Here is a 54,381-nt window from a genome sequence, read left to right as displayed (position 1 = left end):
CTTTCACCGGAAGTGCCTTTCTGAAGTTGTGCCGATAAGTGCGTAAGGAACACTCATCATCGCAGCTCAGAGGGCACTTTCCTCATATCAACACTCGCCTACCAGGCAATTCATCGGTGGATTCAGGATTAGTTCGCACCCGGGCGTGGGGAACAGTCCCGCGCCGGAGCGCGAGCCCGCCGGGGGCCGCGGTTCTGGCATGGGAGTTTGCTGTCAGGTCACCCTCGGGTAACGGGTCGAGGACGTGTCACCGGGGCCCAGGTGACGTGTGGCACAATTTGACCGTGCCGTATACGGCTAGTCGAGGTCCAGGACGTCCTCCCGCAGCGAAGGCCGCTGAAACTCGGGAGCGCATCCTGCATGCCGCCCGCGAGGTGTTCAGCGAACTCGGCTACGACGCCGCGACGTTCCAAGGCATAGCGATCCGTGCGGATCTCACGCGTCCAGCCATTAATCACTACTTCGCCAGCAAACGGGTTTTATGGGGTGAGGTGGTCGAGCAGACCAACGCCTCGATCGTCAGCGCAGGCATCGCCCGGGCGCACGAACAGACCACGCTGATCGGACGGCTGTCGGCGTTCGTGTCGGTGGCCACCCAGGCCGACGCCGAGGACCGATCGGCGGCGGCTTTCCTCGTGACCTCGGTGCTGGAATCGCAGCGTCACCCCGAACTCAGCAATGACGAACACGATTCGCTGAAGAACTCCCGTGACTTCGTGTCGTGGGCGGTCAACGACGCGGTGGCGCGCGGCGAGCTGAGCACCGACACCGACGTCAACCACCTGGTCGAGATGCTGGTCGCGGTGGTGTGGGGGATGGGCTTCTATGCCGGGTTCGTCGGCGACCGCAGCGAACTGGGCGCCGTGGTGCACAAGCTGGAGCTGCTGCTGGCCAACAAGTTGTGGAATCTCAGCGAATAACCTTCCCTTCTGAATGTTCCCTGTGAATGTGGTGCGGGCGCCGGTTTGATTCGAGTCGCTTAGTTAGGCTTGCAATGTAATGCCTCGTCCGAGCGAAAGAGCGCTGTCATGAGTTCACTCCGCACCGACAACGACACCTGGGACATCGCGTCCAGCGTCGGGGCCACCGCCGTCATGGTCGCCGCCGCGCGAGCGGCCGAGACCGAACGCCGGGACGCCCTCATCACCGATCCGTACGCCGAGATCCTGGTGGCCGGAGCCGGCGCCGGGTCCTGGCAGTACATCGCCGACGACGACTTCGTCGGCAGGGTCACCGAGTCCGATCCCGAGATCGGGACGCTGTTCGAGCACATGAAGAACTATCAGGCGGTGCGGACGCACTTCTTCGACGCGTTCTTCACCGCCGCGGTGGACGCCGGCATCCGCCAGATCGTCATCCTCGCCTCCGGCCTGGATTCGCGCGCGTTCCGGCTGCCATGGCCGGCCGGCACCGTGGTCTACGAGATCGACCAGCCGCTGGTCCTCCAGTACAAGACCTCGACCCTGGCCGCGCACGGCGTGCAGCCCACCGCCGACCGCCGTGAGGTGCCGATCGATCTGCGGCAGGACTGGCCGGCCGCGCTCACCGACGCCGGCTTCGATCCGAGCCGGCCCACCGCGTGGCTCGCCGAAGGTCTGCTGATGTACCTGCCGGCCGACGCGCAGGACCGGCTGTTCGCGCAGATCACCGACATGAGCGCGCCGGGAAGCCGGGTCGCCGCGGAATCCATGGGCGTTCACGCCCGGGAGCGCCGGGAACGGATGCGGAACCGTTTCGCGGCCATCACCGCCCAGATCGACGTCGAGCCCATGGACATCACCGAGCTCACCTATGAAGATCCCGACCGTGCGAATGTCGCCGAATGGCTGACCGCGCACGGTTGGACGGCCCGGGAGGTGCCCTCGCAGGACGAGATGCGGCGGCTGGGCCGTCTGGTCGAGATCGCCGACAGCGACGAGCAGTCCTTCTCGACGTTCACCACCGCGGTGCGAACCTGACACCTGTTCACCAACCGGGTGGTTGGTTACGATGCGGGTACTCCCCCAGGTCAGGAAGGGACCCGTCATGACCACCGAATCCGTCGTACCCGCGCAGGCCGCCGCCGCCGTGACCAGTACCGACATCCCCGCCGTCGTCAGCAAGCTGCGGGCCACGTTCGCCACCGGCCGCACCCGCAGCGTGCAGTGGCGCAAGGAGCAGCTGCACGCGCTCGAACGGCTGATGACCGAGAACGAGGGCGCGATCGCCGAAGCGCTGGAGAAGGATCTGGGCCGCGCGCCGTTCGAGGCGTGGCTCGCCGACATCGCCAGCACCGCCGGTGAAGCCGCCTACGCGGCCAAGAACGTCGGCAAGTGGATGAAACGGCGTTACCGCTTGCTGGAGATGTCCCAGCTGCCCGGCCGCGGCTGGGTCGAGTACGAGCCCTACGGCACCGTGCTGATCATCGGCGCGTGGAACTTCCCGTTCGCGCTCACCCTCGGCCCCGCCGTCGGGGCCATCGCCGCCGGAAACACCGCGGTGCTCAAGCCGTCTGAAGTCGCACCGGCGTCGTCGGCGCTGATGGCCGAACTGGTGCCGCGCTACATGGACAACGACGCGATCGCCGTCGTGGAGGGGGACGGCGCGGTCAGCCAGGAGCTGATCGCGCAGGGCTTCGACCACCTGATCTTCACCGGAGGCACCGAGGTGGGCCGCCGCGTGTACGAGGCCGCCGCCGCCCACCTCACCCCGGTCACCCTCGAGCTCGGCGGCAAGAGCCCGGTGATCGTGGCCGCCGACGCCGACATCGAGGTCGCCGCCAAGCGCATCGCCTGGACCAAGCTGATCAACTCGGGCCAGATCTGCATCGCACCGGACTACGTGCTGGCCGAGGCCCCGATCCGCGACAAGCTCGTCGACGGCATCCGCGCGGCCATCGACACGTTCGAGGCGGGCAACGCCGACGGCAAGAAGATCGTCAACGAGCGCCACTTCAACCGGCTTTCCAGCGCGCTGGCCGCCACCAAGGGCAGGGTCGCCGTCGGCGGCGGCTCCGACGCGGCAGCCCTGAAGATCGCACCCACCGTCGTGGTCGACCCCGATCCGGCCGAGCCGCTGATGACCGACGAGATCTTCGGCCCGATCCTGCCCGTGGTGACCGTGCAGAACCTTGACGAGGCAATCTCTTTCGTCAACTCCAGGCCGAAGCCCTTGGCCGCATACCTGTTCACCAAGGCCAAGGCGGTGCGCGAGCGGGTGATCAAGGAGGTGCCGGCCGGCGGCATGGTGGTGAACCATCTGATCTTCCACTTCGCCACCCACAAGCTGCCGTTCGGCGGCGTCGGACCGTCCGGTCTGGGCGCCTACCACGGCAAGTTCGGCTTCGAGGAGTTCAGCCACCGCAAGTCGGTGCTGACCAAGCCGACCCGACCCGACCTCGGCGCCATGATCTACCCCCCGTATACAGAGAAGGCGTGGAAGCTGGCGCGCAAGCTGTTCTAAGCCGGTCGAACCCCTAAGAGAGGAACATCAGTGCCAGGAGTGCAGGATCGTGTCATCGTCGTCACGGGTGCCGGAGGTGGCCTCGGCCGCGAGTACGCACTGACGCTCGCTCGCGAGGGCGCCAGCGTGGTCGTCAACGACCTCGGCGGCGCGCGCGACGGTACCGGATCCGGGTCGGCCATGGCCGACGAGGTGGTCAAGGAGATCAAGGACGCCGGTGGCCGCGCGGTGGCGAACTACGACTCCGTCGCCGAGCCCGAGGGGGCGGCCAACATCATCAAGACCGCCGTCGACGAATTCGGCAAGGTCGACGGTGTGGTCTCCAACGCGGGCATCCTGCGCGACGGCACCTTCCACAAGATGGAGTTCGGCAACTGGGACGCCGTGCTCAAAGTGCATCTGTACGGCGGATACAACGTGATCCGCGCCGCGTGGCCGCACTTCCGCGAGAACGGCTTCGGCCGCGTCGTGGTCGCGACGTCGACCAGCGGGCTGTTCGGCAACTTCGGGCAGGCCAACTACGGTGCCGCCAAGCTCGGTCTGGTCGGCCTGATCAACACGCTGGCCCAGGAGGGCGCGAAGTACAACATCAAGGCCAACGCGATCGCGCCGATCGCCGCGACGCGGATGACGCAGGACATCCTGCCGCCTGAAGTGTTCGAGAAGCTGACCCCCGAATATGTGGCGCCGATCGTGTCCTACCTGTGCACCGAAGAGGTGCCGGACACCGCCTCGGTGTTCATCGTCGGCGGCGGCAAGGTGCAGCGGGTGGCGCTGTTCCAGAACAGCGGCGTGACGTTCACCGAGGTGCCGTCGGTCGACGATGTCGCCGCCAAGTGGGGCGAGATCACCGATCTGTCGGCAGCCGAGCGAGCAACCTTCAGCCTCGGCTGACAGTAGTGAAAGCGCTTGTCGCACAGGAGCTGACAGGTCCGGCGGGGCTGGCGTACACCGACGTCGAGGAGGTGCGCGGCGGCGATGCCGTCGTCCTCGACGTCGGTGCCGCCGGCGTCTGCTTCCCCGACCTGCTGATGCTGCGCGGTGAGTACCAGATGAAGGTTCCGGCGCCGTTCGTGCCGGGCCTCGAGGTCGCGGGCACGGTGCGGTCGGCCCCGGAGGATTCGGGTTTGGTTGCCGGGCAGCGGGTCTCGGCGTTCAGCCTGCTGGGCGCGTGGGCCGAGCAGGTCGCGGTGCCGGTGGGCAGCGTGGTGCCGACCAACGCAGCGCTCGACGACGGGTCGGCGGTGTGCCTGCTGGGCAACTACTACACGATGTATTTCGCGCTGCACCGGCGCGGCGGGCTGCAGGCCGGTGAGACCGTGCTGGTGCTCGGTTCCGGTGGCGGGATCGGGACGGCGTCGGTGCAGATCGCGAAAGCGTTGGGCGCAAGGGTGATCGCGATGGTGCACCGCCCGTCGGCGGCCGGGTTTGTGGAGTCCCTGGGCGCCGACGTGGTGCTGCCGCTGACCGACGGGTGGCTCGAGGCGGTCAAGGCCGAGACTGGTGGCCGGGGCGTCGACCTGGTGGTGGACCCGATCGGCGGGCACGCGTTCGACGATGCCGTGCGCGCGCTGGCCACCGAGGGCCGGCTGCTGGTGATCGGCTTCGCCGCCGGCGGCATCCCGACGGTCAAGGTCAACCGGTTGCTACTGCGCAATGTCAGTGTGGTCGGCGTCGGGTGGGGCGAATTCGTCAACCGCACCCCCGGAGCGCAGGCCGAGGTCGGTGCCGCATTGGCGGGGTTGGTCGACAACGGCCTCAAACCGCCTGAGCCGGTGCGGTTTCCGCTCTCGGACGGGGTGGCGGCGCTACAGGCCTTCGCCGACGGGGCGGTCAACGGGAAGCTCGTCCTGGAGCCGTGAGTATTCGCGCGCTGGCCTTCGACGTGTTCGGCACCGTTGTGGACTGGCGCTCCAGCGTCATCTCCGAACTCGCCGAGTTCGGGTGCCGCAACGGTGTGTCGGCGGACTGGCAGCGGTTCGCCGACGACTGGCGGGCCGGCTACGCGCCGGCGATGGACCGGGTGCGCACTGGCGAGTTGCCGTGGACCCGCCTGGACGACCTGCACCGCGGCCGCCTCGTCGAGTTGCTCGCCGGTGCCGGGATCACGGTGAGCGACAACGAGATCGACGAGCTCAACCGGGCCTGGCACCGGCTGGATCCGTGGCCGGACTCCGTGGCGGGCCTGATGCGGCTGAAGCGGCGCTTCGTCATCACCACGCTGTCGAACGGCAACGTGTCGCTGCTGACGAACATGGCCAGACACGCCGGGCTGCCGTGGGACTGCGTGCTGTCGGCCGAGATCTTCCGGCACTACAAGCCCGACCGGCAGGCCTACCTGGGCTGCGCCGAGATCCTCGATGTGGCGCCCGGCGAACTGATGCTCGTCGCCGCGCACCCGTCCGATCTACGCGCCGCGCGTGATGCAGGGCTGGCCACGGCGTATGTGCACCGGCCGCTCGAACGGGGTCCCGACCGTACGCCGGATCGCCCGGCCGCCGGCGAATTCGACGTCACAGCAGACGATTTCCTGGACCTGGCGGAGAAGCTGGGCGCATGAGCGGCGGGCGTACCGTAGTGACATGACTGAATCCGCGTTGCGCATGGCCGAGCGGCTGTTGATCGATCCGCCGGAGCATCCCGATGTGAGCAGAGGGTATCTGGACCTGCTCGGCGACGGGCAGGAGAAGAACCGCGGCGCGATCCAGGCGCTGTGGGCGTCGCAGCTCGGGTCGCTGTTCTACGACAACGCCCAGACGGTCATGCGGCGGCTGATGACGGCCTGGCACGAACCGACCGAGTGGCTGAACATCCCCGTCGGCGGCACCGCGCTCGACGTCGGCAGCGGCCCGGGCAATGTCACCGCCGCGCTGGGCCGCGCCGTCGGCCCCGGCGGTCTGGCCCTCGGCGTGGACATTTCCGAACCGATGCTGGCGCGGGCGGTGGCCGCCGAGGCCGGGCCGAACGTCGGCTTCCTGCGCGCCGACGCGCAACATCTGCCGTTCCGGGACGAGTCGTTCGACGCGGTGGTGTCGATCGCGATGCTGCAGCTGATCCCCGACCCCGCGGTGGCGCTGACCGAGATGGTCCGGGTGCTGCGGCCCGGGCGGCGGATGGCCGTCATGGTGCCCACGGCCGGCCCGGCGGCGAACCTGCTGCGCTACCTGCCCAATGCGGGCGCGCACGTCTTCGGCGACGACGAGCTCGGCGACACCCTCGAAGACCTCGGAATGGTCGGCGTGCGCACCAAGACCATCGGCACCGTGCAATGGGTCCGGGGCCGCAAACCGTGACCACGTAGGCTCGCCGGCATGAGCACCGGCGGCCTCGTCCTCGTCGCGCTGGCGATCGCCGTCGGCCTGGTCGGCATCGTGGTGCCGATCCTGCCCGGCGGGATCCTGGTGATCGGTGCGATCGCGGTGTGGGCGTTCGTGGTGAACAGCACGGTGTCCTGGGTGGTGTTCGGTGTCGCGGCCGCGCTGTTCGTCGCGTCCCAGGTGATCAAGTACACCTGGCCCGTCAAGCGCATGCGGCGCGCCGACGTGCGCACCTCGGTGCTCGTCGTCGGGGGCATCGCCGGCGTCGTCGGGTTTTTCGTGATTCCGGTGATCGGTTTGCTGATCGGTTTCGTGCTCGGGGTTTTCGCCGCGGAGATGGGAATCCGGCGCGACGTGACGCGGGCGTGGGCGTCGACCTGGCACGCGGTCAAGGGCGTCGCGCTGTCGGTCGGGGTCGAGCTCACCGGCGCGCTCCTGGCTACGGTGGCGTGGGTCGTCGGGGTCCTGCTGACGCTCTGATCGCCGCCGAAATCGCATTCCACGCGGCCGAAACCGCCTTGAAGACCGCGTGGAATGCGATTTCGGCAGAGTCCCGGGTCAGCCGGAGCGCAGCGGGCTCAGCCGTGCAGGGCCGTGCGGAGCCGGCGGACGTCGTCGTCGGTCAATCCGGCGGCTTCCAGATAGCGTGCCAGCGAGCCGAATTCGGCATCGATCGTGCGCCGGGCGGTGTCGAGGTACTGCTCGCGCACGCCGAGCACCGCGTCGGTCAGCCGGGCCTCGGCCAACTGCATGATCTCGGGGGCCTCGGCCGCCCGCGCCCGCACCGATTCGAGGATGCTCTCCCGCAACTGCGGCACCGCGACATTGCTGCGCAGGTAGTCGGCCATGATCGCGTCGCGGTCGACACCGGCGGCCTCCAGCACCACCGCGATGGTGAAACCGGTGCGGTCCTTGCCGGCGAAGCAGTGCGCGAGCACGGCGCGGTCGGAGCCGAGCAGCGTCACCACGCGGTGCACCGCGCGGCGCGCCAACGGCGCCGCCGCGATCCGCCCGTACTCCTCGGTCATGTACCGGGCCGCGGCCTCGGCGACGGGCTCGTCGTCAGGCTTGTCGGTCATCATCCGCTGGAACGCGTGCTCGTGCGGGGACTCCCCGTCGGCGGCCATGGTCTCGACGAACGGCAGGTGATGGATCTCCACGCCCGCGGGCACCAGGCCCGGGCCGTGCCGCTCCAGCTCCCGCGACGTCCGCAGATCCGCGACGTCGGTGACACCGAAGCCGGCGAGCGCTTCACGGCCGGTGTCGTCGAGCTTGGAGAGCTCACTGGCGCGGAAGAAGCGCCCCGGTGCGATACCGGTCTGCTCCGAGACGTCCCGGAAGTTCCAGGCGCCCGAGAGCTCACCGCCGGAGAAGGGCACTACTGCGTCACCGCCCGCGCCAGAGGGGACTTCTCCTTGCCGAGCTCGGCGCGCGCGATCGTGCGCATGTGCACCTCGTCGGGCCCGTCGAACAGCCGCATTGCGCGGTGCCAGCTGTACAGCCGGGCCAGCGGGAAGTCGTCGCACACCCCGGCGCCGCCGTGCACCTGGATGGCGCGGTCGATCACGTCGCAGGCCATCTGCGGTGCGACGGCCTTGATCTGTGCGACCAGCAGCTGGGCGTCCTTGCTCTTGTTGCCGTGCTGGTCGATGGTCCAGGCCGCTTTGTGGCACAGCAGCCGGGTCTGCTCGATCTCGTTGCGCGACTTCGCGATCGCCTCACGCACCACACCCTGTTCGGCCAGCGGCTTGCCGAACGCGACCCGCTTCTGCACGCGGTCGACCATCAGCGCGAGTGCCCGCTCGGCTGCGCCGATGGCGCGCATGCAGTGGTGGATACGGCCCGGCCCGAGACGGGCCTGCGCGATCGCGAACCCGGAGCCTTCCTCGTCGAGCAGGTTCGACGCCGGCACCCGCACGTTGTCGAACACGATCTCGCAGTGCCCGTGCTGGTCCTGCCAGCCGAACACCGGTAGCGAGCGCTGGATGTCCACCCCCGGGGTGTCTGCCGGGACCAGGATCATCGACTGCTGACGGTGGCTGGGCCCGTCGGGATTGGTGCGGCCCATCACGATCAGGATCTTGCAGCGCGGATCCGCGGCGCCGGTGATCCACCACTTGCGGCCGTTGATGACGTAGTCGTCGCCGTCGCGGAGCATGGTCGTCTCGATGTTGCGCGCGTCGCTGGAGGCCACCGCCGGTTCGGTCATCGCGAACGCGCTGCGGATCTCACCGGCCAGCAACGGCTCGAGCCACTGCTTGCGCTGCTCCTCGGTGGCGAACAGGTGCAGGGTCTCCATGTTCCCGGTGTCCGGGGCGGCGCAGTTGGTGGCCTCGGGCGCGATTTCCATGCTCCAGCCGGTCAACTCGGCCAGCGGCGCGTACTCCAGGTTCGACAGCCCGGACTCCGAGGGCAGGAACAGGTTCCACAGCCCGCGCTGCTTGGCTTCCTTCTTGAGGTCCTCGACCACCGGCGGGACGGTGTGGTCGTCGGGGCCGGCCTCGGCGCGGTAGCGGTGGTAGGACTCCTCGGCCGGGAACACGAGTTCGGTCATGAAGCCGGTCAACCGGTCGTGGTAATCCTGCGCCTTGGCTGACATCGCGAAGTCCATGACGGCCACGATATGACACGGGTAAATCGCGAGGTCCACCGACTGATCAGGACGACGCCAGAACCGCCGTCATTCGGCCCCGCGCCCCTGTCGGCTGTTGCGGTACGCGGCGCGGCGCAGCGAGGTGAGCCAGCGCGGCAGCAGGCTGATCTCGGTGCCGCTGCGGACCGTCGGATCGAAGGGCTGATCGCATCCCGGATCGTCGGCGCACAGCTCGCGGTCCAACGTCAGCCTCGCGAGATTGCCGAAAGATCCTGTGCCGTGCGCCTGTTCGATGTCGAACTCGATGGTGTCGGTGCGGACACGGTCGCTGATCGCGGACAGGGACAGGCCGTCGCCGTCGGGCGGCGTGCGCAGCTGAGCCCGCAACCAGAACACGCCGCCGCGGTAGCCGAGCGGCATCAGCGTCGAGTACGGCGCCGCAGGCCACGACGCGACGGGCCGCAGCGCGACCCGGGCCGCCGACGACACCGTGAGCGCGTCCCACGGGTTGGGGCCGTCCGCATCGGCGAGCATCCGCCAGGCCAGGCCCGCGAAGTCCGGCAGCGCCCCGGGCGTCCCGGCACCCTTGGAGACGCGCCCGATCACGTCACCGGAGACCAGCGGCAGGCCTTCGCCGGCGGGCGCCAGACGGGTCACGGTGCCGCCGCAGAGCACCCCGGTGGGATGGAACACGCGCTTGTCACGCAGCGCCGCCCCCGCCTTGAGCGGCAGTGTGGTCAGGTCTGAGAGAGCCATGCGTCCTGTCTGCCCGCTCCCGGGCCGATGAAACGCGTGCCTGCGGCGATGGTGACGGACAAACACGCGGCGTTTGAGCAGGGGCGGACCGGGTAAACCGCGCGCCATGTCCTCGCTGTGGACCGAAGACCGGATCGAAAGCCCTTCCAGCCCGGATGAAGTGGCGCGGGTGCGCGCCGCCGACGTGGTGGTCGTCGGCGCCGGGATCACCGGCCTGACCACCGCCGTGCTGCTCGCGAGGGCCGGCAAGAAGGTGGTGGTGGTCGAGGCGCGCCGCGTCGGGGCGTGCGCGACGGGCAACACCACCGGCAAGGTCAGCGTGCTGCAGGGCAGCAAACTGGCCAGGATCGGGTCCAAGCACGGCGCCGATGTGCTGAACGCCTACGTCACCGGCAACGCCGAGGGCCGGGACTGGCTGGTCCGCTACCACGACGACCACGGGCTGGCCTACCAGCGCCAGGACGATCACGCCTACGCGCAGGCCGAATCTGGGATCGGTACCGCCCGTGACATTCTCGTCGCGTGCCGGGAGGCCGGTGTCGACGCGCAGTGGGTCGACGAGGCCGACGTGCCGTTTCCGTTCCGCGGCGGGGTGCGGGTTCGCGAGCAGGCGCAGATAGACCCGATTCCTTACCTGGGCAGCTTGGTCACCGAACTGGAGAGACACGGCGGCACCCTGCTGCAGGGCGTGCGTGTCACCTCCGTTGCCGGTACCGGTCCGGTGCGAGTTCGATTGCGGCTCAGCGAGATCGAACAGGACTCGCGCGATCAGCAGTTCGTCGTCGCCGCCGGGCACTGTGTGCTCGCGACCGGGATACCGATTCTGGACCGCGGCATGTTCTTCGCGCGCGTCGAGCCGGAGCGCTCCTACTGCCTGGCGTTCGACGTGCCGGGTGACATCACCACGGCGATGTACATCGCGGTGGACAGTCCGACCCGCTCGGTGCGGTACGCGCCGCGGCCGTCCGGCGACAAGCTGATCGTCGGCGGCGCCGGACACACGGTGGGTCGCGCCGACAGCCCGAAGAAGGCGGTCGAGGAGCTGGCGCACTGGGCCGCGCTGCATTACCCCGGTGCGGTGCAGACGCACTACTGGTCGGCGCAGGACTATCACCCCGACGACGAGATCCCCTTCGTCGGGCCGATCCTGCCCGGACACGACAGTGTGCTGGTGGCAACGGGTTTCGACAAATGGGGGATGACCAACGGGGTCGCGGCGGCACTCGCGCTGTCGGCGCGGATCCTCGGCGGCCGGATGGACTGGGCACAGGCATTCGCGAGCTGGCGGGCCCACGAGCTGCGCGGCATCTCGACGGCGGTGCAACTGAACCTCAAGGTCGGATTGCACCTGGCCAACGGCTGGGTCCACCCGCTGGGCGGCCATGACATGAGGCCGGCCGAAGGCGAGGGGGTGGTCACCGGGCCGCCGTGGCGCCGACGGGCGATCAGCGTGGTCGACGGCGTGCAGCGCACGGTCTCGCCCGTCTGCCCGCACCTGGGCGGCATCGTGCGATGGAACGACTCGGACTGCGCCTGGGAGTGCCCGCTGCACGGATCGCGGTTCGCCCCCGACGGCGCGCTGCTGGAGGGTCCGGCCACCCGCGGCCTGACCGCCGGCTAGCCGTCACGCGCGCAGCGTGTCGGACGGGTTGCGCCCGTAGGCTTCCCGGTACATCGATGCGAAGCGCCCGGTGTGCGCGAATCCCCAACGCGCCGCGACGATCTGGACCGTGGTGTCACCCGGGTCGGCTTTGACGAGCTCGCGGTGCGCGTGATCCATGCGCACCCTCCGCACATACTCCATCGGGGTCATGTCCAGGTGCCGGCGAAACATGTACTGCAACGCCCGCGGCGTCACGTGGATGCTCTCGGCGATGTCGGCCAGCGCGATGTCGCTGTCGGCGTTGCTCTCGATGTACGACGCCGCCCGCCGCACCAGCGGCGGTTTGGCTTCGTTGCGGTCAGCTGACGTGGGCTCGGTGGCGGCGTTAGTCGGGAACGCCGCGAGCACTGTGGCCGCGAGCATGGACGCGGTGGTCGACGCCACGAGGCGCGTCGGTTCCGGACCGTCGGAATGCACTACGGTGCGCACGAACTCGATGGCGGCGTTGAGCTGTTGCTCCGCCTGCGCCGAGACCGGGCGGTGGTCGAGGAGGCGCAGGGGGCCGGCGGCCCGGCCGCGCTCCGGCGCGGCGACCCGGTCCAGCAGCGTGGTGTCGAACATCGTCAGGTCGTAGGTCGCTTCGCAGACCCGGCCCGAATACGGGAGCTCAGGCGGGGAGAGCAGCGTGACGTCACCCGGCGCGAAGACGTCCTGCGGTTCCCCGATGAAGTCTTCCTCGATACAGCCTTCGTGCACCCGGCACAGGCAGATCTTGCCCAGCGGGGCGGCGTCGTAGGACATGTGGAAGTCGAGCCGAAGCTCGTCGTAGTTGACCGGTCCGAGCCAGCGCCGGTCGATGCGGGCCGCGGCCCGCTCACCCTCTCCGGCAGTGATGGACATCTTCGTGTACGCACGTACCAGAAAGTCTTCGGTGGCCTCGAGCGTGTGACCTTCGAAGTGAAGAGCCTGGTGTGAAGTCGCTGTCTGCATGCTGCTACCCCGCAACTCGCGGTGTACTACGGGGCGGTGGCTTCGCCCCCCGGCTTGGGCCAGCATAGCGGAATGGTCGCGGAAAGCCTGGTTACGTAGCCCGCCTATCGGAAGAGGGCCTTCGACGTGCTGCGCAGGATGTCCCGGTAATCGAACACCAAGCTCGTCGACATCGCCGAGCGCATCGCGCAACGGGATCACACCGACGAGGAACGCCGCATCGGCGGACCTTTGCTGTGCGAAGCTGTGCGCATGGTGGGGCGATGACCGGGCAGAGGGTGCGCGTGGTGGTCGGTGACGACCACCCGATGTTCCGCGACGGGGTGGTGCGGGCGCTGCAGTCGAGCGGGTCGATCGACGTGGTCGCCGAGGCCGACGACGGGACCACCGCGCTGGCCGCGATCCGCGAGCACCGGCCCGAGGTCGCGCTGCTGGACTACCGGATGCCCGGCATGGACGGCGCCGAGGTGGCCGCGGCCGTGGTGCGTGACCGGCTGGTCACGCGTGTGCTGCTGCTCTCGGCGCACGACGAGTCGGCCATCGTCTACCGGGCTCTGCAGGACGGGGCCGCCGGGTTCCTGCCCAAGGAGTCCACGCGCAGCGAACTGGTCAATGCGGTGCTGGACTGCGCCGAGGGCCGCGACGTCGTCGCTCCCGCGCTCACGGCCGGGCTGGCCGGGGAGATCCGCCGGCGTGCGGAGCCCGACGGGCCGGTGCTGAGCCCGCGGGAACGTGAGGTGCTGGCGCTGATCGCCGCGGGCAGCAGCATCCCGGCCATGGCCAAGGAGCTCTTCCTGGCCCCGTCGACGGTCAAGACGCATGTGCAGCGTCTCTACGAGAAGCTCGGCGTCAGCGATCGGGCGGCGGCTGTCGCCGAGGCCATGCGGCGCAAGCTGCTGGACTGACCATGACCGGCTTGTGGAGCTCCTGGCGGGACTACCTGACCAGCGAGCCGGTGCGTGTGTCGGCGGTGCTGCGGCTGCCGCTGATCGTGCTGATCGGGGTGCTGGTGTGGATCTGGGAGGTGGACCACTGGCTCCCGCAGCTGTACGCGGTGATCCTCGGCGGCTACGCGGCCGTCGCGGTCGCCTGGCTGGTCGCCGTGTCGCGGGGACCGGTGCCCCGCTGGGCCGATTGGGCGTCCACCGCGGTGGATCTGCTCGTCATCATCGCGCTGTGCCTGGTCTCGGGCGGCGCGACGGCCGCGCTGCTGCCGGTGTTCTTTCTGCTGCCCATCTCGGTCGCGTTCCAGGACCGGCCGGCCCTGAGCGCGGTCATCGGCGCGATCACCGCGCTCGGCTATCTGACGGTGTGGATCTTCTACTCCAAGCGCGACGACACCGTCGGGTTGCCGAACATGGTCTACACCCATTTCGGGTTCATGGTGTGGATGGCGGTGGCGACGACGGCGCTGAGCTTCGTGCTGGCCCGGCGGGCGGTGCGGCTGAAAGCGTTGCAGCAGATGCGTGTCCAGCTGGTCTCGGAGGCGATGGAGTCGGACGAGCGGCACAGCCGCGAGGTGGCCGAGCACCTGCACGACGGACCGCTGCAGACACTGCTCGCGGCACGGTTGGAGCTCGACGAGGCCAGGGAACGCCATCCCGACCCGGCGCTGGACACCGTGTACGAAGCCCTGCAGCAGACCGCGACCGGCCTGCGGTCGACGGTGACCGAACTGCACCCGCAGGTGCTGGCGCAGCTGGGACTGACCGCGGGTGTGCGAGAGCTGTTGCGGCAGTTCCAGTCCCGTCACGACATCGAGGTACTCGCCGTGCTCGAGGAGGTCGGCACACCGCAGTCACAGGCCCTGATGTACAGGGCCGCCCGCGAACTCCTGACCAACGTCGGCAAGCACGCCGGCGCCACCACGGTGCGCGTCGGCCTGTGCCGGCGCGGCGACCGCGTCGTGCTCACCGTCGCCGACGACGGCCGCGGGTTCGACCCCGACACAGTCGGGAAGTCGTTGGCGCAGGGCCATATCGGGCTGGGCTCGCTGCTGGCCCGGTTCGACGCGATGGGCGGGGCGATGCGCGTCACCTCGAATCCCGGGACGGGCACCGAGGTGACGGCGACCTCGCCGCCGGAGCGCTAGACGCGTTCGGTGACCGCCAACGCCGCGTTGATGGCGTCGACGCGGTCTTTGGCGTCGCCGAACAGCATCTGGGTGTTCTCGCGGAAGAACAGCGGGTTCTGCACGCCGGCGTAGCCCGACGCCATCGACCGCTTGAACACGATGACGTTGTCGGCGTTCCACACCGTCAGCACCGGCATGCCGGCGATGGGGCTGCTGGGATCCTCTGAGGCGGCCGGGTTGACGGTGTCGTTGGCGCCGATCACGAGCACCACCGAGGTGCCGTCGAAGTCGTCGTTGATCTCGTCCATCTCCAGCACGATGTCGTAGGGCACCTTGGCCTCGGCCAGCAGCACGTTCATGTGACCGGGCAGCCGGCCGGCGACGGGATGGATGCCGAACCGGACGTTGACGCCGCGATCGCGCAGTTTGCGGGTCAGCTCGGCGACCCCGTACTGGGCTTGGGCGACGGCCATGCCGTAGCCGGGGGTGATGATCACCGAGTCGGCGGAGGCGAGCAGTTCGGCCGCGCCGTCGGCGGTGATCTCGCGGTGCTCGCCGTAATCCTTGTCCTCGGCCGGCCCTGCCTCGATGCCGAAACCGCCCGCGATCACCGAGATGAACGAGCGGTTCATCGCCTTGCACATGATGTAGGACAGGTAGGCACCCGAGGAGCCGACCAGCGCACCGGTGACGATCAGCAGGTCGTTGCCGAGCAGGAAGCCGGCCGCGGCCGCGGCCCACCCCGAGTAGCTGTTGAGCATCGACACCACGACCGGCATGTCGCCGCCGCCGATCGAGGCCACCAGATGCCAGCCCAGCAGCAGCGCCAGCACGGTCACCACGATCAGCAGCCACAGCTGCGGGTCGATGACGAACCACACGGTGAGCGCGAAGAACACCACTAGTGCGCCGACGTTGAGCAGGTTCTTGCCGGGCAGCATCATCGGCGCGGATTTCATCCGCGCCGACAGCTTCAGGTTGGCCACGATGGATCCGGTGAACGTCACCGCGCCGATGAACACGCCGATGACGACCTCACCGGAGTGGATGCCCAGCATGCCTTCGCGTGCCAGTTGCGCGGCTTCGGCGCCGCCCGGGTCGGCCTCCACGTGCAGATAACCGTTCCAGCCGACCACCACGGCGGCCAGACCGACGAAACTGTGCAGCAGGGCGATCAATTCGGGCATGCCGGTCATTTCCACGAGCTTGGCCCGCCACAGCCCGATCGCGGCGCCGATGGCCATCGCGACGACCAGCAGGCCCAGGCCGAGCGGCTCGATATGGCGGGCGATCGCCAGGGCGATGGTCGCGATCAGCGCCACGGTCATCCCGACGATGCCGAAAGTGATTCCCGCCCGGGCGGTCTCGTGCTTGGACAGCCCGGCCAGGGCCAGGATGAACAGCAGGGCCGCGACGACGTACGCGGCGGTGGCGGCGGTTTCCAGGGTGAACATGGTTCTAGCTCCTCGAGAACATCGCCAGCATGCGGCGTGTCACCGCGAAGCCGCCGAAGATGTTGATGCTGGCCAGCAGGATCGCGACGAAGGCCAACCCGGTGATCAGCGCGCCACCGGAGTCCAGGTCGTGCCCGATCTGCAACAGCGCGCCGACGACGATGATCCCGGAGATCGCGTTGGTCACCGACATCAGCGGGGTGTGCAGGGCGTGGTGGACGTTGCCAATCACGTAGTAGCCGATCACGATCGCCAGCGCGAACACCGTCAGGTGCACCTGCAGCGCCGCCGGGGACAGTGCGATGAGCGCGAACACCGCCGCCGCGACGGCGAACGTCAGCCCCAGCCGGCGTCCGGCCGTCATCGGCTTCTTGGCCGGTTTCTGTTCAACCGGGGCGGCGGGGGTGGCGGCCGCGGGCGCGGCCGAGACCTGCACCGGGGGCGGCGGCCAGGTGATGGCGCCGTCGCGCACCACCGTCACCGAACGCTGGACCACGTCGTCGAAGTCCAGGTCGAGCCGGCCGTCCTTGTTCGGGGTCAGCAGCTTGAGCAGGTTCACCAGGTTGGTGCCGTAGAGCTGGGACGCCTGGGCCGGCAGCCGCCCGGCGAGGTCGGTGTAGCCGATGATGGTCACGCCGTTGTCGGTCACGATCGCCTGATCCTTGACGGTGCCCTCCACATTGCCGCCGTTGGCCGCAGCCATGTCGACGATCACGCTGCCAGGCTTCATCGACGCGACCATCTCGGCGGTGATGATGCGCGGCGCCGGCCTACCCGGGATCAGCGCGGTAGTGATGATGATGTCGACGTCCTTGGACTGCTCGGCGTACAGCGCCGCCTCGCGGGCCTTGTAGTCCTCGCCCATCTCCTTGGCGTAGCCGGTGGCCGACACCTCGGCCGCCGCCGGGTCCACGGCCAGGTACTCCCCGCCCAGCGAGGCGACCTGGTCGGCCACCTCCGGACGCGGGTCGGTGGCCCGCACGATCGCGCCGAGGCTGCCCGCGGCCCCGATCGCGGCCAGACCTGCCACGCCGGCGCCGACGACGAGCACCTTGGCCGGCGGCACCTTGCCCGCCGCGGTCACCTGACCGGTGAAGAACCGGCCGAACCGGTGGGCGGCCTCGACCACGGCGCGGTACCCGGCGATGTTGGCCATCGAGGACAGCACGTCCAACGACTGGGCCCGCGAGATGCGCGGCACCGCGTCCATGGCCAGCACGGTGACCGGCCGGGTGGCCAGCTGTTCGAGCAGCTCGGGCTTCAGCGCCGGTGAGATCAGGCTGATCAGCGTCGCGCCGTCGCGCAGCCCGGCGATCTCGGCCGGGGTCGGCGCGTTGACCTTCAGCACGACGTCAGACGACAGCACCTGACACGTCGACTCGACGATTCCCGCCCCGGCCTCGGCGTACGCGTCATCGGAGAAGCTCGCCGCAGCACCCGCGCCGGACTCCACGACCACCTCGTAGCCGAGCTTGATGAGTTGCCCCACCGTCTGCGGGGTCGCGGCGACACGCGTCTCTCCGAGCAGTGACTCTCTCGGTATCCCGATGATCATCGATATCGATCCGATCTAAGCTTTGTCCGGGTGTGTGGACGGAACGCTGGTGCGCACTCCGGCACCGTCCTTCGTTGGACGGATAAAGCTGTCAGTGTAGGAGAGCCCGCACCGCGGCCTGCACCCCCGTCGGCGGGGGCACCAGAATTTCGCTCGTCGTGAGCGCAGCCATTCCCCGATCGTGACGCATCCGTCAATGTCTGCCGGTGTCCGTTTTCGTCGATCTAGCACCCGAGGACGCCGTCGCCCCGGCCCCGGGTATCGACGCCCGTCCGGGCGGGAGCCGCCGGCGCGGTCGCCTCACCCGTGCGGCGCTGCCGCTGCTGTCCGTCGCGGTGTTCGGTGTGCTGTGGCAACTCGTCGCGGCCAGCGAGATCTGGAGCCAGACCTTCGTGCCGTACCCGGCGACGGTGTGGAAGGCGTTCATCGACGTGTCGACGACGCATGACGGAGTCCGCGGCTACGCCGGCTACCTGCTGTGGGAGCACCTGTACATGACGTTGCGCCGCGTGCTCGCCGGCGTCGTCATCGGCGTCGTGCTCGGTGTGCTGCTGGGTCTGGTGATGGGCTCCGTCAGCTGGGTCCGCAGCGTGCTGGAGCCGTGGTTGACCTTCCTGCGGGCGCTGCCGCCACTGGCCTACTTCTTCCTGCTCGTGATCTGGCTCGGCATCGACGAGGCGCCGAAGATCACGCTGCTCGCGCTCGCCGCGCTGCCGCCCGCCGCCGTCGCGACCACGGCCGCCGTCGTTGCGGCCCCCGTCGGATTACAGGAAGCCGCAAGGGCCTTGGGGGCGTCCCGGCGCCAGGTCATCCGCGACGTCGTCGTCCCGTCAGCGCTGCCCGAGACCTTCACTGGAATCCGGCTGGCCGTCGGCATGGCCTACTCGTCGGTGGTGGCCGCCGAACTGTTCAACGGCATCCCCGGAGTCGGCGGATTGGTCAAAGACGCAAGCAATTACAACAACACCCCCGTGGTGCTGGTCGGGATCTTCGCCATCGGGTTCTCCGGTCTGGTGATCGACGGTCTGCTGCGCGCCGTCGAGCGGCGCGCTGTTCCCTGGAGAGGAAAGGTCTAACCGAAAATGAAACTCAAAGCTGCTGTGGTGGTGCTTGTCTCGGCTGTGCTGGTGCTTGCGGGCTGCTCGGTGGGCGGTCAGGGGCAGGACGCGAGTGACCCCGACAAGCCCACCATCCGGATCGGCTACCAGACGTTCCCGAGCGGCGACCTGATCGTCAAGAACAGCAGGTGGCTCGAAGAGGCGTTGCCGGACTACAACATCAAGTGGACGAAGTTCGACTCCGGCGCCGACGTCAACACCGCGTTCATCGCCGACGAACTGGACTTCGGCGCGCTGGGGTCCAGCCCGGTGGCCCGGGGGCTTTCCGCACCGCTGAACATCCCGTACCAGGTGGCGTTCGTCCTCGACGTGGCCGGTGACAACGAAGCTCTGGTGGCGCGCAACGGTTCCGGCATTGACACGATCGCCCAGCTGAGGGGCAAGCGCGTCGGGACCCCGTTCGCGTCCACCGCGCACTACAGCCTGTTGGCCGCACTCGACCAGAACGGGCTGTCCGCCAACGATGTTCAATTGATCGACCTGCAACCGCAGGCCATCCTCGCCGCGTGGGAGCGCGGCGACATCGACGCCGCGTACACGTGGCTGCCGACCCTGGACGAGCTGCGCACGACCGGCAAGGACCTGATCACCAGCCGACAGCTCGCCAAGGCCGGAAAGCCGACGCTCGACCTCGGCGTGGTGTCCAAGGAGTTCGCGCAGGCGCATCCTGACGTCGTCGACATCTGGCGCCGGCACGAGGCCCGCGCGCTCGATCTGATCAAGAACGACCCCGACGCCGCGGCAAAGGCGGTCTCCGCGGAAATCGGTCTGACCCCCGAGGAAACCGCCGGCCAGATCAAGCAGGGCGTGTTCGTGACCCCCGACGAGCTTGCCTCCGCGGAATGGCTTGGGGCCGAGGGAAACCCGGGCAACATTGCGGTCAACCTCCAGAGCGCGTCGCAGTTCCTGGCCGAGCAGAAGCAGATCCCGGCCGCCGCACCGCTGAAGACGTTCCAGGAAGCCATCTACACCAAGGGCCTGCCGGATGTCCTCAACCAGTGACAGCGCGATTCAGATCACGTCGGTCTGGCATCGCTACGGCAGCGGGCGGGACGGGGTCACCGCGCTCGGGCCGGCTGACCTGACCGTCGACCCGGGATCGTTCCTGGTGCTCGTCGGCGCCTCCGGCTGTGGGAAGAGCACGCTGCTGCGACTGCTGGCCGGCTTCGAGCCGCCCAGTCAAGGGTCGGTGCGGGTGGCCGGTGCGCAGCCCACGCCGGGAGTGACGGCGGGCGTCGTGTTCCAGCAGCCCCGGCTGTTCCCGTGGCGCACCGTCGGCGGCAACGTCGACCTGGCGCTCAAGTACGCAAAAGTGCCGCGGGACAAGCGGACCGAGCGCCGTGAGGAGCTTCTCGAGCGCGTCGGCCTCGGCGGCACCGCGGGTCGGCAGATCTGGGAGATCAGCGGCGGGCAGCAGCAGCGCGTCGCGATCGCGCGAGCTCTCGCCGCGGAGACGCCGCTGTTCCTGCTCGACGAACCGTTCGCCGCGCTGGACGCGCTGACTCGGGAACGGTTGCAAGAGGACGTGCGTCAGGTCAGCGCCGAGTCGGGGCGGACGACGGTGTTCGTCACCCACAGCGCCGACGAGGCGGCGTTCCTCGGTTCCCGGATCGTCGTGCTGACGCGCAGGCCGGGCCGGGTGGCTCTGGACATTCCGGTGGACCTGCCGCGGAACGGGGTCGACGCCGACGAACTGCGGCGCTCCCCCGAATACGGTGAACTGCGCGCGGAGGTGGGCCGGGCGGTCAAGGCGGCCGCGGCTTAACCGCGAATCCCGAGTGGCATATCTCGAAACGGCACCGATCGCGCATCGACATCGAATTAGAGGTGCGTCGGTTGTGTTGGGCCACGCACGATGTCGATGTGAGCAGGGTGGTCGAACGCGGACTCGCCAGATGTCCGCGATGCGTCGCGGTGGCGGATTACGTCTTCATCGAGTCGGATCGCAACGTCGTGCGCTACGAGGTGCGCTGCCGCAAGTGCGGAGAGTGCTACCGCGAGGACAGCCGGCCGGGCGCGCCGTTGGCGGTCAGCGGCGAAGAGCCGTTGATCCAGTGGCCGCCGGACTGCGAGCCGACCCCGCCGCGCGACTGGCGCGATGAGTTGCGCGGCAAATTATCGGTGGCCACGCAGCGCGGCAAGGCCGAGATGGAGGTCGTGAACAAGCGGGCGCACGACCTCGTGGAGTTCGGGCGGTCGTGGCGCAACGAGCGCCGGTCGGCGCGGAAGGTGGATCAGACTGGGGGATAGGCCGGTGGCGGATACACCCCGCGCAGGATCCACGCGAACCAGTTGATGCCGTATTCGAGCTCGTCGCTCGCGTCGTAATCCGGATTCGGGTCCACCGCGCCACCTCCATCACTTCGGCCACTTCGGCCACGCCACTGCGGCCCGGCGTTTCGAGTCTAGACCCGGGGCGGCCGTGTGAACACAGCCTCGGCCTAAACTGAACCAACCAGTTAGTAGACCGCTGCGGCGGTCCGGCCTGCCTATAGTGAGTCGCCATGTCTGAATCCGTCACGAGCAACGGGATGTCCCGCCGCGAGGAACTGCTGGCCGTGGCCACCAAGCTGTTCGCGGCCCGTGGCTACCACGGCACCCGGATGGATGACGTCGCCGACGCCGTCGGTCTGAACAAGGCGACGGTCTACCACTACTACGCCAGCAAGTCGCTGATCCTGTACGACATCTATAAGGGCGCCGCCGACTTCACGGTGGATGCGCTGCACGACGACCCGAGTGCGTCGGCCCGCGAGACGATTTATCACTTCACCCGCCGGCTGCTGGTCGGTATCGCCAGCGACGTCGAGCGCGCCGCCGTCTACTTCCAAGAGGGCCCCTACATCAGCGAGTGGTTCACCGAGGAACAGGTGGAGTACATCCGGGAGAAGGAGGCGCAGGTCTACGAGCACGTCCGGGACGTGATCGACCGCGGTATCGCCAGCGGCGAGTTCTACGACTGCGACTCCCATGTCCTGGCCCTGGGCTATATCGGGATGACGCTGGGTTCCTACCGCTGGCTGCGCCCGCACGGCCGCCGGACCGCGCAGGAGATCGCGGTGGAGTTCAGCACCGCGCTGCTGCGTGGGCTGATCCGCGACGAGACGGTCCGCCAGGCGTCGCCGCTGGGTGTCGACGTCGACGCGGCGCGGGTGCGGCTCGGCGAGGAACCGAGCTAGCAACTGCGCCATCGCGGGTACCCGGGGCTGGTGACCGTCCGCATCGGCACGTCAGGCTGGGCCTACAACCACTGGCGCAACGTGCTCTACGAATCCGGGCTGCCGACCACGCGGTGGCTTCAGCGGTACGTCGCACACTTCGACACCGTGGAACTCAACGGCAGCTTCTACCGCTGGCCACAGGACGCGCAGTTCACGCGGTGGCGCGATCAGCTGCCGCCGGGCTTCGTGATGGCGGTCAAGGCCGCGCGGGGACTGACCCACGCGCGCCGGCTGCGGTCACCGGAGGTGTGGATCGAACGGCTGGAGCGCGGCTGGCGAGCTCTCGGTGACCGCGCCGGGCCGCTGCTGGTGCAGTTGCATCCCGCGCTGGAGCGTGACGACGCCCGGCTGGAGCACTTCCTTGCCGCGATGCCCGGCCAGATCCCGGTGGCCGTGGAGTTCCGGCACCCCTCGTGGGACGACCCGGCGGTGTACGAACTGCTCGAGAAGCACGACGCGGCCTATGTGGTGATGAGCGGGGCCGGGCTGCCATGCATCCTCAAGGCCACCGCGAGGTTCGTCTACGTGCGCCTTCACGGCCCCGATCCCAACGACATGTACGGCGGTTCCTACAGCCCTGCCGACCTTCGCTGGTGGGCCGAGCGGATCATCGAGTGGGACGCCCAGGGCCGGGACGTGTATGTGTACTTCAACAACGACCTCGGCGGCAACGCGGTGCGCAACGCGTGGGACCTCAAGGCGGAGCTGAGGGGCCGGCCCAACTCGCTATGCTCTGCCGATGCCGTTGGTGAGTAAGACAGTCGAGGTCGCGGCCGCGGCCGAGACGATCATGGCGATCGTCGCGGACTTCGAGAAGTACCCGGAGTGGAACGAGGAGATCAAGGGCTGCTGGGTGCTCGCCCGCTATAACGACGGGCGGCCGAGCCAGCTCCGCCTCGACGTGGTGGTGCAGGGCCAGTCCGGCACGTTCATCACCGCGGTGTACTACCCGGGCGAGAATCAGATCTACACGATGCTGCAGCAGGGTGACCACTTCTCCAAGCAGGAACAGCGGTTCTCGGTGGTGGCCATGGGGCCGACCTCGCTGCTGACCGTCGACCTCGACGTCGAGGTGAAGATGGCCGTCCCCGCCGCGATGGTCAAGAAGGTGATCGCAGACGCGCTCGACTACCTGGCCGGCAACCTGAAGGCGCGCGCCGAACAACTCGCGGCGTCCTAGCCTGCCTGGCCCCACCTGGACCGCGCCACCCGCGGCCACACCTGTCCCATGTTTCCGCTTTTCTCAGAGGTCCACTCGCACTTGTGCTGAGTTTCGCGGAAAGGTGTGACTGATGGGGCGTACGAGGCCACGAGGTCGGCAGGTCCAGGGGGCACAGCGTAGGGAACAGGTGGAGCCGACGCGCCGAACAACGCGCGGCGTCAGCTCCAGAGGCCGACCTGTTCCAGCCATGCGATCAGCCGGTCGAGTCCGTCGGTGAACTGTCCGCGGGTCAGGGCGACGACGGTGTGGACATCCCGCCGGCGCAGGGCCTCGATGAGCTCCGCATGGTTGGCGACGGCCGCCGGCCCCCACGTCTCGTCGGAGGCGAACAGCTGCGGCGGCAGATAACGGGCGGCGTGCAGCAGAAACCACGCCAGCTTGATCCGGCCGCCGGCGCGGTTGAACGCGCGGTGGAACGCGAACTCCGCCGCCGCCACCCGGTCGGCGTCCCGCGATTCGACCGCCGCGGCCAGTCGGTCGTTCAGCCGGGCCAGTTCGTCGATCTGATCGTCGGTGATCCTGCGCGCGGTGGTCGCGGCGAGTTCCTGCGCGATCGTCGACTGCAGCCAGAAGATGTCCTCGATGTCGCGGCGCGACAGCGGCACCACCCGGTGACCCCGGTGCGGCTCCAGCTCGACCATGCCCTCGCCGCGCAGCGTGCGCAGCGCCTCCCGCACCGGGGTGATGCTCACCCCGAGGCGGGCCGCGGTCTCGTCGAGACGGATGAACGTGTCCGGACGCAGCGCACCGGTCATGATCTCGGCGCGCAACCGGGCGGCGACCTGTTCGGAGAGCTGCTCGCGCCGCACCGCACCCGCCCCGGGCGTCCTGGCAGGAGCGTTCATCGCGTCGTCGCCTTTCCGGCCCGTGGGGTCAGCTGTCGGGACAGGTTGTCCTGTCGCCGCCGAGGTCCTAGTGTGACCGGGGCAACAACATGTTTGATCAAATATCAATCTTCCGCAAGTCGTCGATGGAGCAGAGGACGTTGACCGAACCGATCCGACAGCCCGGCCCCGAGACCGAGCAGCCCTACCTGGCACGCCGGCAGAACTGGACCAATCAGCTCGCCCGGCATGCGCTGATGCAGTCCGATCAGCCGGCGTTGCGGTTTCTGGGCCACACCACCACGTGGGCTGAGCTGGACCGCCGGGTCAGCAACCTCGCCGGCGCACTGCATCAGCGCGGCGTCGGTTTCGGCGACCGGGTGCTGATCCTGATGCTGAACCGGACCGAGTTCATCGAGGCGGTCCTGGCCACCAACAAGCTCGGCGCCATCGCCGTGCCGGTGAACTTCCGGATGACGCCGGCCGAGATCGCGTTCCTGGTCTCCGACTGCGAAGCCAAGGCCGTCGTCACCGAAGCCGTGCTCGCCGGTGTCGCGACCGCGGTCCGTGACCTCGATCCGACACTGGCCACGGTGATCAGCGCGGGAGGCGGCACCGGCGACGACATCCTCGACTACGACGACGTGCTGGCCGAGACCGCGCCGTGCCCGGTGGTGGACATTCCGAACGACGCGCCCGCGCTGATCATGTACACCTCCGGCACCACCGGACGGCCCAAGGGTGCGGTGCTCACGCACACCAACCTGACCGGGCAGGTGATGACGCTGCTGTTCACCAATGGCGCCGACATCAACCACGACATCGGCTTCATCGGGGTGCCGTTCTTCCACATCGCGGGGGTTGGCAGCATCGTCTCCGGGCTGCTGCTCGGCAGGCCGACCGTGCTCTACCCGGTCGGCGCGTTCGACCCGAACGAACTGCTCGACGTGCTGGAGGCCGAGAAGGTCACCGGCATCTTCCTGGTGCCTGCGCAGTGGCAGGCGGTGTGCGCCGCGCAGAAAGCCAGGCCGCGCGACCTCAAGCTCCGGTTCCTGTCCTGGGGCGCCGCGCCGGCCTCGGACACCCTGCTGCGGGAAATGGCCCAGACCTTCCCGGGCGCGCAGATCCTGGCCGCCTTCGGCCAGACCGAGATGTCGCCGGTGACCTGCATGCTGCTGGGCGACGACGCGCTGCGCAAACTCGGGTCGGTCGGCCGGGTGATCCCGACGGTGTCCGCGCGGATCGTCGACGAGAACATGAACGACGTGCCCGTCGGGCAGGTCGGCGAGATCGTCTACCGGGCGCCGACGCTGATGGCGGGCTACTGGAACAACCCCAAGGCCACCGCCGAGGCGTTCGCCGGAGGCTGGTTCCACTCCGGTGACCTGGTCCGTCAGGACGAAGAAGGTTACATCTGGGTCGTCGACCGTAAAAAGGACATGATCATCTCCGGCGGCGAGAACATCTACTGCGCGGAAGTCGAGAACGTGCTGGCCGCGCACCCCGACATCGTCGAGGTCGCCGTGATCGGTCGCTCGCACGAGAAGTGGGGTGAGGTTCCCGTTGCTGTGGCGGTGCTGCGGAGTTCGCTGGGAACAACCACGCAGACGAGCCTGACGCTGGCCGATCTGGAAGGGTTCCTCAACGAGCGGCTGGCGCGCTACAAGCACCCGAAGGCCCTAGAGATCATCGATGCGCTTCCGCGCAACCCTGCCGGTAAGGTGCTCAAGACGGAGCTGAGAGCACGCTTCGGCGCGGGCGAATCTGTTGACGCCGGCGAAAGTTCTACTCCGCCAACGATTTCAGCTGCGGCGCAGCGGGATTAGCGGCGGCGAGAACCATTTGCTTACGGATGGAGGGTCAATCCCTCAGATGCGGTACGCGGCGCCCACGCCATCGGGTACAGTCCTGAGACCTGTCTTACTACCGACCGGTAGGGAGACTGTGCTCACAAGATCGGGGACGGGGCTGGAAGGGAGCGTTCGACAGATGCTGCCGGTGCGCTACGCCAGCTGTCAGTGCGTCGCGGGAGCCGCTCGGTGACGACCAGTTCGAACCTGACGGGTTACGTACGCGATCAGGTCAGACCGGGGTTGGAGGCCGTCGGCGGCTTCGTGCGCATGTGCGTGCTCGTCGGAAAGGCCTCGCTGCGGCCGCCGTTCCAGTGGCGGGAGTTCATCCTGCAGAGCTGGTTCCTGATGCGGGTGGCGTTCCTGCCCACGCTGGCGGTGTCGATCCCGCTGACCGTGCTGCTGATCTTCACGCTGAACATCCTGCTCGCCGAGTTCGGCGCGGCCGACGTGTCCGGCGCCGGCGCGGCCATCGGCGCGGTCACGCAGCTGGGACCGCTGGTGACCGTGCTCGTGGTGGCCGGTGCCGGCTCGACCGCGATCTGCGCCGACCTGGGCGCCCGCACGATCCGCGAGGAGATCGACGCGCTCGAGGTGCTCGGCATCGACCCGATCCACCGGCTCGTGGTGCCCCGCGTGATCGCGTCGACGTTCGTCGCGATCCTGCTCAACGGCGCGGTGATCACCGTCGGCCTGGTCGGCGGCTTCATCTTCGGCGTCTACCTGCAGAACGTCTCCGCCGGCGCCTACGTCTCGACGCTGACCCTGATCACCGGCCTGCCCGAGGTGCTCATCTCGATCATCAAAGCCGCCACGTTCGGCCTGATCGCCGGCCTGGTGGGCTGCTACCGCGGGCTGACCGTCGCCGGCGGCGCCAAGGGCGTGGGCACCGCGGTCAACGAGACCCTGGTGCTGTGCGTGATCGCGCTCTTCGCGGTCAACGTCGTGCTGACCACCATCGGTGTCCGATTCGGAACGGGGAGCTGACGTGACGAACACCGCCGCAGTCCTGCGCTCCCGCTTCCCCCGCGGGGTCGCCACTGCCGAGAAACTGGCCGGCGCCCCGGCCCGCGGCCTCGATTCGATGGGCCACGTCGCGGTGTTCGTCATCACCGCGATCGGCTCGATAGGGCACGCGCTGCGCTACTACCGCCGCGAGATGTTGCGGCTGATCGCCGAGATCGGCATGGGCACCGGCGCGATGGCGGTGATCGGTGGCACCGTCGCGATCGTCGGCTTCGTGACGTTGTCGGGCTCGTCGCTGGTCGCGATCCAGGGCTTCGCGTCGCTGGGCAACATCGGGGTGGAGGCGTTCACCGGGTTCTTCGCCGCGCTGATCAACGTGCGCATCGCCGCGCCGGTGGTGGCCGGGCAGGCGCTGGCCGCGACGGTCGGCGCCGGCGCCACCGCGGAACTCGGCGCCATGCGCATCAGCGAGGAGATCGACGCGCTCGAGGTGATGGGCATCAAGTCGATCTCGTACCTGGTGTCGACGCGCATCATGGCCGGCTTCGTCGTCATCATCCCGCTCTACGCGATGGCGATCATCATGTCGTTCCTGTCGGCCCAGGTGACCACGACGGTGTTCTACGGACAGTCCGTCGGTACCTACGAGCACTACTTCCGCACGTTCCTGCGCCCCGACGACGTGTTCTGGTCGTTCATCCAGGCCGTCATCATCTCGGTGATCGTGATGCTCAACCACTGTTACTACGGCTTCTACGCCAGCGGCGGCCCGGTCGGCGTCGGCGAGGCCGTGGGACGGTCGATGCGCGCGTCGCTGGTCGCGATCGTGGTCGTGGTGCTGCTGGCCTCGTTGGCGCTCTACGGCGTCGACCCGAACTTCAACCTGACGGTGTAGCGCGATGACTGCACCCGTGAACACCCGACGTCAGCCGCCGTACAAGCTCGCCGGCGCGATACTGGCACTGCTCGCCGTCATCGCGGTGGTGCTGGTGTACCTGCAGTTCCGCGGCGAGTTCCTGCCCCGCACGCAGCTGACGATGATCTCCGCCCGCTCCGGCCTGTCGATGGACCCGGGCGCGAAGGTCACCTACAACGGCGTCCAGATCGGCCGGGTCGGCAACGTCGACGCCACGACCGTCGACGGGGAGCCCCGCGCCAAGATCCTCCTTGAGGTCGACCCGAAGTACCTCGACCTGATCCCGCGCAACGTCGACGCGAACATCAGCGCCACCACGGTGTTCGGCAACAAGTACGTGTCGTTCACGACGCCGCCGAACCCGCAGTCGGAACGGATCTCGCCGTCCGACGTCATCGACGTCACGTCGGTGACGACCGAGTTCAACACCCTGTTCGAGACCGTCGTCGAGGTGGCCGGCCAGGTCGATCCGATCAAGCTGAACCAGACGCTGACCGCGACCGCGCAGGCTCTCGACGGGCTCGGCGACCGGTTCGGCCAGTCGATCGTCAACGGCAACGAGATCCTCGCCGACATCAATCCGCAGATGCCGCAGATCCGCCGCGACAACCAGCTGCTGGCCGACCTCGGCGAGGTCTACGCCGATGCCGCACCGGACCTGTTCGACGGCCTGCAGAACGCGGTGACCACCGCCCGCACCCTCAACGCGCAGCGCGGTGACGTCGACCAGGCACTGATGGCCGCCGTCGGATTCGGCAACACCGGCGGCGACGTCTTCGAGCGCAGCGCGCCGTTCCTGGTCCGCGGCGCCGCGGACCTGGTGCCGACCTCGGCGCTGCTGGACAAGTACAGCCCGTCGTTCTTCTGCATGTTCCGCAACTATCACGACGTCGAACCGAAGATCAGCGCTGCGCTGGGCGGCAACGGCTACTCGCTGAAGACGCACTCGCAGATCCTGGGTCTGGGTGCGGGCAACGCGTACGTCTATCCGGATAACCTGCCCCGCGTCAACGCCAAGGGCGGTCCGGGCGGACGGCCGGGCTGCTGGCAGCCCATCACCCGGGACCTGTGGCCGGCGCCGTTCCTGGTGCTCGACACCGGCGCGTCGATCGCCCCCTACAACCACATGGAACTCGGCCAACCGCTGCTCACCGAGTACGTCTGGGGACGCCAAGTCGGGGAGCACACGATCAACCCATGAAAATCACCGGTACAGCGATCAAACTCGGCGCCTTCTCGCTGGTGCTGCTCATGTTCACCGCGATCATCATCTTGGTCTTCGGCCAGATGCGCTTCGACCGCACCACCGGCTACTCGGCGGTCTTCTCCAGCGCCAGCGGTCTGCGGCCCGGGCAGTTCGTCCGCGCCTCGGGCGTTGAAGTCGGCAAGGTCAAGGGTGTCGAGCTGATCGAGAACGGCTCCAAGGTCAAGGTCGACTTCAGCGTGGACCGGTCTCTGGAGCTGTTCGACGAGACCAGGGCCTCGATCCGGTACCTGAACCTGATCGGCGACCGTTATCTGGAGCTGTCACGCGGTGAGAGCAACACCAGAATGGCTGCGGGCGGGACGATCCCGATCGAGCGGACCCAGCCGGCGCTCGATCTGGATGCGCTGATCGGCGGCTTCCGCCCGGTGTTCCAGTCCCTGGAGCCGGAGAAGGTCAACACCATCGCGCAGTCGATCATCACGGTCTTCCAAGGGCAGGGCGGCACCATCAACGACATCCTCGACCAGACGGCGTCGCTGACCGCGGCGCTGGCCGACCGGGACCAGGCCATCGGCGAGGTGATCAACAACCTCAACACGGTGCTGGACACCACGGTGCGCCACCAGCAGGAATTCGACGACACGGTGAAGAACTTCGAGGTGCTCATCACCGGACTGAAGAACCGTGCGGATCCGATCGCCGGCTCGGTGGCCGACATCAGCGACGCCGCCGGCACGATCAGCGACCTGCTGGCCGACAACCGGCCGCTGCTGCAGAGCACGGTCAGCAAGCTGGAGATCCTGAACCAGCCCCTGGTCGACCAGCGCGACCAGCTCAACGACCTGCTGGTGCAGATCCCCGACGCGCTGGCCATCATCGGCCGGTCGGGCGGTGTGTACGGTGACTTCTTCAACTTCTACGCCTGCGATGTGACCTTGAAGCTCAACGGATTACAGCCGGGCGGGCCGGTCCGCACGGTGAAGGTCTGGAGCCAGCCCTCGGGTAGGTGCACGCCGAAATGAGAGTCCTGGAGGGTTCCAACCGCATCCGCGGCGGGTTGATGGGCATCATCATCCTGGTCATCGTCATCGGCGTGGGTCAGAGCTTCGCGAGCGTGCCGATGCTGTTCGCCACACCCACCTACTACGCCGAGTTCACCGACACCGGTGGCATCAACACCGGCGACAAGGTCAGGATCGCCGGTGTGGACGTCGGCACGGTGCGCTCACTGGAGATCGACGGCGACCGGGTGCGGATCGGCTACAACCTGGGCGGGACCGAGATCGGTACCGAGAGCCGGGCGGCCATCCGCACCGACACGATCCTGGGCCGGCGCAACCTGGAGATCGAGCCGCGTGGGTCAGAGCCGTTGCGCGCCAACGATGTACTGCCGGTCGGGCAGACCACCACGCCGTACCAGATCTACGACGCGTTCTTCGACGTGAGCAACAACACCGCCGGCTGGGACACCGAGACGGTCCGCGATTCACTGAACGTGCTGTCTGAGACCATCGACCAGACCTATCCGCACCTGAGCGCGGCGCTCGACGGGGTGGCCCGGTTCTCCGACACGATCGGCAAGCGCGACGACCAGATCAAGCAGTTGCTGGCCAGCGCCAACAAGGTGGCCGGGGTCCTCGGCAACCGCAGCGAACAGATCAACCAGCTGTTCGTCAACGGGCAGACACTGCTGGCCGCGATCAACGAGCGCAACTACGCGGTGAGCCGGCTGCTCGAAAACGTCGACACGTTCTCGGCCCAGGTGAAGGGCTTCATCGACGACAACCCGAACCTCAACCGTGTGCTCGAGCAGCTGCGGGTGATCACCGACGTGCTGGCCGAGCGCAAGCTCGACCTCGCCGACACGCTGTCGTCGCTGTCGAAGTTCATGGTGTCGCTAGGTGAGGCGCTCGCCTCGGGCCCGTACTTCAAGGTCATGCTGGTCAACCTGGCGCCGTACTGGATCCTGCAGCCGTTCGTCGACGCCGCGTTCAAGAAGCGCGGAATCGACCCGCAGGAGTTCTGGCGCAACGCCGGCCTGCCCGCGTTCCGGTTCCCCGACCCCAACGGTGTCGGTTTCGAGAACGGCGCCCCGCCGCCCGCCCCGACGCCGATCGAGGGAACCCCGGAGAACCCGGGGCCGGCGGTGCCGCCGGGATCCCCGTGCTCGTACACCCCGCCCGCCGACGGCCTGCCGACACCGGGCAACCCGCTGCCGTGCGCGGGTCTGACCCAGGGGCCGTACGGTCCGGTGCCCGGCGGGTACCCACCGCCGAACGTCGCCACGTCGGAACCGAACATCCATGGGCCGCAACCGTCTCCGGGTGTTCCGGCCGCGGCGATCCCCGGCCAGCTGTCCCCCGACGTCCCGGGGGTGCGGCCTCCGCTGCCGCCCGCGCCGCCGGGGGCACGCACCGTGCCGCTGGAACCGCAGCCGTCGCCGCCGGACTTCACCCCCGGCATCGCGCCGCTGCCGCCGGCCCTGACCGGACCGCCGCCACCACCCGGGCCCGGCCCGGCTCCCGCCCCCGCGGGCCAGCCGGTGCTGCCAGGTAATCCGCCGTTCCTCCCACCGGGATCGCAAGGGTAGGGGGTCGAGAAACGATGTCGACAGTCTTCAACGTCCGAAACCTCAAGGGACCCGCAGCGGCCCGCACGTTCATCATCGGCGCGATCGTGATCGTCCTCGTCGTCGTCCTGGCGATCCTCGGCTGGAACCTGTACAAGAAGGCGACTACCAAGACCGCGATCGCGTACTTCACCCAGACGCTGGCGATCTATCCCGGTGACAAGGTCCAGATCATGGGCGTGCAGGTCGGGACGATCGACAAGATCGAGCCCGCCGGCGACAAGATGAAGGTCACCTTCCACTACGAGAACAAGTACAAGGTGCCCCAGGATGCGACCGCGTCGATCCTGAACCCGAGCCTGGTGGCGTCGCGCACGATCCAGCTGTCCCCGCCCTACACCGGCGGCCCGGTGCTCGAAGACGGCGCCGTGCTCGACCTCGACCGCACCCAGGTGCCGGTCGAGTACGACGATCTGCGCGACTCGATCAGCAGGTTGCTGACTGATCTGGGCCCGACCCCCCAACAGCCGAAGGGCCCGTTCGGCGACATCATCGAGTCGGCGGCCGACGGCTTCGCCGGCAAGGGTGAACAGCTGAACAAGACCCTGAACAACCTGTCGGAGGCGCTGTTCGCGCTCAACGAGGGCCGCGGGGACTTCTTCAGCGTGATCAAGAGCCTGGCGATGTTCGTCAACGCGCTGCATCGCAGCGATCAGCAGTTCGTCGCGCTGAACAACGACCTCGCGCAGTTCACCAGCGCGTTCACCGACACCGACCGCGAGGTGGCCAACGCGCTGCAGGATCTGAACGAATTGCTCACCACCACAAGGAATTTCGTCAACGAGAACGGTGAGGTGCTGGCGCACGACGTGCAGAACCTGGCCGATGTGACCAACGCGATCCTGCAGCCCGAGCCGCGTGACGGCTTGGAGACCGCGCTGCACGCGTACCCGAACGTGGCCGCGAACCTGATGAACATCTCATCGCCGAACGCCGGCGGCATCGTGACCTTGCCGGTGATCTCGAACTTCGCCAACCCGATGCAGTTCCTGTGCAGCGCGATCCAGGCGGGCAGCAGGCTGGGCTACCAGGATTCGGCGGAGCTGTGCGCGCAGTACCTCGGGCCGATCCTCGACTCGATCAAGTTCAACTACCTGCCGTTCGGCGCGAATCAGCTGCAGACGGCGATGACGCTGCCCAAGCAGATCGCCTACTCCGAGGAGCGACTGCGCCCGCCGCCGGGATACAAGGACACCACCGTGCCGGGCATCTTCTCGCGCGACACCTTGTTCTCGCACGGCAACCACGAGCCCGGCTGGATCGTCGCTCCCGGCATGCAGGGCGTCGAGGTGCAGCCGTTCACCAAGAACATGCTGACCCCGGAGTCGCTCGCCGAGCTGATGGGCGGCCCGGACATCGTGCCGCCGCCGGCTCCGCCGGCGTTCGGCACCACCCGCGGCGGCAACCTGCCCGGCCCGCCGAACGCGTTCGACCAAAACAACCCGCTGCCGCCGCCGTGGTACCCGCAGCCCGGCCCGCCGCCGGCGCCCGCACCCGGTGTCGTCCCGGGCAATCCGGCTCCGGTGAGCGCCCCGGCCGCGCCGGCGGCGCCCGCGCCCGCAGCGCCGTCCGGTCCGCTGTTGCCGGCCGAGGCAGGAGGCTGATCGCGATGAAGAAGTGGACCACACTGGTGCGCCGCTCCGTGGCGCTGTCGGCGGCCGCGCTCGTGCTCACGTCGTGCGGGTCGTGGAAGGGCATCTCGAATGTGCCGTTGCCGGGCGGACCCGGCACCGGTTCGGAGCGCACCACCATCTACGTCCAGATGCCGGACACGCTCGCGCTGAACGTGAACAGCCGGGTGCGGGTGGCCGACGTCTACGTCGGACGGGTGCGTTCCATCGAGCTGCGGAACTGGGTCGCCACCCTGACCTTGGATCTGGAGCCGAACATCGCGCTGCCGAAGAACACGCTGGCCAAGATCGGACAGACCAGCCTGCTCGGTTCCCAGCACGTTCAGCTGGACCTGCCGCCGGACCCGTCGCCGCGCAAGCTCGAGACCGGCGACACGATCCCGCTGCAGAACGCGTCGGCGTTCCCGACCACCGAGCGGGTGCTGGCCAGCATCGCGTCGATCCTGACCGGCGGTGGGGTGGCGAACCTGGAGACGATCCAGACCGAGGTCTACAACGTGCTCAACGGCCGAGCCGATGAGATCAGGACCTTCCTCGGCCAGCTCGACACGTTCACCGCCGAGCTGAACCAGCAGCGCGCGGACATCACGCGGGCCATCGACTCGACGAACCGGCTGCTGTCGATCGTCGCCCAGCGCAACGAGACCCTCGACGCGGTGCTGACCGAGTTCCCGCCGCTGATCCAGCATTTCGCGGAGACCCGGGATCTGTTCGCCGACGCCGTCGAATCGCTCGGCCGCATCAGCAACGCCGCCGTAGACACGCTCGAGCCGGCCAACGACGACATCAGGACCAATCTGGCCAACCTGCAGCGGCCGCTGCGCGAGCTGGGCAAGTCCGGGCCGTACCTGCTCGGCGCGCTGAAGGTGTTCCTCACCGCGCCCTACAGCATCGAGAACGTGCCCAAGGCGATCCGCGGCGACTACATCAACGTGTCGCTGATGGTCGATCTGACGTTGTCGGCGATCGACAACGGGTTCTTCTCCGGCACCGGCGTCTCGGGCATGCTGCGCGCGCTGGAGCAGGCGTGGGGTCGTGACCCGAACACGATGATCCCGGATGTGCGCTTCACACCGAACCCGAACTCGGCGCCGAACGGGCCTCTCATCGAGAGGAGTGAGTGAGCGATGCTGACCCGCTTCGTCAAGATCCAGCTGATCATCTTCACGATCCTCACCGTGGTCGCGCTGGGCGTGCTCGGGATCTACTACCTGCGCCTGCCCAGCCTCGCCGGGCTCGGCGAGTACAAGCTGTACGCGCAGCTGGAGCGCTCCGGCGGCCTGTACCCGACCGGCAACGTCACCTACCGCGGCACCCAGATCGGCAAGGTCACCGAGGTCGAGCCGACCGAGACCGGCGCGCGGGTGACGATGAGCATCGGCAACGAGTACAAGATTCCCGCCGATGTAAGCGCCAACGTGCACTCGGTGTCGGCGATCGGTGAGCAGTACCTGGACCTGGTCTCCGAGAGTGGCACCGACCAGTACCTCAGCCCCGGCCAGACCATCACCGAGAGCTCGGTCCCGGCCGAGGTGGGTCCGGCGCTGGACGCCGCCAACAAGGGCTTGGCGGTGCTGCCGAAGGAGAAGATCGACGCGCTGCTCACCGAGACGGCGACCGCGGTCGGCGGGCTGGGTCCCGCGCTGCAGCGGCTCGTCGACTCGACGACGAACGTCGCCGAGGGGTTCCGCGACAACCTGCCCCAGGTCAACGACATCATCAACAACGCCGCCCCGATCCTGGAGAGCCAGGTGACCTCCGGAGACGCGATCGAGCAGTGGTCGCGCAACCTCAACGTCATCGCCGCCCAGGCCGCCGAGCAGGATCCCGCGCTGCGCAGCGGCCTGCAGCAGGCCGCGCCCACCCTGGATCAGGTGACCACGGTGTTCAGCGACGTGCGGGATTCGCTGCCCCAGACGCTGGCGAATCTGGCCGTGGTCAACGACATGCTCAAGCGGTACAACAAGGGCATCGAGCAGACGCTGGTGATCTACCCGCAGGGCGGGTCCCTGCTGCAGATGGGATCGATCTTCGAGGACGGCGGTCTGCTCCACTTCGGTCTGTCGATCAACCAGCCGCCGCCGTGTCTGACCGGCTTCCTGCCGGCCTCGGAATGGCGCTCGCCGGCCGACACCAGCACGGCGCCGCTGCCGTCCGGCACCTACTGCAAGATCCCGAAGGACTTCCAGGGCAACGTGGTGCGCGGCGCCCGCAACTACCCGTGCGCCGACGTGCCGGGCAAGCGGGCGGCGACGCCGAAGGAGTGCCGCAGCGACGAGCCCTACGTGCCGCTGGGCACCAACCCCTGGTACGGCGACCCGAACCAGATCCTGCCGTGCCCGGCCCCCGGTGCGCGGTGCGACCAGCGGGTGGCCCCGGGGCAGGTGATCCCGGCGCCGTCGGTGAACAACGGGATGAACCCGCTGCCTGCCGATCAACTGCCCCCACCGCAGTCGGCCGCGCCGAGCAGCGATCCGGTCAGCCGGCCGGGCTCGGGTACGGTCAGGTGCAGCGGTCAACAACCCAACCCGTGCACCTACACTCCTGCGCAGGGGCCGCCCGGCACCACCGCTGGGTACAGCCCGAGCAGTGGCGAGGTGGTGGGGCCTGACGGTGTCAGGTACAACGTGAGCAATTCGAGCAACCCAGGAGACGACGGATGGAAGGAGATGCTGGCACCAGCCGGCTGATCCCCGACCCCGGAACCGGCACCGTTGTCGACGCGTCACCCCAGGAGCAGTCCTCGGCCGAGCTCCGCAGGCCGTCGCGGCTGGGCAACGGTTGGGCTGCGACGATCTGCGTGGTGCTGCTGCTGCTCGCCGGCGGCGGCATCGCCGCAGGTGTGCTGGCGCTGCGTGCCAATGAACGCGCTGCCGAGATCGCACGCTCCGACGAGGCCGCGCTGCAGGCCGCCAAGGAGTGTGTCGCGGCCACCCAGGCGCCGGACACCGCCGCGATGACGGCCGCGCAGTCCAGGATCCTGGAGTGCTCCACCGGTGAGTTCGGGGTGCAGGCCGGGTTGTTCGGCAGCGTGATCGCCGAGGCGTATCAGGCGGCCAACGCGACGGTCGCGGTCGACGACCTGCGGGCCGCCGTCGAGCGGCGCAACGACGACGGCACGGTCAACGTGCTGGTCGCGGTGCGCGTCAGGATCTCCAACTCCGAAGCCGCCGACCAGCGGGTCGGGTACCGGCTGCGCGCGACGATGGCGTTCGACGAGGGGCGCTACCGGATCTCCAGGCTGGACCAGGTCAACTCGTGACGGCGGTGCTGAACACGACCCCGACCGTCCCCGCGCAGGAACCGACCGCGCAGGTGCCGCTGGCCTCGTGGCCGGCCCGGGCGGGTGCGCTGGCGGTCGACACGCTGCCCGCGCTCGGCGTGATGGCCACGGGCGCGCTGCTGGCGTTGACCGCGCCGTCCGACGGCTGGGCCCGGTGGGTGTTCACCGCCGTCGCCGCGCTGGCGTTCGTGTTGATGGTGGTCAACCGGGTGGTGTGGCCGGCGCTCAGAGGATGGACGCTGGGGCGGGCGCTGTTCGGTATCGCGGTGCGCGGCCCCGACGGCGGCGCCGTAGGGGTTTCGCGGCTGGCCGCGCGCGAGGTCGCGCATCTGCTGGACACCGCCGCGCTGTGCATCGGTTGGTTGTGGCCGCTGTGGGACCGGCGGCGGCGCACCTTCGCCGATCTGCTGGCGCGAACCCAGGTTCTTCGCGTCGAGCGGCCGCACCGCGACATGCGCCGGCTGGTGGCCACGATCCTGGTCGCGTCGGCCGCGGTGTCGGTCGCGGTGGCAGGTCTGGGTTATGCGGTGCTGTACCGCCAGGAACGGGCGCTGGACACCGCCCGGGAGCAGGTCGCCGCGCAGGGACCGCGCATTGTCGAGCAGATGCTGAGCTACGGCGCGGACACCATGATCGATGACTTCGCCAGGGCGCAGGCGCTGACCACCGACGGGTACCGGCCGCAGCTGATCGCCCAGCAGCAGGCGGTGCAGGGCGGCGGCGCGACCAGCAACGAGTACTGGGCCGTCAGCAGTGCGGTGCTGACCGATCCCCCTGTCACCGCGGGGCGGGTGTCGATGCTGTTGGCGATGCAGGGGCAGCGCGGCAACAATCCCGAGGACATGAAGTTCATCACCGCGACGGTCCGGGTCGACTTCGAGAAGTCGAGCGACGGACAGTGGAAGGTGGCGAACCTGACCGTGCTGAAGAAGCCGCTGATGAATGTGCCGGGCCAGTGAGCCCGGTACGCAGGATCGCCGCCGACGCCGACGATCACGACGGCGGAGCCGCCGAGCGCACCGTCGCCGACGACTATTTCCGCCTCGAACCCAAAGCGCCTGTCCGGTGGGGGCTTCCGCTGGTGTCAGTACTTGCCGCGCTGGTCGTGGTCGCGGCCATCGCCGCCGCCACGTTCATGCTCGTCCGCCAGCTCGACGACCGCCGGGAGGCGGTCAACGAGGCCTCGGCGCTGGGTTACACCAGCGAGTTCATGGTGATGTACACCAGCCTGGACCCGTTCAACGCCAACGACTACGCCGATCGCGTCGCCGCCCAGGCCACCGGCGAGTTCGCCAAGAACTTCGCAGACCGGCTCAACGAGATCCTGGTGCAGGTGGCCCGGTCGGAGCCGAGCACCGGTGAGGTGCTGGCCGCGGGAGTGCAGCGCTGGAACGACGACGGAAGCGCCGACGTGCTGATCGCGACCAAGGTCACCTCGAAGAGCCCGGACGGGAAGTCGACGGTCGAAAGCGGAAGCCGTTGGGTCGCAACGACGATCAAGGAGGGACAGCAGTGGAAGATCAGCAACCTGGTTCAGGTGATCTGACCACCGGGGACCTCGCGCAGCCGTCACGGCGACGCTTCTTCGGCCGCAAGCCGAAGGCCCGGCAGCCCGCCGGACAGGAATCGCCTGCCACCGAGGCGGCTGCTGTGGAATCGCCTGCCGCAGAGGCGCCGAGGACGCCCGTCGGTAAGGCGCGCAGAACAGTGAAACCGCAACCGGCGCAAGCCGAATCAGCGCCCGAGCCCGACACCGACGCCACTGACGCGCCGTCCGAGATCGAGCCGGCGCCCGACGCCGAGCCCCAGCCCGAAGCCTCGCCGGACACTCAGCCCGGTGACGTGGTGCTGGTACCGCACCGGCCGGCCGGCCGCCGCGCGCTGATCGCGGCGGCAGCCGCCTCGGTCGTATTCGTCGGCGCCACCGGGTTCGCCGCGGCCACGGTGCAGCCGTACCTGTCCGAGCAGGCGCTGTATGAGACCAAGCTGACCATCGCGCGCACGGCGACCGATGCGATCACCACGCTGTGGACCTACAGCCCTGACGACATGGCCACCCTCGCCGACCGGGCCTCGGTGTTCCTGTCCGGTGATTTCGCCGCGGAGTACCGCCGCTACATCGACGCGATCGTCGAACCGAACAAACAGGCCCAGGTCACCAACACCACCGAGGTGATGGGTGCGGCCGTGGAATCGATTTCCCCGCAGTCGATTCCGACCGAGGCCACCGCACTGGTCTACACGAACTCGGTGGCCACCAGCCCGGTGACCAAGAACATCCCGTCGCTGCGCTACCTCTCCTACCGGCTGACCATGCAGCGCGACGGCGGCGACTGGCGCATCACCCGGATGTCGACCATCACGTCGTTCGATCTGACGCCGCAGCTGTAACGTCCGCCGTGGCCCTGAAATCGCCGGTCTCGCGACGTCAGACGGTCACCGCCCTGCTGCTGCTCACCTTCACCACCGGTCTGATCGACGCGGTCAGCGTGCTCGTGCTCGGGCACGTGTTCGTCGCGAACATGACCGGCAACGTGATCTTCCTCGGGTTTTGGTTCGTCCCGCATTCCGGCGTCGACCTGACCGCGGCGATCGTCGCGTTCGTCGGGTTCGTGCTGGGCACCATCATCGGGGGACGGCTGTCGCGGCATCTGGACGCCGACGTGCGGATGTGGCTGACCACCGCGCTCGGCCTCGAGGTGGTGCTGCTCGCGCTGCTGGCGATCCTGGCCGGCGCCGGGGTGCTGGACTACCGGGACGACACCAAACTCATCCTGATCGCCGGGCTCGCAGTGACCTTCGGATGCCAGAACGCGACCGCGCGCCAGTTCGGCATCCAGGAACTGTCGACGACGGTGCTGACGTCGACCATCGTCGGACTCGGCTTCGACAGCCGGCTGGCCGGCGGCACCGGCGAGGGGGAGAAGCTGCGCTACGGCGTGGTCGCGACGATGTGCGCCGGGGCGGTGGTCGGCGCAACGCTGACCCGGTTCACCGTCGCCGCGATCATCGGGCTGGCCGCTGCGATCGTCGCCGTCAGCGCCGCGATCTTCTGGTTCGGCCGCGGCGGTGAAGCGTGAACCGGCGGTTCGTCAAACGGAATCCAGCTGCGCCGCAGGGCTTTTTCGCGTGCGAGGCCGCGGGGCTGGGGTGGCTCGCCGACGCCGACGGCGGAGTGCCGTGTGCCCGTGTGCTCGCCGTCGCAGAGGATTCCCTGACCCTGGAACGGGTGACCACGACGGCGCCCAGCCGGGCCGCGGCCCGCGAGTTCGGCAGCCGGCTGGCGCGCACCCACGAGGCCGGAGCCGACGCGTTCGGCGCCCCGCCGCCGGAATGGAGCGGACCGGGTTTCTTCGGCCCGCTGCAGCACCCGCTGCCGATGGAGTACGGGCGCGACGGCGCCTGGGGTGTGTTCTACGCCGAGCGCCGGCTGGCGCCGATGGCCGCGCGCGCCGAGCTGGACCCGAACACCGCGGCAGCCGTCGGTGACGTCGTACAGCGTTGCCGCGCAGGTGGATTCGACGACGGAGAGCCGCCGGCCCGGCTGCACGGGGATCTCTGGAGCGGCAACGTGCTGTGGAGCGCCGACGGGGTGGTGCTGATCGATCCGGCCGCGCACGGTGGACATCGCGAGACCGATCTGGCGATGCTGGCGCTGTTCGGATGTCCGTACTTCGACGACGTGCTCGACGCGTACCAGCAGCACCGGCCCCTGCGGGCCGGCTGGCGCGACCGGGTCGGGCTGCATCAGCTCTACCCGCTGCTGGCCCATGTGGTGCTGTTCGGATCCGGCTATCTGGCCCCGACCCGGACCGCTGCGCGCAGCATCAGTTGAACGCCAGCCAGGCCGGCTGAGCCCGCTCGCGCGAATCGCACAGCACCGCCATGGTGTCGCACGAACCACGGGGTGCGCCGGCACCGGCCCACATGCCACCGGTGTCGCGGCGCAGCACGATCGCCGACGATCCGCCTCCGTCGAGCAGCACCGCGGTGTCGCTGCCCAGCCCGCGGAACAGGTCCTGGATCTGGTCGGGGGTGTAGCTTCCGCCCTGGAACACGTACATCTCGTCGCGGTCCTTGACGTAGGCGATCGCGGTGCGCGCCGCGCTCGGCCCCGGGTCGTTGAGCTGGCCGGTCTCGCCGGGGGCCAGCAGCCCGATGCCGGCCACGGCGACGAACCGGGTGCCCTGGTCGATCAGCCTGCTCACCACCGGTGTCGCGGCGTCGAAGTCGTCGTCGTGGCGGGGCGGGACGACGAACGGCGCGCCCTTGACCGGCAGGATCATCGTCGACAGCGCCATCCAGTGCTCGTTACCGCCGGAGAGGCCCTGCTTGCCCGCGTAGGCCAGCGTTCCGGTCACCGCGGCGTTGGTCCGGCCCAGGCCGCGCGTGTTGTCGACGTAGGCGCCCAGTGGCGAACTGCAGCCGGTGCTCTTCCAGGAGCCGCCCTGCTGACCGCGCACGTCGAAGAAGTTCGCGTTGATCGCGATGGTCGGCTGGCCGAGGGCGTGCCACGCCTCGATCGGGGTGTAGATTTCCGAGGCCTGCCACAGCCCCTCGCCGGTCCGTGCCCGCGGATCACGTTCACAGCGGGCCTGATAACCGGTGTGCGAGTCGGCGAGCAGGCGCGGCGCCAGCCGCTGTGAGGCGCCCTTGATGATCATCAGCCGGCCGCCGTTGTTCAGCTCGTACCAGTTCCCCGCCGCGTTGAGCATCGGCGCCGGGAACCCGCCGCCGAAGTTGTACACCAGATACGAACCGCGGGTGTTGGCGATCGCGCCGGCCAGCAGTTCCCGCGCGTCGGCCGCCCTCGCAAGGGGCGCTGTCGTCGCGGCCGCCACCACCACGCACATCACCACCGAGCACATCAGCACCGCGAGCGCATTACGCGCCGCGGCGAGAAGGTGCCGCATGTTTGCGGTGGGCATCGGCACCGGCGACTCCTCTCGGCACAGCGGACACGGCTCACTGAGGCTAATCCCACCAGAAACAGTGTCAACTTTCGTCACGACTGCATCACAGGATGGTTCCGGGCTGGTCGCCGCGGTCTTTGCTGAGGGTCTCGCCGTGGTTATGTTGGCGGATGACGCACCGGACGACCGGGTACCCGGATGACATGTCTACCGTGACTCGTACCTTCACCGTCAGTCCGCCACCGCAGGTCGTCGTCGACTACCTCAAGGACTTCGAACACGCCGAACAGTGGGATCCCGGTACCCGCCGCTGCGAGCGTATCGACACCGGACCCGTCGTCGAGGGCGCGTTCTGGCACAACGTGTCGAAAATCCTGGGGGTCACCGCCGAACTGACCTACAAGCTCGAAGAACTCACGCCCAGCAGGGTGGTATTCGTCGGAGAGAACCAGTCGTCGCGGACCATCGACACGATCACCGTCGACGCGCGAGGTTCGGGCTCGGTGGTCACCTTCGAGGGCGATCTCGAAATGCACGGCTCGGCAAGGATTCTCACGCCGCTGGTGAAACTCGCGCTCGAGAAGCGGGTCGGCGGCACCGAGAAGCGGATGGCCTCGGTGCTCAACCGGCTTGCGACGACGCCGGGATAGCGCGGCCCCGGATCAGGACGGAGCCAGCCGGTAGATCGCGTCGGCGGCGTCGTCGGTGATGTAGACCGCGCCATCGGGACCGGCAACCGCGGCCACCGGCCGGCCCCAGCGGGTCCCGTCGTCGTCCTGGAATCCGCCGACGAGTGTCTGCTGATCGCCGAGATCGCCGCCCTGCCAGGGGTAGAACGACACCTCGGGAGCACGGGGCGGCTGCCGGTTCCACGAACCGTGCACCCCGATCAGCGCGCCGCGACTGTACGGCGCGGGCAGCTCGCCGTCGACGAAGCTCAGGCCCAGCGGCGCCGAATGCGCGCCCATGCTCTGCTCCACGGGCGGCAGCGACGCGCAATCCATCTGTGCGCCATCGGGATTGGTCTGCACATCCCGGATGAAGGTCAGATCGGCAGGCCCGCCGTCGGGATTGCAGTACGGCCAGCCCAATTCGCGTCCGGGCGTCAGCTTGGCGATCTGCTCGGGCGGATGGTCGCCGACGTACTCCGGAATCACCTGTCCGTAGGACGGTCCCGGCTCGGGGTAGGCGACGTTGTCGCGGCCGTTGTTGGCCGTCCACACCGCGCCGTCGGGCGCCACCGCTAGCCCGGTGCCGTTGCGCACCCCGGTCGCGAACGGCTCGGCGGGACCGCCGCCGGGTGGTACCCGCATGATCGTGGCTCTCGGCGGGTCCGCGGTGCGGTCCTGCGCCGAGATGTTGCCCGTCGAGCCGATCGAGAAGTAGACGGCGCCGTCGGGGCCGACGGCCACGCTCTTGAGCACGTGCGAGTACGCGCCCCGCAGGTCCGGGCTTCGATCGTCGGGCAGCCCGGCCGCCACCGTGCGCGGATCGTTGGCCGTGCCGTCGGCGTACCGGTACGCGACCACCTGATCGCTCTCGGCCACATACAGCGTCGACCCGTCGAAGGCCAGGCCGTGCGGTTCGTCGAGCCCGTCGAGCAGCACCGACTCCTCGGCTGCCTCACCATCGCGCGACGCGAATTGCAGCACCCGGCCCGCGCTGGGCACCGAGACCAGCAGCTCGCCGTCCGGGGTCCACGCCGCCAACCGCGGCCGCGAGGTCCGCGCCCACACCGACAGCGTCCAGCCCTGCGGCACCAGCGCCTGGCGGGGCCGGTCGAACGGTGCATCGGCCAGCCGCCGATCGACCTCGACGTTCACCGGGCTCAGCCTCGACTCGGGGGTGCCGCCCGTCGTCGTCACCGCCGACGGTGTCGGCGACCGAGCGGAGGTGGCCGACGGACCCGGCTCGGACGTGCATCCGGTGAGCAGGGCGGTGCCTGCCAGCAGGATGCCGATTCGTTTATGCCGCACCGAGTCCCGCATGCATCTCCCAGACCAGGATCTCAGCGGGCCCGGTCGCGGTGATCCGTTGACCGCCGGATGCGGTGAACCGCACCGCGTCGCCTTCTGTCAGTGGTCCGACCCCTTCCAGCGTGACCGCCCCCCGGGGCACGAACAGGTGCAGGTACGGCGCCTCGGGCAACAGGACGCTCTGACCCGCCTCCAGTCGCGCGCCGTGCAACGCCGCGTACCGGTTACGGATCGTGATGGCGGCGGCATCGCGGTGTGCGGGCATCCCTGACGCGATCGTCACCAGGTTGCCGCGCAACAGTTCGTCGTCGATCTCGAGCTGCTGGTAGCCGGGGTCGATTCCGGATTCGTCCGGTACCACCCACATCTGCACGAAATGCACCGGTTCGCTGTGGGTCTGCGCTCCGGTCAGGGTCCAGGAATCGTTCTTCTCGGAGTGTAGGATTCCGCGTCCCGCCGACATCCGCTGTGCCAGACCGGGATAGATGACCCCGGAGTGTCCCGTGGAGTCCTGGTGCACCAGCGAACCGCGCAGAACCCACGTCACGATCTCCATGTCGCGGTGCGGATGGGTGTCAAAGCCGGTGCCGGGCTTGACGATGTCGTCGTTGTTGACCAGCAGCAGACCGTGGTGGGTGTTGCCGGGTTCGTAGTGGCTGCCGAAGGAGAACGAGTGTTTGGAGTCCAGCCACTCGATCGTGGTTTTCGCGCGGTCGTCGGCACGCCGGACGTCCACGATGCTCGGGCTGCTGCTCATGTCTGGATCACTCCTCGGAGAGTTCTTGTCAGCCTAGGTGGCTGCCCTGCGACCGACAACATTGATGATGTGTCATGTATTCCGGGGCTAGGGTGGGTCCATGGAGTGGCTCAGCGACGAGCAGCAGCTGATCTGGCGTGATTACCTGGCGACGGCCAGCCGGCTGCATACGGCGATGCACCGCCAGCTGCAGCAGGACTGCGAGCTGTCGCTGGCGGACTACGACGTGCTGGTAGCTCTGTCCGAGCGCGGGCCGATGCGCATCCACGAACTCGGCAGACTCATCGGCTGGGAGCAGAGCCGGCTGTCCCACCAGCTGCGCCGCATGCGGGGGCGCGGGCTGGTGGAGCGGGAGGGCGACGGCGACGACCGCCGCGGAGCGACCGTCACCCTGACCGACGCGGGGCTTTCTGCGTTGCAGACCGCCGCGCCCGGACACGTCGACCTGGTCCGCTCGGTGGTGTTCGACGGGCTCACCGAGACCCAGCAGCGAGAGTTCGGCGCGGCGCTGCAGACCATCCTCGGCCGGCTACGGGCCGCCCCGTCCGCCGGTTAGCTTTCCCGCCCGCCGGTCAGTGGGGCGGGGTGTCAGAGTGTGGCCGGCAGCCCGCACTTCGCGAACAGCTCGGTGTCCATGAAGGCCACCACGTGCGCGATGCCGGACTCGCACATGTCGAGCACATGCAGTTGAAAGGCCTCATGCACACCGGTTTCCGGGTTGCGCATGTAGAGCGCGGCCACCGGCTGACCGTTGGCGGTGGTCTGCAGGAACCGCATGTCGCCGGCCTTCTCGGCCGGGCAGTGCACCTTCGCCAGCGTGATGATGTCGGCCGGGCCCTGATACCAGCCGTCGAACGGGGGCATCTCCCACACCGCGTCGGCGGTGAGCAGCCCGACGAGCCGGTCCATGTCGTAGCTTTCGAACGCGGCGATGTACTGGGTCAGCGTCTCGGCGGCCTCCGGGGATTGCGGCGGCACCGGCCGATCGTCACGGGCCGGCTGTATCTCGTCGAGCTGCGCGCGAGCCCGCTGCAGCAGGCTGTTGACCGCCGCGGTGGACGTGCCGACCGCCTCGCCGACCTCGGCGGCCTTCCACTGCAGCACCTCACGCAGCACCAGCACCGCACGCTGGCGCGGGGGCAGATGCTGCAGCGCCGCGACGAACGCCAGCCGCACCGCCTCTCGGGACTCGGCGATCACCGACGGGTCGGACGGATCTTCGCGCGGAGCGTCGGGCAGCGGTTCCAGCCAGCTGATCTCGTGGCGCTCGGTGAGCTCACCGGTCGGATCCGAAGCCGGCTGGCCCAGCCCGCTGGGCAGCGGCCTGCGTTTGTTGCCGTCGAGCGCCGTCAGGCAGGTGTTGGTGGCGATCCGGTACAGCCAGGTGCGCACCGACGATTTGCCCTGGAAACCCTTGTACGACTTCCACGCCCGCAGATAGGTTTCCTGGACCAGATCCTCGGCGTCGTGCAGTGAACCGGTCATCCGGTAGCAGTGCGCCAGAAGTTCCCGCCGGTACCGCTGCGCATCGGCGAGAAAGGCGTCGGCGGCGCCCTTGTCGTCGAAGTCGTCGAGGTTGCCGTCGAGAGCCGTGGCGGTCACGTTCAGCAGCTTACGCAGCGTCACCGACATGTCCAGGTCCCGTTGGGCGCCTCGTGGAACGCTAGTCTCGCTGCCATGGTTGTGACCCACACCGAGCGCAGTTTCGACGGCGTCGGCGGCGTTCGGATCGTGTACGACGTGTGGACCCCGCAGGAGCCGCCGCGCGGTGTGGTCGTGCTGGCCCACGGGTACGCCGAACACGCCCGCCGATACGACCACGTCGTCGCCCGGTTCGGCGAGGCGGGACTGGTCACCTACGCGCTGGACCACCGCGGCCACGGCCGCTCCGGCGGCAAGCGGGTCTACCTGCGCGACATCACCGAGTACACCGGGGACTTCCACACCCTGGTCCGGATCGCCGCCGATGAGCAGCCGAGCCTGAAACGGGTGGTGCTCGGGCACAGCATGGGCGGCGGCATCGTGTTCACCTACGGCGTCGAGCATCCCGATGACTACCACGCGATGGTGCTGTCCGGACCGGCCGTCGACGCGCACGCCTCGGTGTCGCCGGTGATGGTGCTGCTGGCCAAGGTGCTGGGGCGCATCGCACCCGGCCTGCCCGTCGAGAACCTGCCGGCCGACGCGGTGTCGCGTGACCCGCAGGTCGTCGCCGCCTACGAGAACGACCCGCTGGTCCACCACGGCAAGCTGCCCGCCGGCGTGGGCCGTGCGCTGATCGGTGTCGGTGAGACCATGCCGGCGCGGGCCGGCGCGATCACCGCCCCGCTGCTGGTCGTGCACGGCGACAAGGACCGGCTGATCCCGGTGCAGGGCAGCCGCAAACTCATCGACTGCATCGGGTCGGCCGACGTACACCTCAAGGAGTATCCGGGCCTCTACCACGAGGTGTTCAACGAGCCCGAGAAGGACGTGGTGCTCGACGACGTCACCGCCTGGATCGAGTCGAAGCTGTGAGAATCCTTGCTGCGGTGGCACTTTCGGTGCTGCTTCTGGTTTCGGGCTGCTCGTCGGACTCCTCGACGGACCCGGCGGTGTGGACGGACGAGGAGGTGACGTTCGACGCTGACGGGTTGACGCTGCACGGCACCTACCGGCACCGCGCCGACGGGCAACCCACCCCGGCGGCGCTGCTGATCTCCGAGAGCGGCGGCACCGACCGCAACGGCGATAACCAGGTGGCGGGTCCGATCGGCAACATGCGCCAGTTGGCCGAGCTGCTTTCCGAGCGCGGCGTGGCCAGCCTGCGCTACGACAAGGTGGGTACCGGGCGGACCGGGCTGGGTCCGTACAAGGACCGGCCGGCCGACGTCGTCAGCGCCGTGTACACCGCAGGCGCCGAGGCGGCTTTCACGTTCTTGGCCGGGCGGCCGTCCACCGATCCAACCCGGGCGTCGGTGTACGCGCTGGGGGAGGGCACCATCCACGCGCTGACGCTGGCCGGGGACACCGATCCCGGCGCGCCGAAGGTCCATTCGCTGGGGCTGTTCCAGCCCCTGCCCGGGCGCTATCTCGACATCATCACCGACCGGGTGAAGGCGGACGGCTCCCCGGAGACGCTGGCGGCCTGGCAGGCCGCGGTCGAGGAGATCCGCGCCAAGGGCACCGTCCCGGCGGATCTGCCCGACGGGCTCACCGCGATCGTGAACCCGGGCAACGTCGCCGCGGTGGCCGAGGCGGACAAGATCGACCCGGTGAAGCTCGCCGCCGCGGTGCCCGCCGGCACCCCTGTGCTGCTCACCTGCTCGGACTCGGACAACCAGTCGCGCTGCGACACCATCGGTCCGTTGGTGGCGGCGCTGCAGCACACCGACCTGACGCTGGTCGAACTCAAGGGTGTCAACCATGTGCTGCGCGAGGACCCGACCGACAACATCGCCAACTACGCCAACCAGGACCCGCTGTCCGGGCAGCTGGTGGCCGCGCTGGACGCTTTCGCCGGCAAGTGAGCCCGCTGCCTGTGGAGAAACGCCGGTCTGGGGATAAGGGATACTGCAGGGCAGTGAAACGTCGTACCGAATCCCTACCGTCGCCGGCATGAGCACAGACGAGAAGATGCTGGCCCGCATCGCGGCACTGCTGCGCCAGGCCGAGGGCACCGACAACCCGCACGAGGCCGACGCGTTCATGGCCGCCGCGCAGCGGCTGGCCACCGCCACCTCGATCGACCTCGCGGTCGCGCGCAGCCACACCGACCGGCGCAGCCGAACCCAGACCCCGGTGCAGCGCACCATCACCATCGGTGAGCCCGGCGCTCGCGGGCTGCGCACCTACGTGCAGCTGTTCGTGGTCATCGCCGCCGCCAACGACGTCAAATGTGACGTCGCGTCGAACTCGACGTTCGTGTACGCCTACGGGTTCGCCGAGGACATCGATACCACCCACGCCCTCTACACCAGCCTGGTCATGCAGATGGTGCGCGCGTCCAAGGACTACATCGCCTCCGGCGCGCACAGGCCGACCCCCACCATCACGGCGCGGCTGAACTTCCAGCTGGCGTTCGGCGCCCGGGTGGGGCAGCGGCTCGCCGAGGCGCGCGAGGAAGCGCAGCGCGCGGCCACCAGCGGGCCGGACAGTGTCCCGGGCACCGCGGTCGCGCTGCGCAACAAGGACCTTGAGCTCAAGGACTACTACCGCCAGACGTCGAGGGCGCGCGGCACCTGGCGCGCCACCAGCGCTACTGCGGGCTACTCGTCGGCGGCGCGGCGCGCCGGTGACCGCGCCGGTCGCCGGGCCCGGCTGGACGGTGAGACCGAGCTGGCGGGAGCGCGGTCAGCGCTGGAGAGATGACCCGGGACGCGCAGCGCGCAAAGGTGTACGCCGCCGAGGAATTCGTGCGCACCATGTTCGACCGCGCCGCGCACCGGGGAAATCCGGTGCTCGACTTCTTCGGCGCGCAGCTGACCCTGCCGCCGGAGGCCCGGTTCGCTTCGGCCGAGGCGGTGCAAACCTACGTCGACGGTGTGCTGGCCCATCCTGCGGTCCGGGACCAGTGGCCGGCGGTCACGCCGCTGGCGGTGCGGCCGAGGCGGGGCGTCACGGCCGCGCACTACGAGCGCGCGGGGGACGCCGCGACGATCGCGGTGCCCGAGGGCCGCAGCACCTGGGCGCTGCGGGAGATGGTGGTGCTGCACGAGATCGCCCACCACCTGTGCGACACCGACCCGCCGCACGGGCCTGCGTTCGTCGCGACGTTCTGCGAGCTGGCCGCCGCGGTGATGGGCCCGGAGGCCGCGTACGTGTTGCGCGTCGTATACGCCAAGGAAGGCGTGAAGTAGCGTCGATCCCGTGACCACGCCCGACTGGGGATCTCTGGACGACCTGTTCACCCGCGTGCTGCACAGCGAGGACGACGGGATGCGCGCCGCCAGAAAGGCCGGCGACGCCGCCGGTATGCCCGCGATCGAGGTCTCCGCGCAGCACGCGAAACTGCTGGCGTTGCTGGTGAAGATCGCCGGGGCGCGCCGGGTGCTCGAGATCGGCACCCTGGCCGGCTACAGCACGATCTCGCTGGCCCGCGCGGTCGGTCCCGACGGCACCGTCGTCACCCTCGAATACGAACCCGCGCACGCCGAGATCGCCCGGCGCAACCTCGAGCGCGCCGGGGTGAGCGACCGGGTCGAGATCGTCGTCGGAGCCGCGCTGGACTCGCTGCCGAGGCTGCAGCAGCGCGGCGACACCTACGACCTGGTGTTCATCGATGCCGACAAGGAGAACAACGTCTCCTACGTCGAGTGGGCCGTCGCGCTCGGCCGGCCGGGCACCGTGGTCGTCGTCGACAACATCGCCCGCAACGGCCGCGTGCTCGACCCGGCACCCGACGACCGGCAGGCCGGCGCGATTCGCGCGATGTTCGACATGATGGGCGCCCACCCCCGGCTGGACACCGCGGCGATACAGACCGTGGGCGCCAAAGGCTGGGACGGTTTCGCCCTCGCGGTCGTCGACTAGGAGGTCCTCCGATGGGGCGGCCCTATCTCGGGTACCGGGCAGACGACGGCGCCACCGACTACGGTGCGTTCTTCGACCCGCAGATGGCGCCGTTGCCCGTCCACGTCGTCGATGCGTTGCACCACGGGCCGCAGGCCGCTCCGCTGCTGCTCGAATTCAACAGCGCGGCAACACTTCTCGACGTCGGATACCACCCGACCGAAACGGGGTACGGCCGGCTGGCCAACGGTGCGTCCCAGGTGTCGGTGCTCACCGACATGCCCGGGGTGGCCCCCGGGATGTGGGACTGGTGGTTCGGCTGGCACGGCAGCGACAGCCGCCGCTACAAGTTGTGGCATCCCCGCGCGCACGTGGCGGCGCGGTGGGCCGACGGCGGCGGCGACGGCCACTACACCGGCCGCACCTGCCTGGTCGAGGAGTACCTCGGATCCGCTTACACCAGGGCGGCGATCCGATTCGTCGCGCCGCGCACGCTCGGGATCGACGAATCCCGGCTCGGTGATTCGGTCGCGGTGTGCGCGCGCCTGGGCTCGTCCGAGACACCGGTCGACATCGGCTGGTTGATCCACGATGTCCGCGCGACACCCACCGGCGCCGAAATGCGGTCCCGGTTCTGGCTCGGCGGCCCGTATACCGGGGTGCGCCACGGAAACCTGTTGGCCAACACCGTGGTTCGGCCCGTCGCGGAACGCCGGCTGCCCGACCCGCGGGACTTGTTGGTGCACTGCGCGCAGGAGATGAACCACCTGGCCGCGTTCCTGCCCGCCCTGCACGCCAGGTTGGGTTAGCGACGCGTTCGGGTATGCCCCGCGCATGTGGACGGTGAGCAGGGACATCGAGGCGTCGGCGGACGCCGCGTGGCACGTACTGACCGATCTGGACGCGTGGCCGCGGTGGGGGCCGACGGTGACCGGCGCCGAACTCGACGGATCGGCCTTCGAACTGGGTGCGACGGGCCGGGTGTGGACCCCGGTCGGCGTGCCGCTGCCGTTCGTGATCTCCGAACTGGACCAGGGCCGCACCTGGGGCTGGCGGGTGGCTGGGGTGCCCGCGACCCGGCACGGGGTGGAGCCCCGCGGCGACGGCAGTCGGGTGTGGATGAGTTCGCCGCTGTGGGCGCCCGCGTACCTGCCGGTGCTCGCGATCGCGCTGCGCCGCATCGAGAATCTGGCGGTGCGGTTTCGAACGAGCTGACCGCGGCAACTATGGGGCATGGCCGTCACCGAATCCCGTGAAACCGTGATCGACGCATCGCCGCAGGACATCATGGAGGTCCTGTTCGATTTGGAGTCCCTGACCGAGTGGTCGTCGGCGCACCAGGAGGTCGAGGTGCTCGACCGTGACGACCAGGGCCGGCCCACCCGGTCCCGGCAGGTCGTCAAGATCGTCGGGGTCAGCGATGAGCAGGTGCTCGACTACACCGTCCACGACGACGGGGTCAGCTGGACCCTGGTCAGCTCGAAACAGCAACGCGCACAGGATGCCCGCTACACACTGACCGCGGAGGGCGACAAGACCCGGGTGCGGTTCGAGCTGACCGTGGACCCGACGGTGCCGCTGCCCGGATTCCTGATCAAGAAGGGCGCCAAAGGCTTGATGGACACCGCCACCGAGGGTCTGCGCAAGCGGGTGCAGAAGGTCAAGAGCTCGTGAGGCGCTGAACCTCAACGCCGGCGTCGTCGCCGCGGCGGGCCTCATCGCAGTGTCGGGTCTGGCGCCGCCCCCCGGATCAGCGAACAGGGCCCGCCGGGAAGATCGACACTGTGACCCCGCCAGATGCTGCCGCGCCGAGCAGTGCCGAACTCGAGGCGATCCAGAAGCGCACCCTGCGCGTCCTGGTCGCCGCTCAGATCTTCAGTGGCGCGGGTCTGGCCGCCGGCGTCACCGTCGGCGCGTTGCTGGCCCAGGACATGCTCGGCTCCACGGGGCTGGCGGGCCTGCCCAGCGCGTTGTTCACCATCGGTTCGGCCGCCGCGGCGGCCGTGGTAGGGCAACTGTCTCAGCGCCTCGGCCGCCGCACCGGACTGGCGGCGGGGTACCTCACCGGAGCCCTGGGCAGCGTCGGCATCGTGGCGGCCGCGGTCATCGACAACGTGCCGTTGCTGTTCGTCACCCTGTTCGTCTACGGGGCGGGCACCGCGACCAACCTCCAGGCCCGCTACGCCGGCGCCGACCTGGCCCGCATCGACCACCGCGCCCGCGCGATCAGCACCGTGCTCGTGGCCACGACCCTCGGAGCGGTCATCGGCCCGAACCTCGTCGGCGTTCTCGGCGACCTCGCCGAGATGCTGGCGGTGCCCCGGCTCGCGGGTCCGTTTCTGCTGGCCGCGGTAGCCTACGGAACGGCCGGCATCGTGATCTGGAGCCTGCTACGGCCTGACCCCCTGCAGCTGGCCGCGCGGGTGCGCGAAGCCGAACCGACTGCTGTGCAACGAGATTCGGATGTGACGGCCGCCTCGTCTTGCCGGCGCGCAGTGCTCGCCGGTGCGGCGGTCATGATGATCACCCAGCTGGTGATGGTCGCCGTCATGACCATGACTCCGGTCTACATGCAGCATCACCAGCACGACCTCGCCGCGGCCGGCCTGGTCATCTCGATTCACGTCGCCGCCATGTATCTGCCCGCGCCGGTCTCGGGCTACCTGGTCGACCGCTTCGGCCCCACCGCGACTGCAGGCCTGGCCGCGCTGACGCTGATCGCCGCCGGTGTCCTCGCCGCGCTCGCCCCACCGCATTCGGTGGCCGCGCTGGCCGTCGCGCTGGCCCTGCTCGGCCTGGGCTGGAGCCTCGGGCTGGTCGCAGGCACCACCACCATCACCAACGCCACCCCCGTCGCCACCCGCGCGAAAACGCAAGGCACCGTGGACCTGTTCATCGCCCTCGCAGGCGCTGCCGGCGGATTGTTCTCGGGTCTGGTGGTCGCACAGACCAGCTACCCCACGCTGGCTGTCATCGGGGCCGTCGCCGCGGTGGCGCTGGGCCCGGTGCTGCTGCTGGGCCGCCTCAGTTGAGGTTGAAAGTCGTCGTCTCGGTGACGGAGCGCCGCTCCGTCGGCGGTAGCGGGTCGCCGGCCGCACGCACCCCCAGCCGGATCAGGACCTGCGGACAGGCCTCGCCGTCGAACACCTCGCATGCCAGCGCCAGACGGTTGCGGGTGTCGCGCAGCGGATCGGTGAGCGGGCAGGTGGCCAGCCCGAGGGCGGTCGCCGACAGCGTCAGGTCACTGAGTGCCTCGCCGGCGCGGAGCCGGTCGCTGTCGGTGTCGGTGTCGGTCGCCAGCACGAGCATCACCGCGTCATCGCCGGGGTGGCCGGGCGGGTCGTCGCCGTAGTGCAGTGTGAACTCGTCGTCACCGGCCCTGCCCCACCGGATGGTCGGCACGACGGCCAGCGCAACGCCGAAGCGTTCCGCGCGGAGCATGAGCAGCTCCACGGTGCCGGCGGGAAGGGGACCCCGGTACGGCCGCCGGTCGGAGCGCCGGCGGGCGATGGTGTCGGCCAGCTCTCGGGTGCCGGCGCCTGCGGGCCGCTGGTCGAGTTCGACCGCCGCGAGCATCCCGTCGGCGGGCATGCGCAGGATCCGGCTCGACCACCCGATGGCGGCGAACGCGATCGCGCAGTGATGCAGCACGGCGCCGCAGCTGATGACCACGTCGCGCCGGTCGGAGTCGGTGTCGCCCAGTCGGCGGCTCCAGTCGGCGGAGAGCTGGACGCCGCGGTGGTCGACGTGCCACCGCCACGGCTGCGTGTTGCCTACCGACGGGGCGTACGCGGCGAGGTCGAGCACGCTTTCCAGCGTCGCGGTGTCCGGGAACGCCGTCGCCATCGCTCGCACCTCCGCCCGATGTCCGGTCCTGCGGCCTACGGCGACATTCTAGGAGCCGCGGCTGCGCATCGGCGGCGGGCAGCACTGCTGTTCCCCTGGCAGGCGGCTCACAGCCAGATCGGGGCCACTTCCACCGGATTGATCCGCACCCCGTGGCGGCCGATGTCGTAGTAGATCAGGGCACGGAGTTCCTCGGTGGTGATCGTCCATCCGTTCGCGCTATAGGTCTGCCCGGTGCCCAGCACCACATCGCCGGATTCGGGCCCGGGGATGGTGCCCTGGATGAAGTAGAGTTCGCCGCCGCCCTGCACCACCGAGAGGTTCTGCTTGGCCGGCGCCACCATGAACTGCTTGCCGTCGGTCCTGCCGCAGACCGCCGCAGGAAACCCGCGGCCCTCGAAATCGGCACTGAGCAGGCACCGGATCTGCCCGTCCTGGAACCGGACGGTCCGGTCGCCGTCGGCGGCGGCCGCCGACGGGACCCACGGCCCCACGCTCGAACCGACCAGTAGTGCCGCCAGCGCGGCAATCGCTCGAATCATGCCGTCTCCGCCCGGAGGAAAAGCGTCTTCTGGGCAGAGATGCTTGCACGTTCAGTGCGCGCGCACAGTCGAATCGGTGCTTAGCCTGGATACACCGATCGGCGGTTGGTGTGGGGTTGAATCTGGTTGTGAGGCTTTGAGCTGATGTATAGGTCCCAGTGGGCGTGGCTGATCGCCCGATCTCGGTATCGGGTTGTTCCTGTTGGT

57 protein-coding genes and 1 pseudogene are annotated in these 54,381 nt (G+C 69.0%); 44 read left to right on the top strand and 14 right to left on the bottom strand.

What is annotated here, in order from left to right; all coding sequences use genetic code 11:
• Window positions 1–284 precede the first annotated feature (284 nt).
• From ACXMYJ_RS19510 to ACXMYJ_RS19475, 8 genes are all read left to right on the top strand, one after another.
• The gene (locus ACXMYJ_RS19510; RefSeq protein ID WP_460358563.1) at window positions 285–920 is read left to right on the top strand and encodes a TetR/AcrR family transcriptional regulator; all 636 of its coding nucleotides are present in this window, start codon (window positions 285–287) and stop codon (window positions 918–920) included.
• Between the two features lie 108 nt (window positions 921–1,028).
• Complete coding sequence (locus ACXMYJ_RS19505; RefSeq protein WP_460358560.1) at window positions 1,029–1,958, top strand: class I SAM-dependent methyltransferase; 930 nt, start codon at window positions 1,029–1,031, stop codon at window positions 1,956–1,958.
• A gap of 67 nt (window positions 1,959–2,025) precedes the next feature.
• Window positions 2,026–3,441 (top strand): aldehyde dehydrogenase family protein, encoded by a 1,416-nt coding sequence (locus tag ACXMYJ_RS19500; RefSeq protein ID WP_260756243.1) that lies wholly within the window; start codon window positions 2,026–2,028, stop codon window positions 3,439–3,441.
• A gap of 30 nt (window positions 3,442–3,471) precedes the next feature.
• Entirely contained in the window at window positions 3,472–4,335 is an 864-nt protein-coding gene (locus ACXMYJ_RS19495) for an SDR family oxidoreductase (protein ID WP_260756244.1), read from the top strand.
• A 5-nt stretch (window positions 4,336–4,340) separates the two neighbouring features.
• Window positions 4,341–5,303, top strand: coding sequence for an NADPH:quinone oxidoreductase family protein (locus tag ACXMYJ_RS19490; protein WP_260756245.1), 963 nt, complete (start codon window positions 4,341–4,343; stop codon window positions 5,301–5,303).
• Window positions 5,300–6,001, top strand: a complete 702-nt coding sequence (locus tag ACXMYJ_RS19485) for a haloacid dehalogenase type II (RefSeq protein ID WP_460358556.1) — start codon at window positions 5,300–5,302, stop codon at window positions 5,999–6,001. Before ACXMYJ_RS19490 ends, ACXMYJ_RS19485 begins: the two co-directional genes overlap by 4 nt.
• Before the next feature lie 22 nt (window positions 6,002–6,023).
• Window positions 6,024–6,734, top strand: a complete 711-nt coding sequence (locus ACXMYJ_RS19480; protein WP_443187978.1) for a methyltransferase domain-containing protein — start codon at window positions 6,024–6,026, stop codon at window positions 6,732–6,734.
• 18 nt (window positions 6,735–6,752) lie between these two features.
• Complete coding sequence (locus ACXMYJ_RS19475; RefSeq protein ID WP_460358552.1) at window positions 6,753–7,238, top strand: DUF456 domain-containing protein; 486 nt, start codon at window positions 6,753–6,755, stop codon at window positions 7,236–7,238.
• Window positions 7,239–7,336: 98 nt separating this feature from the next.
• On the opposite strand, the gene ACXMYJ_RS19470 is transcribed toward ACXMYJ_RS19475, so the two are convergent.
• The 3 genes from ACXMYJ_RS19470 to ACXMYJ_RS19460 all read right to left on the bottom strand — a co-directional run bounded on the left by ACXMYJ_RS19470 (window position 7,337) and on the right by ACXMYJ_RS19460 (window position 10,107).
• Complete coding sequence (locus tag ACXMYJ_RS19470) at window positions 7,337–8,137, bottom strand: tyrosine-protein phosphatase (protein WP_260756249.1); 801 nt, start codon at window positions 8,135–8,137, stop codon at window positions 7,337–7,339.
• Window positions 8,137–9,357: an acyl-CoA dehydrogenase family protein gene (locus ACXMYJ_RS19465; RefSeq protein WP_260757884.1), complete on the bottom strand. Its 1,221-nt coding sequence runs from the start codon at window positions 9,355–9,357 to the stop codon at window positions 8,137–8,139. The genes ACXMYJ_RS19470 and ACXMYJ_RS19465 overlap by 1 nt, the downstream gene beginning before the upstream one ends.
• An 81-nt stretch (window positions 9,358–9,438) precedes the next feature.
• A complete protein-coding gene (locus ACXMYJ_RS19460; RefSeq protein WP_460358549.1) occupies window positions 9,439–10,107 on the bottom strand; it encodes a phosphodiesterase in 669 nt (222 codons plus the stop codon).
• Between the two features lie 106 nt (window positions 10,108–10,213).
• Between ACXMYJ_RS19460 and ACXMYJ_RS19455 the strand changes: the two genes are divergently transcribed.
• A complete protein-coding gene (locus ACXMYJ_RS19455; RefSeq protein WP_460358547.1) occupies window positions 10,214–11,728 on the top strand; it encodes an FAD-dependent oxidoreductase in 1,515 nt (504 codons plus the stop codon).
• Window positions 11,729–11,731: 3 nt separating this feature from the next.
• Here ACXMYJ_RS19455 and ACXMYJ_RS19450 read toward each other — a convergent pair whose 3' ends face one another.
• Window positions 11,732–12,700, bottom strand: a complete 969-nt coding sequence (locus ACXMYJ_RS19450) for a helix-turn-helix domain-containing protein (protein WP_460358544.1) — start codon at window positions 12,698–12,700, stop codon at window positions 11,732–11,734.
• 263 nt (window positions 12,701–12,963) lie between these two features.
• Between ACXMYJ_RS19450 and ACXMYJ_RS19445 the strand changes: the two genes are divergently transcribed.
• Window positions 12,964–13,605 carry a response regulator gene (locus ACXMYJ_RS19445; protein ID WP_260756253.1) on the top strand — a complete coding sequence of 214 codons (642 nt, stop codon included), beginning with the start codon at window positions 12,964–12,966 and terminating at the stop codon, window positions 13,603–13,605.
• A 2-nt stretch (window positions 13,606–13,607) separates the two neighbouring features.
• Window positions 13,608–14,792: a sensor histidine kinase gene (locus tag ACXMYJ_RS19440; RefSeq protein WP_460358542.1), complete on the top strand. Its 1,185-nt coding sequence runs from the start codon at window positions 13,608–13,610 to the stop codon at window positions 14,790–14,792.
• Here the strand turns inward: ACXMYJ_RS19440 and pntB are convergent.
• Complete coding sequence (gene pntB / locus ACXMYJ_RS19435; RefSeq protein WP_460358540.1) at window positions 14,789–16,228, bottom strand: Re/Si-specific NAD(P)(+) transhydrogenase subunit beta; 1,440 nt, start codon at window positions 16,226–16,228, stop codon at window positions 14,789–14,791. The two genes, ACXMYJ_RS19440 and pntB, sit on opposite strands and share 4 nt — an antisense overlap.
• Before the next feature lie 4 nt (window positions 16,229–16,232).
• Window positions 16,233–17,783, bottom strand: coding sequence for a Re/Si-specific NAD(P)(+) transhydrogenase subunit alpha (locus tag ACXMYJ_RS19430; protein WP_460358538.1), 1,551 nt, complete (start codon window positions 17,781–17,783; stop codon window positions 16,233–16,235).
• Window positions 17,784–17,989: 206 nt separating this feature from the next.
• Here ACXMYJ_RS19430 and ACXMYJ_RS19425 point away from each other — a divergent pair, with 206 nt between their 5' ends.
• The 4 genes from ACXMYJ_RS19425 to ACXMYJ_RS19410 all read left to right on the top strand — a co-directional run bounded on the left by ACXMYJ_RS19425 (window position 17,990) and on the right by ACXMYJ_RS19410 (window position 21,151).
• The gene (locus ACXMYJ_RS19425) at window positions 17,990–18,859 is read left to right on the top strand and encodes an ABC transporter permease (RefSeq protein ID WP_460358535.1); all 870 of its coding nucleotides are present in this window, start codon (window positions 17,990–17,992) and stop codon (window positions 18,857–18,859) included.
• A 6-nt stretch (window positions 18,860–18,865) separates the two neighbouring features.
• Window positions 18,866–19,903 (top strand): taurine ABC transporter substrate-binding protein, encoded by a 1,038-nt coding sequence (locus ACXMYJ_RS19420; protein WP_443187973.1) that lies wholly within the window; start codon window positions 18,866–18,868, stop codon window positions 19,901–19,903.
• Window positions 19,887–20,666: an ABC transporter ATP-binding protein gene (locus ACXMYJ_RS19415; RefSeq protein ID WP_460358532.1), complete on the top strand. Its 780-nt coding sequence runs from the start codon at window positions 19,887–19,889 to the stop codon at window positions 20,664–20,666. Before ACXMYJ_RS19420 ends, ACXMYJ_RS19415 begins: the two co-directional genes overlap by 17 nt.
• A gap of 98 nt (window positions 20,667–20,764) precedes the next feature.
• A complete protein-coding gene (locus tag ACXMYJ_RS19410; RefSeq protein WP_260756260.1) occupies window positions 20,765–21,151 on the top strand; it encodes a hypothetical protein in 387 nt (128 codons plus the stop codon).
• Here the strand turns inward: ACXMYJ_RS19410 and ACXMYJ_RS19405 are convergent.
• Window positions 21,136–21,246, bottom strand: a pseudogene (locus tag ACXMYJ_RS19405) (CAP domain-containing protein); the annotation flags it as partial. The gene ACXMYJ_RS19410 and the pseudogene ACXMYJ_RS19405 overlap by 16 nt on opposite strands.
• A 159-nt stretch (window positions 21,247–21,405) precedes the next feature.
• Between ACXMYJ_RS19405 and ACXMYJ_RS19400 the strand changes: the two are divergent.
• From ACXMYJ_RS19400 to ACXMYJ_RS19390, 3 genes are read left to right on the top strand one after another with little or no spacing between them, the layout of a single operon-like run.
• Window positions 21,406–22,080, top strand: a complete 675-nt coding sequence (locus tag ACXMYJ_RS19400) for a TetR/AcrR family transcriptional regulator (RefSeq protein WP_443187971.1) — start codon at window positions 21,406–21,408, stop codon at window positions 22,078–22,080.
• Window positions 22,081–22,110: 30 nt separating this feature from the next.
• Window positions 22,111–22,878 carry a DUF72 domain-containing protein gene (locus ACXMYJ_RS19395; RefSeq protein WP_443187970.1) on the top strand — a complete coding sequence of 256 codons (768 nt, stop codon included), beginning with the start codon at window positions 22,111–22,113 and terminating at the stop codon, window positions 22,876–22,878.
• Window positions 22,862–23,302 (top strand): SRPBCC family protein, encoded by a 441-nt coding sequence (locus ACXMYJ_RS19390; RefSeq protein ID WP_260756264.1) that lies wholly within the window; start codon window positions 22,862–22,864, stop codon window positions 23,300–23,302. Before ACXMYJ_RS19395 ends, ACXMYJ_RS19390 begins: the two co-directional genes overlap by 17 nt.
• 200 nt (window positions 23,303–23,502) lie before the next feature.
• Here the strand turns inward: ACXMYJ_RS19390 and ACXMYJ_RS19385 are convergent, their stop codons facing one another.
• Window positions 23,503–24,189 (bottom strand): GntR family transcriptional regulator, encoded by a 687-nt coding sequence (locus tag ACXMYJ_RS19385; RefSeq protein WP_260756265.1) that lies wholly within the window; start codon window positions 24,187–24,189, stop codon window positions 23,503–23,505.
• 125 nt (window positions 24,190–24,314) lie between these two features.
• Here ACXMYJ_RS19385 and fadD5 point away from each other — a divergent pair, with 125 nt between their 5' ends.
• The 15 genes from fadD5 (at window position 24,315) to ACXMYJ_RS19310 (ending at window position 40,485) form a co-directional block, all read left to right on the top strand.
• The gene (gene fadD5, locus ACXMYJ_RS19380; protein ID WP_460358528.1) at window positions 24,315–25,994 is read left to right on the top strand and encodes a fatty-acid--CoA ligase FadD5; all 1,680 of its coding nucleotides are present in this window, start codon (window positions 24,315–24,317) and stop codon (window positions 25,992–25,994) included.
• Between the two features lie 213 nt (window positions 25,995–26,207).
• Window positions 26,208–27,005, top strand: coding sequence for an MlaE family ABC transporter permease (locus tag ACXMYJ_RS19375; RefSeq protein WP_260756267.1), 798 nt, complete (start codon window positions 26,208–26,210; stop codon window positions 27,003–27,005).
• A 1-nt stretch (window position 27,006) separates the two neighbouring features.
• Window positions 27,007–27,879 carry an MlaE family ABC transporter permease gene (locus tag ACXMYJ_RS19370; protein WP_260756268.1) on the top strand — a complete coding sequence of 291 codons (873 nt, stop codon included), beginning with the start codon at window positions 27,007–27,009 and terminating at the stop codon, window positions 27,877–27,879.
• Between the two features lie 4 nt (window positions 27,880–27,883).
• Window positions 27,884–29,101 carry an MCE family protein gene (locus ACXMYJ_RS19365; RefSeq protein ID WP_460358525.1) on the top strand — a complete coding sequence of 406 codons (1,218 nt, stop codon included), beginning with the start codon at window positions 27,884–27,886 and terminating at the stop codon, window positions 29,099–29,101.
• Window positions 29,098–30,129 carry a virulence factor Mce family protein gene (locus ACXMYJ_RS19360; RefSeq protein WP_460358522.1) on the top strand — a complete coding sequence of 344 codons (1,032 nt, stop codon included), beginning with the start codon at window positions 29,098–29,100 and terminating at the stop codon, window positions 30,127–30,129. Before ACXMYJ_RS19365 ends, ACXMYJ_RS19360 begins: the two co-directional genes overlap by 4 nt.
• Window positions 30,126–31,697 carry a virulence factor Mce family protein gene (locus tag ACXMYJ_RS19355; protein WP_460358519.1) on the top strand — a complete coding sequence of 524 codons (1,572 nt, stop codon included), beginning with the start codon at window positions 30,126–30,128 and terminating at the stop codon, window positions 31,695–31,697. Before ACXMYJ_RS19360 ends, ACXMYJ_RS19355 begins: the two co-directional genes overlap by 4 nt.
• 14 nt (window positions 31,698–31,711) lie before the next feature.
• Window positions 31,712–33,340, top strand: coding sequence for a virulence factor Mce family protein (locus tag ACXMYJ_RS19350; protein ID WP_460358517.1), 1,629 nt, complete (start codon window positions 31,712–31,714; stop codon window positions 33,338–33,340).
• A gap of 5 nt (window positions 33,341–33,345) precedes the next feature.
• Window positions 33,346–34,491 carry a virulence factor Mce family protein gene (locus tag ACXMYJ_RS19345; protein ID WP_260756274.1) on the top strand — a complete coding sequence of 382 codons (1,146 nt, stop codon included), beginning with the start codon at window positions 33,346–33,348 and terminating at the stop codon, window positions 34,489–34,491.
• Window positions 34,492–34,494: 3 nt separating this feature from the next.
• Window positions 34,495–36,057, top strand: coding sequence for an MCE family protein (locus ACXMYJ_RS19340; protein ID WP_260756275.1), 1,563 nt, complete (start codon window positions 34,495–34,497; stop codon window positions 36,055–36,057).
• Window positions 36,027–36,629 carry a hypothetical protein gene (locus ACXMYJ_RS19335; RefSeq protein WP_260756276.1) on the top strand — a complete coding sequence of 201 codons (603 nt, stop codon included), beginning with the start codon at window positions 36,027–36,029 and terminating at the stop codon, window positions 36,627–36,629. The genes ACXMYJ_RS19340 and ACXMYJ_RS19335 overlap by 31 nt, the downstream gene beginning before the upstream one ends.
• Window positions 36,626–37,609, top strand: a complete 984-nt coding sequence (locus tag ACXMYJ_RS19330; RefSeq protein WP_460358513.1) for an RDD family protein — start codon at window positions 36,626–36,628, stop codon at window positions 37,607–37,609. Before ACXMYJ_RS19335 ends, ACXMYJ_RS19330 begins: the two co-directional genes overlap by 4 nt.
• Window positions 37,606–38,196: a mammalian cell entry protein gene (locus ACXMYJ_RS19325; RefSeq protein ID WP_460358511.1), complete on the top strand. Its 591-nt coding sequence runs from the start codon at window positions 37,606–37,608 to the stop codon at window positions 38,194–38,196. The genes ACXMYJ_RS19330 and ACXMYJ_RS19325 overlap by 4 nt, the downstream gene beginning before the upstream one ends.
• The gene (locus tag ACXMYJ_RS19320; RefSeq protein ID WP_460358508.1) at window positions 38,163–39,041 is read left to right on the top strand and encodes a mammalian cell entry protein; all 879 of its coding nucleotides are present in this window, start codon (window positions 38,163–38,165) and stop codon (window positions 39,039–39,041) included. The genes ACXMYJ_RS19325 and ACXMYJ_RS19320 overlap by 34 nt, the downstream gene beginning before the upstream one ends.
• An 8-nt stretch (window positions 39,042–39,049) precedes the next feature.
• Window positions 39,050–39,730 (top strand): YoaK family protein, encoded by a 681-nt coding sequence (locus ACXMYJ_RS19315; RefSeq protein ID WP_460358506.1) that lies wholly within the window; start codon window positions 39,050–39,052, stop codon window positions 39,728–39,730.
• Window positions 39,727–40,485 carry a fructosamine kinase family protein gene (locus ACXMYJ_RS19310; RefSeq protein WP_460358504.1) on the top strand — a complete coding sequence of 253 codons (759 nt, stop codon included), beginning with the start codon at window positions 39,727–39,729 and terminating at the stop codon, window positions 40,483–40,485. The genes ACXMYJ_RS19315 and ACXMYJ_RS19310 overlap by 4 nt, the downstream gene beginning before the upstream one ends.
• Here ACXMYJ_RS19310 and ACXMYJ_RS19305 read toward each other — a convergent pair.
• Window positions 40,478–41,518: a phosphodiester glycosidase family protein gene (locus ACXMYJ_RS19305; RefSeq protein ID WP_460358566.1), complete on the bottom strand. Its 1,041-nt coding sequence runs from the start codon at window positions 41,516–41,518 to the stop codon at window positions 40,478–40,480. The two genes, ACXMYJ_RS19310 and ACXMYJ_RS19305, sit on opposite strands and share 8 nt — an antisense overlap.
• Window positions 41,519–41,766: 248 nt before the next feature.
• Here ACXMYJ_RS19305 and ACXMYJ_RS19300 point away from each other — a divergent pair, with 248 nt between their 5' ends.
• Window positions 41,767–42,213, top strand: coding sequence for an SRPBCC family protein (locus ACXMYJ_RS19300; protein WP_260756282.1), 447 nt, complete (start codon window positions 41,767–41,769; stop codon window positions 42,211–42,213).
• A 12-nt stretch (window positions 42,214–42,225) separates the two neighbouring features.
• Here the strand turns inward: ACXMYJ_RS19300 and ACXMYJ_RS19295 are convergent, their stop codons facing one another.
• Both ACXMYJ_RS19295 and ACXMYJ_RS19290 read right to left on the bottom strand, forming a co-directional pair.
• The gene (locus tag ACXMYJ_RS19295) at window positions 42,226–43,551 is read right to left on the bottom strand and encodes a PQQ-dependent sugar dehydrogenase (protein WP_460358501.1); all 1,326 of its coding nucleotides are present in this window, start codon (window positions 43,549–43,551) and stop codon (window positions 42,226–42,228) included.
• Window positions 43,529–44,296 (bottom strand): pirin family protein, encoded by a 768-nt coding sequence (locus ACXMYJ_RS19290; RefSeq protein WP_260756284.1) that lies wholly within the window; start codon window positions 44,294–44,296, stop codon window positions 43,529–43,531. Before ACXMYJ_RS19290 ends, ACXMYJ_RS19295 begins: the two co-directional genes overlap by 23 nt.
• A gap of 100 nt (window positions 44,297–44,396) precedes the next feature.
• Between ACXMYJ_RS19290 and ACXMYJ_RS19285 the strand changes: the two genes are divergently transcribed.
• Window positions 44,397–44,852: a MarR family winged helix-turn-helix transcriptional regulator gene (locus ACXMYJ_RS19285; RefSeq protein ID WP_260756285.1), complete on the top strand. Its 456-nt coding sequence runs from the start codon at window positions 44,397–44,399 to the stop codon at window positions 44,850–44,852.
• Between the two features lie 32 nt (window positions 44,853–44,884).
• On the opposite strand, the gene ACXMYJ_RS19280 is transcribed toward ACXMYJ_RS19285, so the two are convergent.
• A complete protein-coding gene (locus ACXMYJ_RS19280; RefSeq protein ID WP_460358498.1) occupies window positions 44,885–45,928 on the bottom strand; it encodes a sigma-70 family RNA polymerase sigma factor in 1,044 nt (347 codons plus the stop codon).
• 45 nt (window positions 45,929–45,973) lie between these two features.
• On the opposite strand from ACXMYJ_RS19280, the gene ACXMYJ_RS19275 reads away from it, so the two are divergent.
• From ACXMYJ_RS19275 to ACXMYJ_RS19235, 9 genes are all read left to right on the top strand, one after another.
• The gene (locus tag ACXMYJ_RS19275; protein ID WP_460358495.1) at window positions 45,974–46,813 is read left to right on the top strand and encodes a lysophospholipase; all 840 of its coding nucleotides are present in this window, start codon (window positions 45,974–45,976) and stop codon (window positions 46,811–46,813) included.
• The gene (locus ACXMYJ_RS19270) at window positions 46,810–47,805 is read left to right on the top strand and encodes an alpha/beta hydrolase (protein ID WP_460358493.1); all 996 of its coding nucleotides are present in this window, start codon (window positions 46,810–46,812) and stop codon (window positions 47,803–47,805) included. Before ACXMYJ_RS19275 ends, ACXMYJ_RS19270 begins: the two co-directional genes overlap by 4 nt.
• Before the next feature lie 88 nt (window positions 47,806–47,893).
• A complete protein-coding gene (locus tag ACXMYJ_RS19265) occupies window positions 47,894–48,646 on the top strand; it encodes a DUF2786 domain-containing protein (RefSeq protein ID WP_460358490.1) in 753 nt (250 codons plus the stop codon).
• Window positions 48,643–49,134 carry a TIGR04338 family metallohydrolase gene (locus ACXMYJ_RS19260; protein WP_460358487.1) on the top strand — a complete coding sequence of 164 codons (492 nt, stop codon included), beginning with the start codon at window positions 48,643–48,645 and terminating at the stop codon, window positions 49,132–49,134. Before ACXMYJ_RS19265 ends, ACXMYJ_RS19260 begins: the two co-directional genes overlap by 4 nt.
• Before the next feature lie 10 nt (window positions 49,135–49,144).
• Window positions 49,145–49,807 carry an O-methyltransferase gene (locus tag ACXMYJ_RS19255; RefSeq protein WP_443187512.1) on the top strand — a complete coding sequence of 221 codons (663 nt, stop codon included), beginning with the start codon at window positions 49,145–49,147 and terminating at the stop codon, window positions 49,805–49,807.
• 11 nt (window positions 49,808–49,818) lie between these two features.
• Window positions 49,819–50,595 (top strand): DAPG hydrolase family protein, encoded by a 777-nt coding sequence (locus ACXMYJ_RS19250; RefSeq protein ID WP_460358484.1) that lies wholly within the window; start codon window positions 49,819–49,821, stop codon window positions 50,593–50,595.
• 25 nt (window positions 50,596–50,620) lie between these two features.
• Window positions 50,621–51,001, top strand: a complete 381-nt coding sequence (locus tag ACXMYJ_RS19245; protein ID WP_460358481.1) for an SRPBCC family protein — start codon at window positions 50,621–50,623, stop codon at window positions 50,999–51,001.
• 18 nt (window positions 51,002–51,019) lie between these two features.
• Window positions 51,020–51,460: an SRPBCC family protein gene (locus ACXMYJ_RS19240; protein WP_260756294.1), complete on the top strand. Its 441-nt coding sequence runs from the start codon at window positions 51,020–51,022 to the stop codon at window positions 51,458–51,460.
• Window positions 51,461–51,570: 110 nt separating this feature from the next.
• Window positions 51,571–52,818 (top strand): MFS transporter, encoded by a 1,248-nt coding sequence (locus ACXMYJ_RS19235; protein WP_460358479.1) that lies wholly within the window; start codon window positions 51,571–51,573, stop codon window positions 52,816–52,818.
• On the opposite strand, the gene ACXMYJ_RS19230 is transcribed toward ACXMYJ_RS19235, so the two are convergent.
• Both ACXMYJ_RS19230 and ACXMYJ_RS19225 read right to left on the bottom strand, forming a co-directional pair.
• Entirely contained in the window at window positions 52,811–53,632 is an 822-nt protein-coding gene (locus ACXMYJ_RS19230; protein ID WP_260756296.1) for a nitroreductase family protein, read from the bottom strand. The two genes, ACXMYJ_RS19235 and ACXMYJ_RS19230, sit on opposite strands and share 8 nt — an antisense overlap.
• Before the next feature lie 107 nt (window positions 53,633–53,739).
• Entirely contained in the window at window positions 53,740–54,174 is a 435-nt protein-coding gene (locus ACXMYJ_RS19225; RefSeq protein WP_443187515.1) for a hypothetical protein, read from the bottom strand.
• Window positions 54,175–54,381 lie beyond the last annotated feature (207 nt).

The organism is Mycobacterium sp. ZZG, from assembly GCF_054786995.1.
This window is presented reverse-complemented; position numbering and strand designations above follow the sequence as displayed.

Excerpts from the sequence above, each read along its gene's own strand:
- ACXMYJ_RS19505 (WP_460358560.1), top strand. The coding sequence starts at position 1,029 with ATGAGTTCACTCCGCACCGACAACGACACCTGGGACATCGCGTCCAGC.
- ACXMYJ_RS19500 (WP_260756243.1), top strand. The coding sequence starts at position 2,026 with ATGACCACCGAATCCGTCGTACCCGCGCAGGCCGCCGCCGCCGTGACC.
- ACXMYJ_RS19480 (WP_443187978.1), top strand. The coding sequence starts at position 6,024 with ATGACTGAATCCGCGTTGCGCATGGCCGAGCGGCTGTTGATCGATCCG.
- ACXMYJ_RS19475 (WP_460358552.1), top strand. The coding sequence starts at position 6,753 with ATGAGCACCGGCGGCCTCGTCCTCGTCGCGCTGGCGATCGCCGTCGGC.
- ACXMYJ_RS19465 (WP_260757884.1), bottom strand. The coding sequence starts at position 9,357 with ATGTCAGCCAAGGCGCAGGATTACCACGACCGGTTGACCGGCTTCATG.
- ACXMYJ_RS19460 (WP_460358549.1), bottom strand. The coding sequence starts at position 10,107 with ATGGCTCTCTCAGACCTGACCACACTGCCGCTCAAGGCGGGGGCGGCG.
- ACXMYJ_RS19455 (WP_460358547.1), top strand. The coding sequence starts at position 10,214 with ATGTCCTCGCTGTGGACCGAAGACCGGATCGAAAGCCCTTCCAGCCCG.
- ACXMYJ_RS19450 (WP_460358544.1), bottom strand. The coding sequence starts at position 12,700 with ATGCAGACAGCGACTTCACACCAGGCTCTTCACTTCGAAGGTCACACG.
- ACXMYJ_RS19445 (WP_260756253.1), top strand. The coding sequence starts at position 12,964 with ATGACCGGGCAGAGGGTGCGCGTGGTGGTCGGTGACGACCACCCGATG.
- ACXMYJ_RS19440 (WP_460358542.1), top strand. The coding sequence starts at position 13,608 with ATGACCGGCTTGTGGAGCTCCTGGCGGGACTACCTGACCAGCGAGCCG.
- pntB (WP_460358540.1), bottom strand. The coding sequence starts at position 16,228 with ATGTTCACCCTGGAAACCGCCGCCACCGCCGCGTACGTCGTCGCGGCC.
- ACXMYJ_RS19430 (WP_460358538.1), bottom strand. The coding sequence starts at position 17,783 with ATGATCATCGGGATACCGAGAGAGTCACTGCTCGGAGAGACGCGTGTC.
- ACXMYJ_RS19420 (WP_443187973.1), top strand. The coding sequence starts at position 18,866 with ATGAAACTCAAAGCTGCTGTGGTGGTGCTTGTCTCGGCTGTGCTGGTG.
- ACXMYJ_RS19415 (WP_460358532.1), top strand. The coding sequence starts at position 19,887 with ATGTCCTCAACCAGTGACAGCGCGATTCAGATCACGTCGGTCTGGCAT.
- ACXMYJ_RS19400 (WP_443187971.1), top strand. The coding sequence starts at position 21,406 with ATGTCTGAATCCGTCACGAGCAACGGGATGTCCCGCCGCGAGGAACTG.
- ACXMYJ_RS19390 (WP_260756264.1), top strand. The coding sequence starts at position 22,862 with ATGCCGTTGGTGAGTAAGACAGTCGAGGTCGCGGCCGCGGCCGAGACG.
- ACXMYJ_RS19385 (WP_260756265.1), bottom strand. The coding sequence starts at position 24,189 with ATGAACGCTCCTGCCAGGACGCCCGGGGCGGGTGCGGTGCGGCGCGAG.
- fadD5 (WP_460358528.1), top strand. The coding sequence starts at position 24,315 with ATGGAGCAGAGGACGTTGACCGAACCGATCCGACAGCCCGGCCCCGAG.
- ACXMYJ_RS19365 (WP_460358525.1), top strand. The coding sequence starts at position 27,884 with ATGACTGCACCCGTGAACACCCGACGTCAGCCGCCGTACAAGCTCGCC.
- ACXMYJ_RS19360 (WP_460358522.1), top strand. The coding sequence starts at position 29,098 with ATGAAAATCACCGGTACAGCGATCAAACTCGGCGCCTTCTCGCTGGTG.
- ACXMYJ_RS19355 (WP_460358519.1), top strand. The coding sequence starts at position 30,126 with ATGAGAGTCCTGGAGGGTTCCAACCGCATCCGCGGCGGGTTGATGGGC.
- ACXMYJ_RS19350 (WP_460358517.1), top strand. The coding sequence starts at position 31,712 with ATGTCGACAGTCTTCAACGTCCGAAACCTCAAGGGACCCGCAGCGGCC.
- ACXMYJ_RS19345 (WP_260756274.1), top strand. The coding sequence starts at position 33,346 with ATGAAGAAGTGGACCACACTGGTGCGCCGCTCCGTGGCGCTGTCGGCG.
- ACXMYJ_RS19340 (WP_260756275.1), top strand. The coding sequence starts at position 34,495 with ATGCTGACCCGCTTCGTCAAGATCCAGCTGATCATCTTCACGATCCTC.
- ACXMYJ_RS19335 (WP_260756276.1), top strand. The coding sequence starts at position 36,027 with ATGGAAGGAGATGCTGGCACCAGCCGGCTGATCCCCGACCCCGGAACC.
- ACXMYJ_RS19305 (WP_460358566.1), bottom strand. The coding sequence starts at position 41,518 with ATGTGCTCGGTGGTGATGTGCGTGGTGGTGGCGGCCGCGACGACAGCG.
- ACXMYJ_RS19300 (WP_260756282.1), top strand. The coding sequence starts at position 41,767 with ATGTCTACCGTGACTCGTACCTTCACCGTCAGTCCGCCACCGCAGGTC.
- ACXMYJ_RS19295 (WP_460358501.1), bottom strand. The coding sequence starts at position 43,551 with ATGCGGGACTCGGTGCGGCATAAACGAATCGGCATCCTGCTGGCAGGC.
- ACXMYJ_RS19290 (WP_260756284.1), bottom strand. The coding sequence starts at position 44,296 with ATGAGCAGCAGCCCGAGCATCGTGGACGTCCGGCGTGCCGACGACCGC.
- ACXMYJ_RS19285 (WP_260756285.1), top strand. The coding sequence starts at position 44,397 with ATGGAGTGGCTCAGCGACGAGCAGCAGCTGATCTGGCGTGATTACCTG.
- ACXMYJ_RS19280 (WP_460358498.1), bottom strand. The coding sequence starts at position 45,928 with ATGTCGGTGACGCTGCGTAAGCTGCTGAACGTGACCGCCACGGCTCTC.
- ACXMYJ_RS19275 (WP_460358495.1), top strand. The coding sequence starts at position 45,974 with ATGGTTGTGACCCACACCGAGCGCAGTTTCGACGGCGTCGGCGGCGTT.
- ACXMYJ_RS19265 (WP_460358490.1), top strand. The coding sequence starts at position 47,894 with ATGAGCACAGACGAGAAGATGCTGGCCCGCATCGCGGCACTGCTGCGC.
- ACXMYJ_RS19260 (WP_460358487.1), top strand. The coding sequence starts at position 48,643 with ATGACCCGGGACGCGCAGCGCGCAAAGGTGTACGCCGCCGAGGAATTC.
- ACXMYJ_RS19250 (WP_460358484.1), top strand. The coding sequence starts at position 49,819 with ATGGGGCGGCCCTATCTCGGGTACCGGGCAGACGACGGCGCCACCGAC.
- ACXMYJ_RS19245 (WP_460358481.1), top strand. The coding sequence starts at position 50,621 with ATGTGGACGGTGAGCAGGGACATCGAGGCGTCGGCGGACGCCGCGTGG.
- ACXMYJ_RS19240 (WP_260756294.1), top strand. The coding sequence starts at position 51,020 with ATGGCCGTCACCGAATCCCGTGAAACCGTGATCGACGCATCGCCGCAG.
- ACXMYJ_RS19230 (WP_260756296.1), bottom strand. The coding sequence starts at position 53,632 with ATGGCGACGGCGTTCCCGGACACCGCGACGCTGGAAAGCGTGCTCGAC.
- ACXMYJ_RS19225 (WP_443187515.1), bottom strand. The coding sequence starts at position 54,174 with ATGATTCGAGCGATTGCCGCGCTGGCGGCACTACTGGTCGGTTCGAGC.